Here is a 55389-nt window from a genome sequence, read left to right on the forward strand (position 1 = left end):
GCCTCCAGCTGGAGGCCCGCCCCTTTAGTAACGTGATCGCGCGGTCAGGCGAACTGGACGCCTGTGGTCCGACGGCGCATTCCGGCGCCGATCATCGCAAAGCCGACGATCAGCATGGCCCATGTCGCAGGCTCCGGAACGGGAGCCGGCAGTTCGAAATTGTAGGTCGTGCTGCCGCTGGTCGTGCTCAACGTGACATTGTCGGCAAAGGCATGATAGCCGGTGCCGACGCCGCTGCCGGCACCGACACTGATGCCCGCAACGAACGACCCCTGCGCCAGCTCCGATGCCCAGTCCGCAATGGACTTGCCGGCAAGCTCGCTTCCTCCGGAAATGTAGAATTTGTCGGTCGCCGACGTGATGTACCACTCGCCCTTCACGGTGTTGCCATAGGTATCGTTATAGGCGCCTTCCCAGATCAGCTCCTTGCGGGCGCCAGCGCCGTTGTTCGCGCCTGCGTCCCAGATGTGGAGGCGGAGCGCTGGCGTGTAGTCCGCGCTGTAGTTGCTCAGCGAGTCGACCGCGATGCTCCAGTCGAAGGTGAGGGCCGTGACGTCCGCGAGGGATGCAATGGACGTCGTTGCTGCGCCGGGATAGATTTCTCCCGTAGCAAATCGCAGCCGATCACCGATCAGTTCCAGCGAGCCCTTGCCCGAACGGGGCGCCGTATCGGTAATTGCAGCCGTCGCGCCCAACCTGGCTTCGCCCGGCAAATTCTGCCAATTCATATCGGCCGGGTAGACCTCCACAACAGCGGCAACAGCCGGTGTGGCATTGGCGAATAAGACTGCCGCCGACAGTGTAAGTGCTTTGAAATGCATTGATGTTCTCCCCACTTGAACCATGGGGATTAGTTACTGAATGGATGTTTTGGTCAACAAAAGATTAACCATCTATAATTATCTGCCAGCGCAATTGTCCCGAAATGGCACAGGCTGCTATTGTCCCACCGCCCGAGCGATTAGCGCCGCGCAATTGGCATCCGGTGCGGTTTCCGCGCGACCACCGATTGCTCGACCGACTGCCTTCAGGATGTTGCCGACCGAGCGCGTGTTTTCCGGCACGACCAGATCGGGATTGCGCAATGTGCCGCGCAGATGGGCATTGCCGGGAAGCTGCAGCGCATGTTCGTTCTTGGCGAGGCCCTTGAGGGTCAGTTCGAGACGTTCGGTGGGGAAGCTGACTGTGCCGGTGCCACGTGACTGGCTGACCGGCGTGTCAACGACCAAGGTGCGCACCACGCCGCGTCCGCCCCGCATGTCGAGCTGGACCACGCCGCAGCGCAGCGCTTCCCGCCTGTCCTCATCCGCAAACAGGCCCTTGCCTATGTCGAAGCCGAGCAGGCCGGCCAACCGCGCCGGCATCGATCCGCCGCGGGTGACCGCGCCTACGGTTCCGTTCGATTGCCCGACAGCCTCGCGGATCGTGTCGCCCACGCCGGTCAGGCGCGCGCGGGCGTCGACGCGGCCCTGCACGTCGCCCTCGCTATTGCCGTCTCCGCCCGCCAGCGCCGCGATGCTGCTGTTGCGCATGTCGAGCGCCAGCGTGACCGTCGGCTTGGGCTGGCCATCGCGCTGATTGACCACGGCCCGCCCGGTCATCACGCCTTGCGTCAGGCCGATGCGCAGCGGATCGACGGTGAGGATGCGGTTATCGAGATTCAGCACCGCGCTAGCATTGGTGAGGGAGGAGGGGCGCCGCCCGCCCAAAATCCGGTCGACGCGCACCGATATGCGCCCGTCCGTCTTGTCGATCTTGCGGATATTGATCCGCGTGTTGGGCACCAGCCGCTGCCCCTGTGCCCGCTCCAGCGCGACCGCTTGGGCATTGCCCTTGTCGTCGGCCAGATCCTCGAAATCGAGCTGGCTGAAGCGCGCCTCGCCATCCAGCTTGGTGCGGCCATCCACCTTGCGAACCGTGAGCGCGCCCGTGAACCGGCTACGGCCGACGGTGCCGCCCAGATCGGCCACGCTCCACACGCCATCGCGCCTTTGGACATTGGCGGCGATATCGACCGGCTGCGTGCCGAACAGCCCGGCCTCGATGATCCGGTCCACCAGTTTGAGCGTGCTGGCGCGAGCGGAGACCTTGAACGTCATGTCGTCCGTGCGCATCGGGCCCGCCATCGTGCCGCGCGCGTGCATGGTGAGGGCGTCACCCATGATGCGCGCATCGAAGGGCCAGCTCTGGCCGGCGCGCATCGGCGCGGCGGTGAGGCGCAGCGTGACCGGTTCCCCTTCGACAGTGCCGGTCCCCGTGCCGCGCAAGCCCTGCTGCGGATCGACCGACAGCTTGACCGTGAACCGCCGTTTCTGGAAGGCATCGCGATAATCGATCACGGCATCGTCGACGCGGACCAAAGGCGTTTCCGAGCTGCCCCTGTCATCCTTATTCGATTTGCTGCCGAGCGCGTCCCAGCTTTTACGGCGATTCTCGTCGCGCACCAGCGTCAGCCGCACGCCTCGCGCGGAGAGCAACTGCGGCCCGCCGCGCCCGAGCAGCAGTCCGAGTACCGGAAGACGCAACCGCAACGCCTCGATCCGCGCCAGATCGCCCTCGCCGGCCCAGGCCGGCTGCGGTACGCGGATATCCCGCACCTGAATGACGGGGCTGAACGAGAATGTGCCTTCACGCGTCATCGATCCGATGGTGGCTCTGGTGCCGATCTGGTCGGACAGGCGCCGCTCGGCGGCCTCCTTGAACCAGGAAGCGGGGAAGGTGGCAGCCAGCACCAGCAGGGCCAGCAGCAGAACCAGCACCGCGGCCGCGATCATCGCGATGATCCGAGTGCGGTGGGACATAGTGCGAATCATCGACGAGAAGTGGGCCATTGGAGACGGGACGAGTGAGGTCAGGGAAAGTTCCCGTTCGTCTCCCAGCGTCAGCGCGCGAACGTCTTGGTATTTTTCCGCGCGGCCACTAAAGACCGCTGCAATCCCCAATCCAGATCCCGGAAGCCAGACATTGTCCAACATCAAGCACGCGTTGCCCGTCACCCGAGCCAAGGATTTCGCTGCCTGGTATCAGGCCGTGATCAGCGAGGCCGATCTGGCCGAAGAAAGCGGCGTGCGTGGCTGCATGGTCATCCGTCCGTGGGGCTATGGCATCTGGGAGCGCATCCAGAAGCTGATGGATGCGCGCATCAAGGCAGCTGGGGTGGAGAACTGCTATTTCCCGCTGTTCATCCCGCTCTCCTTCTTCGCCGAGGAAGCGGACCATGTCGAAGGCTTCGCCAAGGAAATGGCGGTGGTCACCCATCATCGCCTCAAGAATATCGACGGGAAGCTGCAGACCGATCCGGATAGCAAGCTGGAGGAGCCCCTGGTCGTGCGCCCCACGTCCGAGACGGTGATCGGCAAGGCGATGGCGCGCTGGGTGCAGAGCTGGCGCGATCTGCCGCTGCTTACCAACCAGTGGGCCAATGTCGTGCGCTGGGAGATGCGCACCCGCATGTTCCTGCGCACCAGCGAGTTCCTCTGGCAAGAAGGGCATACCGCCCATGCCGACGAAGCCGATGCACGGATCGAGACGATGCGCGCGCTCGAAATGTACCGCGACTTTGCGGAAACCGAGCTGGCCATGCCGGTGGTCGCAGGCGAAAAACCCGAGAATGAGCGCTTCCCCGGCGCGGTCGCCACCTATTCCATCGAGGCGATGATGCAGGATGGCAAGGCGCTACAGGCAGGCACCTCGCACTATCTGGGCACGGGCTTCGCCAAGGCGGCCGGCATCCAGTACCAGAATCAGGATGGCCAGCAGGCCCTGTGCCACACCACGAGTTGGGGCGTTTCGACCCGCATGATCGGCGGCGTCATCATGGTCCATGGCGATGACGACGGGCTGCGCTGCCCGCCGATGATCGCCCCCCATCAGGTGGTGATCGTGCCGATGCTGCGCGATACGGACGAGGATGCGGCGGTCATCGATTATTGCGACGCGCTGGCCAAGGATCTGGGCGCGGTCGACGTGTTCCGCGAGCCGCTGCGGGTGCTGTTCGACAAGAAGCCGATCAAGGCCGCCCCCAAGCGCTGGGGCTGGGTGAAGAAGGGCGCGCCGATCATCATCGAGGTCGGCGGGCGCGATGTGGCGGGCGGCAATGTTTCGGTCGTGCGGCGGGACCGGCTCTATAATGAGGCGGGCAAGCTGGCGAGCGAGGTCATGGCGCGGGATGCTTTCGTGGCGGCGGTCGCGGACATGCTGCGCGGCGTTCAGGACAGCCTGCACAGCGAGGCGCGCGCGCGGCTGGAGGCGAACATCCGCCGCGACGTGAGCGAGCTGACGGCGCTGGCGGGTGCGTTCGGCGGCGACAAGCCCGGCTGGGTCGAGGTCGAATGGAGCAAGCCCACCGGGGAAGCGTTGGACAAGGTGGTCACTTGGCTCAAGGGCGAAAAGCTGACGCTGCGCAACGTGCCGATGGATGCGACGCCGGCGAGCGGGACGTGCATCTTTACGGGCGAGAAGGCTGTCGAGCGGGTTCTGGTCGGCCGCGCGTATTGAGGTTTTAGGGGCGGAAAAATCAGGCCGTCCCCCACTCCGCGTTCGTGTCGAGCCCTGAGCGCGCGCCCTGCGGGCAGTCGAAGGGCTCGACACGAACGGTTCTGTGGATTTCCTGAGCCTACTTCTCCAGTAACCTAGGCATCAATTCCACGAAGTTGCACGGCCGAAAGCGGCTGTCGAGCTGGTGGACCAAAATCTGGTCCCACCCGTCCTTCACCGCGCCGGTCGAGCCGGGCAGGGCGAAGATATAGGTTCCGCGCGCCACGCAGGCACAGGCGCGGGATTGGACGGTCGAGGTGCCGATCGACTGGAAGCTGAGCCAGCGGAATAGCTCGCCAAATCCCGGAATGGCCTTGTCCTGCACTTTTTCCAGCGCTTCGGGGGTGACGTCACGCCCGGTCACGCCGGTGCCGCCGGTGGTGAGGATGACATCGATCTGCGGGTCGTCGATCCACCGGTGCAGATGGCCAAGGATCGTCTCGACCGAATCCTTGCTGATCTCGCGGGCCTTCAGCACATGGCCGGCAGCGGTAACGCGCTCGGCGAGCGTATCGCCGGATCGGTCGTCTGCCAGCGTCCGCGTGTCGGAGATGGTGAGCAGGGCGATCTGAATCGGGGTGAAGACGCGGCTCTCGTCAATAGGCACCGGCAGCAGTCCCATGCGGGGTGACGCGGACGGCGACGTCCTTGCTGCCATCCGGGAAGCGGACCCACAGGCCCTGCGCCATGGCCGAGAGTGCCGGTGAGCGGCCGCCTTGCTCATCCATCTGGTAGATCCAGTAATTGCGCAGCACCGCGTTCAGATAGGCGCGGGTCTCGTAATAAGGCACGGATTCGATGAAGAGCAGCGGATCGCCCTCATCGCGGATCTGCACGTTCCAGCGTTCGATCGGGGTGGGGCCGGCATTATAGGCCGCGACGACCTTGGGCAGCAGTCCGCCCGTGGCCGGCATCTGGCTGAGCTTGCGCAGATAGGCCTGGCCGAGCGCGAGGCTGACGGCCGGATCGTAAAGCTGATCGGGCGTCACTGCCATGCCGCTGGAGCGGGCAAGCTGGGCACCGGTGCCTGGGAGCACCTGCATCAGACCGCGCGCATCGGCTGGGCTGCGGGCATCGGTCTGGAAGCGGGATTCCTGCAGGGCGTGGGCGAAGACCAGCGCGCGCTCGACCTGCCAGCCATTGCTCGGTGACCATTCCGGGCGGGGATAGCGCGCATAAGCGGCTGACTTGCGACCGCTCGGCGAGCGCTGCGCCAGCCAGAGCTGGGTGGTCGGCAGCGAGAGGTCGCTGGCGAGATGTACCAGCGCGCCATAGCGCGTGTCGTCGCTCAGCGCCGCTTCGTGGCGCAGCACGGCATCGGCCTGCGCGCTCCGGCCCAGCGTGGCGAGGATCACGGCGTTGCGGACATTGCCGCTGCCCGCGAGCAGCGACCAATCCTGCGACGACACATTCTCCCGCTTGAGCGCGGTGCTGAAGCCGAGGCCGAGCGTTTCGCGGGCCAGCAGGCCGTAAAAGCTCTCTTCATCGCGCGCCGCGCTGCGCAGCAGGGCATTGACCCGCTCCGGCTTCCGGTCGGCCATCATGGCGCGCGCGGCCCAGAAATAGCTGCGGCTGCGCAGGTCTGCATCGGACGTGCTCATCGCGGCATGATAGAAAGAATCGGCGGCGGCGGCCCATTGCTTCTCGCGCCACGCGGCGAGGCCCATCACCCAGTAGGAGGGAGCCACGAACTCGCCGGTGCCGCCATTGACGGCCAGCGCGCCCATGCGGCGGGCATTGGCGGTATCGCCGCAGATGAAATAGGACCAGGCGAGGCGCTGGCGCAATTCGGTGCGCCCATCCATCCCGAGCCCGGCCTCGGCGGAGGCGAGCAGGGCCTCGCCCTGATTGGGCTGATCGTCCTTAATATACTGGAGCAGCGTGCCGCGCAGCTGATCGGCCGCGGCATCGCCCTTGACGGAGCGGAGCATCTGCCGCTGGGGAGAGGTGCCGGTCCACATGAGCTGGCGCGTGGCCGGCCGGTCCGGCAGCGTCTGCGCGCCCCGCTTGCGGGCCAGCGAGGCGATGCGGTCGTTCTGCGGAAGGTTAGGCGTCTTGTGCAGCAGGTCGAGCAGGTCGAACAGCTCGACGCGGGGGCTATCCTTGGCGAGATACAACTCGGCTAGCAGATGCGGGCGCATGCTGTCCGCCTCGGAGAGGCCGAGAATGGCACTGCGCGCCTCGTCCCAACGCTTGCCCTCCAGCATGGCGAGAATGGCGCCATATCGGCCTTGCTCATCCTGGCTCGGCGTCGGGATGGCGGACGCTGCCGCCGCCGGCTGGGCCACTGCCAGCGGGCCAGCGAGCGCGCACAGCGACAGGGCAATGAGCAGCGACCGGCGCACACGGGATCGGGAAGGGGACCTGTTCATTGCGTCAACAATCCATGGAGCATACGCACGCTTTGCCAGCTTCTGGCCTTGGCAAGCGGCCGGTTCATCAGCAGATCAGGCCCCGCGAGGGCGACCGTATCCACGCTGCCATGCGGCAGGTCAATCTTTTCGAGCCCCACCAGGCCCGGCCGCCAGCGCTCGCCGAGCATGGCGCGGCCGATCCGGTCACCGAGCAGGATGATCGCGCCCGGCTGGACCAGATCGAGATAGCGGGTCATCCGCGCGGCAAGCTGGGGGAGCAAGGCGGCATCGAGATGACCGCCCGGTGGACGGCGCAGAGCCAGCGGCAGGCACGGCGCCTGTGCAGGCTCAAGGCCGAGCGTGCCGAGCATCGCGGCGATGAACCGCTGCTGTTGCGGCTCGAGAAGCTGGGCCAGATCGGTTGCACCGGCGGCCGGCATCTCGACGAGGAGAACGAGGCGCGGCGCGTACAGGGCGGGGAGCGCGATCCGCTCGCCATGCCAATCGGCTTCCGGCTGGCCGGCATCCTGCGCAATCCAGTCGAGGAAGCCCGGTAAATCTCCCGGCATCCTCTTGGGCGCCTGATCCGGCGTGCGGGCCTGTACGGGGGCGGGCTGCGGCGCCGGCCCGGGGGCTTCAGCAGGCGCATCAATGGCCGGCCGCGCGGCAACGTCTGCTGCGCCACTGGCTGTGTTGGAAGAGCGTCGCCAGAATGGAACGGGTTCGCCATCTCGCCAGCGCCGGGGCGCCCCGTCGGTGGCGCAGTCCAGCCCCGCTTCCCGCCACCAATGCGCATAGGCATAGGCCGCCTGCTCCGGCGTCATCATGTCCTGCTCACCCATGGGTTTACAGAGACAGAGGTTGACGGCGCGGTCAACTCTGCCGCATCGCTGGCGACTGTAAAGCGTGAAAATATTGCGGCGACCGGACGGAACTCCAGAGCGTCCGCCGCATAGGGAGGTAGACATGTCCGAACGGGAATCCATGCCCTATGACGTGGTGATCGTAGGCGGAGGCCCTGCAGGATTGAGCGCGGCGATCCGCCTCAAGCAGCGCGCCCAGGCGGCGGGCAGCGAGATCAGCGTCTGCGTGCTGGAAAAAGGCTCGGAGATCGGCGCGCATATTCTCTCGGGCGCAGTGATCGATCCCCGGGCGCTCGATGAGCTGCTGCCGGAGTGGCGGACCAGCGATTGCCCACTGGCGCAAGTGCCCGTTACCAAGAACCATCACTGGATGCTCAGCCGCTCGGGCAAATTCGCAGTGCCGCATCTGCTGACGCCGGGGTTCATGCACAATAAGGGCACGTATACCGGCTCGCTGGGCTCGCTGTGCCGGTGGCTCGCCGAACAGGCGGAAGGGCTGGGCGTGGAAATCTTCCCCGGCTTCCCCGCCGCCGAGATCCTGTACGATGAGAATGGCGCCGTGAAAGGCGTCGCGACCGGCGACATGGGCGTCGCCCGCGATGGCAGTCGTAAGCCGGATTATCAGCCCGGGCTGGAGCTTCATGCCCGCTATACGCTGTTCGCAGAAGGCGCACGCGGCCACCTCACCAAGCAGCTCAAGGCCCGCTTTGATCTGGAAGCGGACAGCGATCCGCAGACCTATGGCCTGGGCTGCAAGGAATTGTGGGATATCGATCCGGCCAAGCATGTGCCTGGCCGGGTGATCCACACGCAGGGCTGGCCGCTGACCGATGCCTATGGCGGCGGCTTCCTCTATCATCAGGCGAATGGTCAGGTGGCGCTCGGTTTCGTGGTCGGGCTGGGCTACAAGAACCCCTATCTGAGCCCGTTCGAGGAATTCCAGCGCTGGAAGCAGCATCCGGACATCCGCGCGGTGCTGGAAGGCGGAAAGCGCGTCTCCTACGGCGCCCGCGTCATCAATGAGGGCGGCTGGCAATCCATCCCGAAGCTGGTGATGCCCGGCGCGGCGCTCATCGGCTGCTCGGCCGGCTTTGTGAACGTCCCGCGCATCAAGGGCACGCATACGGCGATGAAGTCCGCGATGCTGGCAGCCGATGCCGTGGCGGATGCGGTCGCCGCGGATCGTTCGGGCGATGTGCTGGAGGCCTACCCAGCCGCGCTAGACGAAAGCTGGATCGCCAAGGAGCTGAAGCTGGTGCGCAATGCCGGCCCGGCGCTTGCCAAGTTCGGCAATGTCGTGGGGACGCTGTTCGCGGGCATCGATATGTGGATGCGTACGCTCGGCATCGGGCTGCCGTTCACGCTGCGCAACAAGGCCGATCATACCAAGCTCTGGCGCAAGGATGCCGTCCACAAGATCGACTATCCCAAGCCGGACGGGGTGTTCAGTTTCGATCGCCTCTCGTCGGTCTTCCTCTCAGGCACCAATCATGAGGAGGACCAGCCGGTCCATCTGCAGCTCAAGGACCCGGACGTGCCGATCCGCTACAATCTGCCGCTCTACGACGAGCCGGCCCGGCTCTACTGCCCGGCGGGTGTCTATGAGGTGGTGGAGGATGGCGCTGGAAATCCGCGCTTCCAGATCAACGCGCAGAACTGCGTCCACTGCAAGACTTGCGACATCAAGGACCCGACCCAGAATATCAACTGGGTGGCGCCGGAGGGCGGCGGCGGGCCGACCTATCCGAACATGTAGCTGCGCCGACACACTCGCGAGCGCAAAGAAAAACGGGGCCGATCAAGGCCCCGTTTGTTCATCGATCATCTGGCGCGATCAGAGAGATCGGCGACCGGTGATGAGCTGGAATACGAACACCACGCCCGCGATCAGCAGGAGAATGTGGATCAAGCCGCCGCCGACATGCAGGACGAACCCAAGCAGCCACAGAACGATCAGAATACCGATGATGGTCCAGAGCATGGAGGTCCCTTTCAACACAATGTTTTGACGATAGGGAGACGGTTTTCGGACGGAATGGTTCCCGTCGCCCTCGGAGCGCGCGGCGTGCCCTTATCACGCAGCCAGCATATGCAGGCGAGACAGCGGCGTTCAGAGCGGCTAAGAGCGCGGCCGTGCTCATAGAAACAGCCCACGCCAAGCTCAACCTCGCTCTTCATGTCCGCGCGCGTCGCGCCGACGGCTATCATGAACTGGAAAGCCTGTTCGCCTTTTGCGCGGATGGTGACGGGCTGAGCGGCACGCTCCGCGAGGACGGCGAGATCGCGCTACGCATCGAGGGGCCGTTCGCGGATGGCTTGCCGACCGATGAGCGCAATCTGGTGATGCGCGCGGCGCACGCCCTGCAAGCCGCGACTGGCGGCCATCTGGGCGCCGATCTGCTGCTCGAGAAGCGCCTGCCGGTTGCTTCCGGCATCGGAGGCGGTTCGGCCGACGCTGCCGCTGCGCTTCGGCTGCTGGTGCGTCTGTGGGACGTGCGGCCGATGGAGATCGATTTCCCGTCCATTGCGTCGGCACTGGGTGCCGATGTGCCTGCATGCCTGGGCTCGGCCACCGTTTATGGATCGGGCGTGGGTGACCGATTGGAGACGATCGATCTCGATCTGGCGGAGACGCCCGTGTTGCTGGTCAATCCGCTGATCGCCTGCCCGACCGGGCCTGTGTTCGGCGGATGGGACGGCATCGACCGGGGCGCGCTGGACCCGCTGGCATGGGCGCGGGGCCGCAACGATCTTACGGCGAGCGCGATGGCTCTGGTGACGGAAATCGAGGACGTGCTGGCGGTGCTACGCGCGCAGCTTCCCCAAGTTGCCCGCATGTCCGGCTCCGGTGCGACCTGCTTTGCCGTTTTCGCGAGCGAGGCCGAGCGGGATGCAGCCGCCGACCGCATCATCGCCGACCATCCCGACTGGTGGGTGATGACCAGCCTGCTGCGCTGAACACGTGGTCTTTTGGCTGGGCCCAAACTGCGCTAGGCCTTGGGCATGACTGATGCGTTTCAAATCCTGGGCGATCCGTCCGCACCGATTCTGATCATCGCCGATCATGCCTCCAACCATGTGCCGGAGGATATCGATCTCGGTCTGCCCGCTGCCGTGCTGGAGGAGCATGTCGCGATCGATATCGGCGTCGCGCAGGTCGCGCGGCTGTTGGTGGATCAGGGCGGGTGCTGCTCCATCCTGGGCGGCGTTTCGCGCCTCGTGATCGATTATAATCGCGAGGCGGATTCGGCCGGGCTGGTGCCGGTGCATAGCGATAGCCACCATATCGAGGGCAACAGCACCGCCGAGGTCGCCGACCGCCTCGCGCGCTTCTACGATCCCTATCATGCCGAGGTCGCCGTGCTGGCCGGGCAGGGGCATCGGCCGTTCCTGCTCTCGTTGCACAGTTTTACGCCGCAATTGCGCAGCCGGCCCGAGGAGGCGCGCCCATGGGACATCGGCGTGCTCTACAATCAGGACGATCGCGGCGCGCGGATCGCCATCCCACTGCTGGCCGCCGCCGGGCTGGTGGTGGGCGATCAGGAGCCCTATTCGGGCAAGCTGCTCAATGCGACGATGAACCGCCATGCCGAGGCCCTTGGGCGGCCCTATCTTGGCATCGAGATGCGGCAGGATCTGGTGAGCGACGGCGCCGGTCAGGCGCGGCTGGCGGGCATCATCGGCCCGGTGCTGCGCGCCTGCCGTGCGGCCTTTTCCTGAGAGCGGCTCGCAACAGGCGTGTTTTGCGCCCTCCATGCTTGCAAGCCGCCCCGCAACGGGCCTAGAGCGCTGCCCGCAGGAAGGTGAATGAAATGACCCACAGCTTCGACAAATCCAAACTCCCCAGCCGCTACGTCTCCGTTGGCGTCGAGAGCGCCCCCCACCGCAGCTATTATTATGCGATGGGCTGGAAGGAAGAGGATATTGCCAAGCCGTTCGTAGGTCTCGCCTCCGCCGGCAATGACAGCGCGCCATGCAACACCACGCTCGATACCCAGGCCAATTGGGCGCGCGAGGGCGTGATGGCGGCAGGCGGCACGCCGTTCCGGTTCAACACCATCACGGTGACCGATGGCATCGCCATGGGCCATCAGGGCATGAAGAGCAGCCTCGTCAGCCGCGAGGTCATCGCGGACTCGGTCGAACTCTCGGTGCGCGGCCACTGCTATGACGCGCTGGTGACCTTCGCCGGTTGCGACAAGTCGCTCCCCGGCATGATGATGGCGATGCTGCGGCTCAACGTGCCCAGCATCTTTGTCTATGGCGGCTCCATCCTTCCCGGCCAGTATAAGGATCGCGAGGACCTGACCGTCATCGACGTGTTCGAGGCTGTCGGGCGCTTCGCGGCCGGTAACTGCCCGCTCTCGGAAGTCACCGCCATCGAGAAGGCGGCCTGCCCGGGCCATGGCGCATGCGGCGGCCAATATACCGCCAACACCATGGCCTGCGTCGGCGAGGCCATCGGCCTGTCGCTGCCGAACAGCAACATGGTGCCGGCGCCCTATAAGAGCCGTCAGGAAATCGCTGTCGCGGCGGGCAAGCAGATCATGGAGCTGCTCAAGATCAACCTGCGCCCGCGTGACATCTGCACGCGCGATGCCTTTGAGAATGCCGCCCGCATCGTCGCGGCAACCGGCGGTTCCACCAACGGCGCGCTGCACCTGCCAGCCATGGCCAATGAATGCGGCATCGACTTCTCGCTGTTCGACGTGGCCGAGATTTTCAAGACCACGCCGTACATGGCCGACCTCAAGCCCGGCGGCAAATATGTCGCCAAGGACATGCATGCCGCCGGCGGCATCTACATGCTTATGAAGTCGCTCGCACAGACCGGCCTGCTGCACCTCGATTGCATGACGGTGACCGGCAAGACGCTGGGCGAGAATATCGACGAGGTGACGTGGAACCCTGACCAGAAGGTCATCTACGACGCCAAGACCCCGATCACGCCGACCGGCGGTGTCGTTGGCCTCAAGGGCAGCCTGGCGCCGGACGGGGCGATCGTGAAGGTGGCGGGCATGAAGCGCCTGCAGTTCACCGGTATCGCCAAGGTGTTCGAGCGCGAGGAAGAGGCCTTCGCCGCTGTCGAGGCGCAGCAGATCGTGGACGGCGATGTCGTCGTGATCCGCTACGAAGGCCCCAAGGGCGGCCCCGGCATGCGCGAGATGCTCTCGACCACCGCTGCGCTTTATGGGCAGGGTCTGGGCGAGAAGGTCGCGCTCATCACGGACGGGCGCTTCTCGGGCGGCACGCGCGGCTTCTGCATCGGCCATGTCGGCCCGGAAGCAGCGGACGGCGGTCCCATCGCGTTGGTCGAAAATGGCGATACCATTAGCATCGATGCCGAGGCCGGCATGATCGACCTGTTGGTCGACGAAGCCGTGCTGGCCGAGCGCCGGGCGAAGTGGCAGCCGCGCCAGAATGATTATCAGGCGGGTGCCCTGTGGCGCTATGCCCAAAATGTCGGCCCGGCTTGGCAGGGCGCGGTGACGCATCCCGGCGCCAAAGCGGAGAAGCATGTCTTCGCTGATATCTGATCCCATGGCCCTTCTCCTCGGGAGAGGGGCCTGGGCTGATGCATCCCTGCGTCAGTTGCGGCGCCACCGACGCTTATTTGCTCAACGCCGTGTTCCTGCGAAGGCAGGAGCCCAGGGCGCATGCGACGGTCCTGACCGCCCTAGGCTCCTGCCTTCGCAGGAGCACAGTGGTGGATCAGGAAACCTACGCTCTTCGCGATGCAGCCTCCAATGACCGCCGCACCCATCCTCGCCGTCGCCCAGATGCGCGCCGCCGAGCAGGCGCTGTTCGATGCCGGCACAGATCCCTACGCCCTGATGTGCACGGCCGGCGAGGGCGCGGCGGAGGTGATCTTCCGCGCGGGCGCGATGCGCGATGTGCTGGTGCTCTGCGGCCCCGGCAACAATGGCGGGGACGGCTTCGTCATCGCCCGTACCCTGCGCGATCTGGGCGTGCCCGTCCGCGTGGCGGCGTTGGGCGAGAGCGGAACGGACAGCAGCCGCAAGGCGCGCGCCGATTGGGGCGGCCCGTTCGAGGATATCATGCTTGCCGAACCGGCGACGCAGTTGGTGGATGCGCTGTTCGGCATCGGCCTCACGCGCGGCCTGTCGCCGGAGCTGGCGGCCCGGCTCGGCGCGCTGGTGGAGGCCGCGCAACTGAGCTACGCCATCGACGTGCCAAGCGGCGTGGAAAGCGACGCCGCGCTGGCGCTCTCGCCGGTGCCGGTCTTCACCCACTGCCTCTCGCTGGGCGCTTGGAAGCTCGCCCATGTGCTGATGCCGGCGCTCGGCTTCGCGCAGCAGCGCTGGCTTGTCGAGATCGGCGTCGACGCGCCGGCGGATGCCGCGCGGGTTCTTCAACCGCCATCGATCCGGCCTCCGGCCCGTGATGCCCACAAATATCTGCGCGGTCTGGTCTGCGTCGTGGCCGGCGCGATGCCGGGCGCGGCCGCGCTCGCGGCGGAGGCGGTGGCGCACAGTGGGGCCGGCTATGTGCGGCTGATTGGACAGGCCGCGCCGGCCAGCTCTCACAGTCACGCCATTGTGTGCAGCGAGCATTTCGAGGTGGATCGGGCCAAGGCGCTACTTGTCGGTCCTGGCCTCGGGCGCGATGATGCGGCATGGCGCACGCTCCTCACGGCCTTGACCGCAGGGATGCCGACCGTAGCCGATGCAGATGCCCTGTGGCTGATGGGCACGCGCGGTCCGGCGGAAGCGCCACCTCCTGCCATCGTCACCCCGCATGAGGGCGAGTTCCGCCAACTTTTCGGCGAACGAGTGGGCAACAAGATCGATCGTACCCGCGCGGCGGCGGCCGATATCGGTGCCGTCGTGGTCCATAAAGGGGCTGACAGCGTGATCGCCGCGCCCGATGGACGCTGCGTCGTCGCCCCGCCGGCTTCGTCATGGCTCTCCACCGCCGGCACGGGTGATGTGCTCGCCGGCTTGTGCGCGGGCCGTCTGGCGGTTACGGGCGATGCCTTCACCGCTGCCTGTGAGGCCGTCTGGCTGCATGGCGAGGCTGGCCGCCGTGCCGGCGCGGGTTTCATTGCCGACGATCTTGTCGGTTGCCTTCCTGCTGCCCTTGCGAGTGCCTCATGACCAGCCCCGATCCCGATCTTATCGTCCGCATTGCCGCGCGAGGCGATGGCGTGACGGCGGATGGCCGCCATGTCGCCCTCAGTGCGCCAGGTGACCGTCTGCGCACCGATGGCAGCATCGAGGCCGGCCCGAATCATGTGATCCCGCCATGCCGGCACTTCCCGCAATGCGGGGGCTGCCAGCTCCAGCACCTGTCAGATGAGGCCTTCACCGACTATGTGCGCGATCGTGTCGCCGGCGCGCTGGCCGGGCAGGGGCTGAGCGCGCAGGAGGTGGCGGCGCCGCACGTCTCGCCGCCGCACAGCCGTCGTCGGGCCAGCCTGCGGGCGCTGCGGCTCGGCAAGCGCATCCAGTTCGGCTTCTCGGAGCAGGGCAGCCACAAGCTTATCGATCTGCGCGAATGCCCGGTGCTGGACCCGCGCCTTTTCGCGCTCGTGGCCCCACTGCGCGCGCTCTTTGCGACGATGCTGCCGGATCGGCAGCCCGGCGAGGCGGATCTGACATTGGTCGATCAGGGCGTGGATGTCGTCCTCTCAGGCCTGCGGGTCGACGGCCTTGCCCAGACCGAGGCGCTGCTCGACTTTGCCCGTGAGAACCAGCTCGCCCGGCTCATCCTGATCGAAGACGATGCCCCGATGACCATCTGGGAGCCGGAGCCGGTGACGGTGCGCTTCGGCGATGTCCTCACTGGCTACCCGCCACGCGCCTTCCTGCAGGCGACGCAGGACGGGGAGACGGCTCTGGTCGCCGAGGTGAGGCAAGCGCTAGGCGGCGCAGCCATGGTGGCCGATCTGTTCGCAGGTCTCGGCACCTTCGCCCTGTCGGTCGCCAATGACGTGCCGGGGCGCAAGGTCTATGCGGCGGAGGCCGCCCGCGATCTGGTGATGGCCCTGCGCGGCGGGGGCAATCGCCTGCCCGGCCGCATCTTCCCGGAGCATCGCGACCTGTTCCGCCGTCCGCTCACGCCAGCGGAACTCAACCGCTTCGATGCCGTCGTGCTCGATCCGCCTCGTGCCGGCGCGCGCGAGCAGGTGGCGCAGATCGCGGCCTCACAGGTACCGCTGATCGTCTATGTCTCCTGCAATCCGGCCAGCTTCGCGCGGGATGCGGTGATGCTGGTCGAGGCAGGCTACCGCATCGAGCGCGTCAAGCCCGTCGGCCAGTTCCGCTGGTCGACCCATGTAGAGCTGGTCGCGACCTTCAGGCGCTGAGCCGTAGCGCGGCGAGCAGGCCGTTGACGGCCAGCACCGCCAGCAGGATCGACGAGAGGAAGAACAGGCTGGCGCGCACCGGAATGGTGTTCACCTTCGCTTGCCACACGCTGTGGACGATGCGGATGCCCACATAGGCCCAGGCGAGGGCGATGTTGGCCGTCGTGCCCTGGCCGAGCAGCGCCAGGCCGATCGCCGTCGCGTAGAAGATCGTCGGCTGTTCCATCAGATGCGCGTAATTGTGCGCGGGCCAGTTGATCTCGCGCGGGAGCATCCGGTCGAGATCCTGCCCGCGTCCGCCGCGTGCCTGCTCGGGCGAGATTTTGAGCTTGCTGAGCGCCGGGAGCCGCAGCGCGACCATCCAAACGAGCATCACGATGGACCAGAGCACCAGCGCAAACACCGGCAGCAGCAGATTGACCGACATGAAAAAGCCTCCCCGAAGCGTATCCGGGGAGGCTGTCTCATTCTGCTAGGCTTGGCAATCCGCTTTAGCGGCGCAGTTGCACCACGTTGGACTGTTGCGGGACGGGCTCTTCCTCACGGTAGAGGCTCGCCATCGGCTCGTCGGCGACCTGTGCGACGCTCTCCGCGCCGAAGCCGTTGAAGTCGGTGCGCATGGCATTGCCATAGGCGCCGAGCATCCCGATCTCGATATAGTCGCCCGCGCGCACGTCCGCAGGGAGCATGAACGGGCCGGCCATATGGTCCATGTCGTCGCAGGTCGGGCCATAGAAGCTGAAGGCTTCCTGATCCGCCTCATTGGCTTCCGCGCGCAGCAACTGCACGGGGAAGCGCCAGCCGAGATGTGCTGCATCGAACAGTGCGCCATAGGCGCCGTCGTTGATAAACAGCTCGTTGCCGCGGCGCTTTTCCACCCGCACCAGCAGCGAGCTATATTCCGCGCACAATGCCCGGCCGGGCTCGCACCACAGCTCGGCCGAATAGGAAATCGGCAGGCTCTCGAAGGCGCGGTGAATGGCCGAGAAATAATGGCCGAGCGGCGGTGGCTCCATGCCTGGATAAGTGGAAGGGAACCCGCCACCTACATCGACGATGTCCACCGTCACCGATGCATCGACAATCGCGGCGCGCACGCGCTCGATAGCCTGCACATAGGCGTGGGGCGACATCGCCTGGCTGCCGACGTGGAAGCAGATGCCCAGAGCGTCGGCCGCCTGACGGGTGGCCTGCAGCAGCTCGCGCGCATCGGCGAGATCGCAGCCGAATTTGGAGGCGAGGCTCAGCTTGCTGTGCTCGGAGGAGACGCGCAGGCGCACGCACAGCTCAAGGTCCGGCGCGCCACGGGTGGCCCGCACGATCTTCTCCAGCTCCTCGAGCGAATCCAGCGAGAAGGTCCGCACGCCATGCTTGAAATAGGCCTCGCGAATGGCTTCCTCGGCTTTCACCGGATGCATGAAGCAGAGTTTGGCCTGCGGCAGCGTCCGCGCGACCAGCCGAACCTCGGCAATGGACGCGACATCGAAGTGAGTGATTCCAGCTGCCCACAGCGTTTCCAGCAACGCGGGCGAGGGATTGGCCTTGACGGCATACAGCGAGCGCCCCGGGAACTTCGTCGAGAAGTATCGAGCGGCGCGGGCAGCTGCCTGCGGGCGAATAAGCGTTACCGGTGCTGCCGGTTTGAGGGAGAGAGCTACCCCCAGCGCGCTATGATGCTTGTACAACTCAAGGGACCTCCAGTGGATTACAGTCGAAAAGAGCTGCCTTGCGGTGGAAGTCCCATGGGGCAGCAGGGGTGCGCATATATGACCTGCGGACCCCCCTGTAAAGATCGGGGGTCAAAATTGAGTCACGCGCTGCGGCGCTGGAAAGTGCCGGAAAGTCTGGCTTTTTCGTAATGGCGCCGCTGCGATGGCACAATTTCGGTGCAGGATCGGACGTGTCGCAAACCCGCCGGATCGGGTGGCGCGGTTGCGGCGAGTCGAATCTTCTCCCGAATGCGCTTCAATCAGCGGCGCCGTCGCGCATCGCGATGTCGCTCAGGAACCGCTCTACCCGCCGCGAGAGGCTGCTCGATGCGTCGCTCAGATCATGAGCCGTTCGTGCCAGATCCTGCGCGCCTTCAGCGGCCGATCGCGCATTGCCGGAGATGCGCACGATATGCGCCTCGATGTCCTTGCTCGCCGAGGCCGCCTGTTCCGTACCCGCGGCGAGATGGAGGGAGAGGGCCCGCTGTGCGTTGACCGTCGCGGTGACGCCATCGGCGACCTGCTTGACGCTGGCGATGACGCGCTCGAGGTCCGCCTGTGCCCCTGTCACCGCCGCGACCGTGCCGCGAACCGTCAGCGCATGGGTGCGAATATCCTGCGCAGCGGCGCCCGTCTTCTGGGCAAGGGCGCGCACTTCATTGGCGACGACGGCAAAGCCGCGTCCGGCTTCTCCAGCCCGCGCCGCTTCGATCGAGGCGTTGAGCGAGAGGAGCTTGACCGACCGGGCCAGCGTTTCGATGGTGGCCGTGATCGTTTCGATGGATTGCGTGGCCTGATCGAGCGCCTGCGCTTGCGCCGCGCTGGCATCGACACGGGAAACAGCTTCGGCGGCGACAGCCCGCGCCTGCGCCGTTTCCTGGTCAAGCCGCCCGAGCGATTGCACCAATGCGGCGCTGGAGCGCGCCACCTCGTCCATCATCGCCCCGGTCTGGCCGGCGGCGGTGAGCACGTGCAGGGCGTGGTCGGTATTGTCCTGGCTGCGGGTCGCGGTGCCGGTGGCTGTGCCCTGGAGCAGCGACGCCATATCGCGAAGCGCCGTTGAGAGGCTCTGAATGTCCTGCTCGAAGGCGGCGCTCACCGCGCGCAGTCGCGCCAGTTCCGCGTCGCGCGCGCGACGCTGCCGCACCTCCTGCGCGTTGATCGCCCCGAGAATGGCGGCATTCGGGACGAAGCCGGCATAGCGGCCCCCGCGCGTCACGATAATCGCTTCCTTGCCACCGTCGCGCGCGTGGACGGCGAGCAGGCCGGCAAGGCCCCGGTCCATCTCGACCACCGGGCAGTGCTGCATCCGCTCGCCAAAGGCGATGGTGATGCCGGGATTGCTCAGCAGGGCATAGCCATAGGGGTTGAAGAGAATATTGCGAACGTCCTCCTCATAGATGGCGCCAATGGGGCGATCTGCCTCATCGACCAGCGGGAGAAGCCGCAAGCCCATATGCTGGCGAAACAGCGCGACAATTTCCATGGACGAGGCGCCCTGCCGCGCCTTGGTCTGCTCGCTGCCCGGCATCCGCAGCCGCGCGACAGCATCCTCGTCATCCTGACCGTCGCTCTGGAAAGAGGCCGCATGCATCATGCCGCGCCTCTAGGGGTCGGACGGTAAATTTTTGGTTATCCAGCTCAGACGAGGCGAGGAAATTCAAAGGCTTATTGTGACAGTTTCATGTCGCTTCCATGTCAGCTGAGCCGGCCCTTGAAGTCCTCATAGCCGAACTGGCGGATTTCCTGCAGTTCCTCCGTCTCGCTGTCCCACAGCCAGATGGAGGGCAGCGGCACGCCGTTGAAGGTGTTGGTCTTTACCATCGAATAATGCGCTTGGTCGAGGAAGGCGATGCGACGGCCCGGCTCGGCGGGAACTGGCAGGCCATAGTCGCCGATGATGTCGCCTGCGAGGCAGGAGGGGCCACCCAGTCGCACCAGATCGCCACCGGGTTGCTCGCCGAGCATGGCGGGGCGATAGGGCGCCTCGATCACGTCCGGCATGTGGCAGGTGGCGGAAATATCCACGATGGCCACCGGCATGCCGTTGTCGATCACGTCGAGAATCTCGCCCACGAGGATGCCCGCATCCAGCGCTACGGCCTCGCCCGGCTCCAGATACACGTCGAGCTCGGTTTCGCGGCGGACCTGTTGGAGGAAGGCGACCAGCTCATCGCGCTGATAGTCGGCGCGGGTGATATGATGGCCGCCGCCGAAGTTCAGCCATTTGAGCTGGGGAAAGAATCGCTTGAGGCTCGGCTCGACCGAGGCCCATGTCCGGCCCAGCGGCACGAAATCCTGTTCGCACAGCGTGTGGAAATGAATGCCGTCCACACCATCCAGATGCTCGGGGAGAAGCTGGTCGATGGGGAAGCCGAGCCGGCTGTTTGGCTGGCAAGGATCGTACTTCGCCACCTCGCCCTCGGCATGGAGGGGGTTGATCCGCAAGCCGACGTCAAAGCTCATCCCCTGCGCGCGCTGCGCATCGAGAATGGGCCGAAAGCGCGCATGCTGGCCGGGCGAATTGAAGATGATATGATCGGAGAGCACGCAGATCTCGGGCAGGTCGGCCGCCTTGTAGCCGGCGCAATAGGTCGCGACCTCGCCCTTCTCATCCAGCCCGGTATATTCCTCGCGGCCCAGTCGGGCCTCGTAGAGGCCGGAGGCGCAGACTCCGTCGAGATAGGCCGAGACAGTGGGCCCGAGCGACCACATGGAGAACGCCTTGAGCGCCGCCAGCATCTTGATGCCGCCCCGATCCCGTACGTCCTTGAGGATCGTCAGATTGCGGCGGATGGCGGCGGCATCGACCACAAAAGCAGGCGAGGGCACGCGATTGAGATCGAAGCGCGCAAAGGCGCCGGGGTCGCCGGCTCGGGTTTCCATGGGGTCAGCTCCGCTCAAATCATCTCATGGCGCGGCTGCGAGTGCCGCGCCTTCGTCGATGCACCGATCAGTCGATGCACATAGACCGAACGACCTTGCCGCCGTCGAGTTCGGCAAAGCATCCGAATAATTTGTTGTCGGCCTGGCAGCGGCCGGGTGCCTTCTGCTCATCGAGCGGCAGCGCGCCGTTCTTGCCCGGCTGGGCCAGGCAGCGGCCCTGACAGTCCTTCTTCGAGGCGCAGCTCTTGCCCGCATCCGCATAGGGCACCACGCACATGACTGTCTGCGCGCGTCCCCTTGCCTGCAACGAGCCGCCCTGCCGAGCGCAACTGTTCAGCTCGGAGGAGGGCACGCCATCGACCAGGCCGATCTGCGGCGCGCAGCCGCCCAGAGCGAGCGCCAGGGCGGCGCTCGCCAGCCCGATGCGGATGCGCAGGGCGCCCATCAGAAAGGCAGCGGTCCGTCGAGTTCCTTCACCTGCCACGGCAGGCCATGCTTGTTCAGCATGTCCATGAACGGGTCGGGATCGAGCTGCTCGATGTTGAACACACCAGCGCCGGACCACAGGCCCTGCAGCATCAGCGCCGCGCCGATCATCGCCGGCACGCCCGTGGTGTAGCTCACCGCCTGGTTGCCGGTCTCGGCATAGGCGTCCTCATGGTCGCAGATATTGTAGACGTAGAGGGTCTTGTCCTTGCCGTCCTTGCCAAGGCCGGTGGCAATATCGCCAATGTTGGTCTTGCCCTTGGTCGTGGGGCCAAGGCTGGCGGGCTCGGGCAGCACGGCCTTGAGGAACTGCAGCGGGATGATCTCCACGCCATTGTAGATCACCGGGTCAATCCGCGTCATGCCGACATTCTGCAGCACTTCTAGATGTTTGAGATAGGCATCGCCAAAGGTCATCCAGAAGCGGATGCGCTTGATCTCGGGCAGGTGCTTGGCGAGGCTCTCCAGCTCCTCATGATACATGAGGTACATGTTCTTGGGGCCGACCTGCTCGAAGTCGAAGCTCTGCTTGTAGGAGAGGGCGGGGGTCGTGACCCACGCACCATTCTCCCAGTGCCGCGCGGGCGCAGTTACTTCGCGGATGTTGATCTCGGGATTGAAGTTGGTGGCGAAGTGCTGGCCATGATCGCCGCCATTGCAGTCCAGAATGTCGAGCGTGTCGATCCGCTCGAAATGATGCTTCTTGAGCCAGCTTGCGAACACGCTGGTGACGCCCGGATCGAAGCCGGAGCCGAGCAGCGCCATCAGGCCGGCATCCTTGAACCGATCCTGATAGGCCCACTGCCAGCTATATTCGAAATGCGCCTCGTCGCGCGGCTCGTAATTCGCCGTGTCCATGTAATTCACGCCGGCCGCTAGGCAGGCATCCATGATGGCGAGGTCCTGATAGGGCAGGGCAAGGTTCACGACCAGCTTGGGGCCGATCTGCTTGATCAGCGCGGTCGTTGCGGCCACGTCGTCGGCGTCCAGCGCATAGGTGCTGATGGCAACACCCGTGCGCTCTTTCACGGAGGCGGCAATGGCATCGCATTTGGAGACCGTGCGGCTCGCGAGGTGAATGTCGCTGAAGATGTCCACATTCATCGCCATCTTGTGGACCGCGACCGATCCGACGCCACCTGCGCCGATGACCAGCACCTTGCTCATCTGTTAGTCTCCATGAAGTCGAATCGACAAGCGCCTGCATATAGGGGGGCTCTGTGACAGAACAAGAATTGCTCGATCCGCTTCGTGCGCCGAGCCGCGAAGGCGTGTTGCGCGCGGCGGACAAGATTGCCGCGCTGCTGCCGCCCACGCCGCTTTTGCCTCTGGAGGTCGAGGGGCGGACGATCTGGTGCAAGGCGGACATGCTCCAGCCGATCGGTGCCTTCAAGATCCGGGGCGCCTGGCATCGGCTGAGCGATCTGACGGCGGAGCAGCGGGCGCGCGGAGTGGTCGGCGTTTCCAGCGGCAATCACGCGCAGGGCGTGGCTTGGGCCGCCCGGCGGCTCGGCATCGCCGCGACCATCGTGATGCCGAGCAATGCGCCCCGAGCCAAGCTGGCGGCGACCCGGGCGCTGGGCGCCAAGGTCCATCTGTATGATCGCGCGACGGAAGATCGGGACAGCATCGCTGCCGATCTGGTCGCGAAGACTGGCGCGACCCTCGTTCATGCCTATGGCGATCCGTGGATCATCGAGGGGCAGGGCACGCTCGGGATTGAGGGGGCCGCGCAAATGCAGTCGCAACTCGGGCGCGGACCCGATCGCATCGTCGCCTGCTGCGGGGGCGGGGGCCTCTCCGCCGGTCTCGCTCTGGCCTGCCCGGATGCGGAGCTCTATCTGGCCGAGCCGGAAGGCTATGACGACCTGCTTCACTCGCTGGCGGCTGGCAGTATCCAGTCGGTGGACGACCTTGCCTTACCTACCGATTGCGACGCGCTCCAGACGCCGCGCACCTTCGCGATCAATTTCGCGGTGTTGCAGGGCCGGGCCAGCGGCGGTGCCGCCGTGACCCCCATGGAGGTCGCGCAAGCCATGCGGCTGGTCTTCGAGAAGCTCCATCTGGTCGTTGAGCCCGGCGGCGCTGCGGCGCTGGCTGCCGTGCTCGCGGGCAAGGTGCCGGTGACCGATGCGACGCTCGTTACCCTCTCGGGCGGCAATGTCGACCGGGAGACGTTCACGCGCCTGCTGGAACTCGCCGACCGGGCTGGCTGAGGCTCACAGCAGCGAATCCACCAGCCGGGCGACGTTCTCGGCGAGCCGCCGGCTGCGCGAGCGCGCGCGCCATGCTGCCGGCGTCAGCGTGGTGGAGGCAGCCAGATAGCCGTCATGAATTGCCAACACCTGTGCAATCGAGGTGGCGTCATAGATCAGCAGGCTCGCCTCCTGATTGAGCTGGAACGAGCGCAGGTCGACATTGCTCGATCCCACCACGGCCAGCCGGTCATCGATGCTGAGCGTCTTGGCGTGGAGCAGTTCGTTGGGGAACAGGTGGATCGAGACGCCGGCGTCCAGCAGCTCCTGATAGAAGGAGCTTTGTGACAGGCGAACGAGCGGCTGATCCGCCACGCGCGAGAGAATGAGGTCGACCTTGACCCCGCGCGCCACCGCTGCGCCCATGGCGCCGAGCACATCCTCGCCCGGTACGAAATAAGGGCTGACCATCACGACATGCTGGCGTGCCTGATGCAATTGCCAGACCAGCAAGGTCTCGAACCCGGCCAGCGGATAGTCCGCCCCGCTCGGCAGCAATTGCAGGCAGGCGGTCCCGGCAGTGTCCTTCGGGGCAGGGGAGGCGCCGGGCGGATCGCCGGACTCCAGCGACCAGTCGGCACGCACCAGCGCCGCCATGCTGGCGACCACCGGCCCCGTCACCCGCGCGACCAGTTCGCGATTGACCACGCCGGGCCGGAAATCGCGCGCGACGATGTTCTGGGAGCCGGCATAGCCGATCCTGTCGTCGATCACGAAGAGCTTGCGATGATTGCGCATATCGCGCCGGGTTCGGGCCCGGATCAAGCGCAACGGCAGCGTTTCGCACACCCGCACCCCCTTGGCGCGCAAAAGCGCCTGCGTCCCGCGCCGCCATGGGCGCGAGCCGACCGGATCGAACAGCACCCGCACGTCCAGACCGCGCTGGACGGCCCGGCCGAGCGCGGCGGCCACGCGCTGGCCCACGGCATCGTCGGCGAAGATGTAGACGAGCAGGTGGACGGACTGTTCGGCGGCATCGATATCCGCGACGAGCCGGTCCACCACCGCATCATAGGCGTCGATCAGCGTGATGGCATTGCCGTCGGTGGCGGGCATATGCCCCAAAGTGCGTGCGAGCGCCGCGATGGGCTCCGCATCGCCAAGCGCGGGCTGATGCCGCTGCTGCGCTTGCGCGGTCGCGGCGAAGAAGGGCTGCAAGGCGCCGAACCGCTCGCGCCGCCACGCCGGGAAGCGCGGACTGCCGATGGCGAGAAACAAGAGCAGGCCGGGCACCGGCAGGAAGAAGATCAGCAGCAGCCACGCCCGCGCCGCCGCAGGTGTCCGCCGCAAGGGCACGACGGCGAGCGCGCCGATGCGGATGATCCATTCCAGCGCGTACCAGATCTGATCGAGATGGGGTGATGACCCTGCCATGCCCGATCCTAGCGTGAGCGCTCCGCCAGAGCCAAGACCATTGCACGCAGCCTCGTCACCAATCTGCCATCGCGAATCTGCCATCGCGCGGTCATGGGCCTGACATGCACGCGCCCTAGCGGGGCGTCAGGTGGACCATCAGGGAGCCGTCCATGCCGCATGTCATCGATCGCGCCGTCATCAACCATGATGCGACCACGCGCGAGGGCCTTCTGGAACGCGCCTTCGCCTTCGCTTTTCGAGTCCTGGTTTACGCGCAGATCTGGGAAGACCCAGTGGTGGACATGGAGGCGCTGGCGATCACGCCGGAGAGCCATGTCGTGACCATCGCCAGCGGCGGCTGCAATGTGCTCTCCTACCTGACCGCCGATCCTGCGCGCATCACGGCGGTTGATCTCAACACTGCGCACATCGCGCTCAATCGGCTGAAGCAGGTCGCGGCGCAGCAATTGCCCGATTATGCGAGCTTTCGCCGCTTCTTTGCCGAGGCCGACAGCGCGGAGAATCTTCGGGCCTATAAGGCCTATATCCGCCCGCATCTGGACGAGACGGCGCGCCGCTATTGGGAGGGGCGCGATCTGGTGGGACGCCGCCGCATCAGCATGTTCCGCTCCGGCGCATATAAGCGCGGACTGCTCGGCGGCTTCATTGGGGCGGCGCATCTGGTGGCGCGGCTGTACCGGATCGATCCGCGCGAATTGCTGGCCGCGCGCGACATGGAGGAGCAGCGCCGCATCTTCGAGGCGCGACTGGCGCCGATCTTCGAGCGCAAGTTCATTCGCTGGCTGACCGATCAGCCCGCCTCGCTCTTCGGCCTCGGCATTCCGCCCGCGCAATATGATGCGCTTGCCGGCGACGAAAAAATGGCCGCGGTGCTGCGCAAGCGGCTTGAGCGGCTGGCCTGCGACTATGATCTCAAGGCCAATTATTTCGCCTGGCAGGCCTTCGGGCGCGGTTATGGGCGCCATGCGGATGCGCCGCTGCCGCCCTATCTCCAGCAGGATCATTATGAGGCGGTGACGGCACGCGCCGACCGGGTCGACGTCCGCCACGCCAATATGACTGACTGGCTCGCCCAGCAGCCGGATGCCAGCGTGGATCGTTATGTGCTGCTGGATGCGCAGGACTGGATGAGCGACGCGCAACTGATGGCGCTTTGGTACGAGATCACCCGCACAGCCCGCCCCGGTGCGCGGGTGCTCTTCCGCACGGCGGCCGAGGCGAGCCTGCTGCCGGGGCGCGTGCCCGATCCTCTTCTGGAGCGCTGGCATTATCATGGCGAGGACTCGCTCCACTTCACCCGCGCCGACCGCTCGTCCATTTATGGCGGCGTGCATCTCTACAGTTTGAAGGGCTAGGCCGTGTCGCACATGGACCGCATCGGCGCGGCAAGCGAGCGCCATGCCGGCGCAATGGACGCGCAATATGCGCTGCAGCGGCATGTCTACGACATCACCCGCAAATATTATTTGCTGGGGCGGGATCGGTTGATCCGCGATCTGGCTGTGCCGGCTGGCGGATCGGTGCTGGAGATCGGGGTCGGCACCGGGCGCAATCTCGCGCTGGTCGCCCTGCATTATCCGCAGGCTCGCCTCTTCGGGCTCGACATTTCGGCGGAGATGCTCAAATCGGCGCAGCGCAATATCGCCCATGCCGGCGCGCACTCGCGCACCCTGCTGGAGCGCGCGGATGCCGCCCGGTTCGATCCGCAGGCCTTGTTCGGCGAGCCGGGCTTTGACCGGGTCTATATCAGCTACAGCCTCTCGATGATCCCGCAATGGGAGGCCGCGCTGGCGCAGGCGCTCTCGGTCGTCGAGCCGGGCGGGTCGCTCCACATCGTCGATTTCGGCCAGCAGGAGCGCTTGCCTGGCTGGTTCCGCGCCGCCTTGCAGGGCTGGCTCGGGCGCTTTCACGTCACGCCGCGCGAGCCGCTCTTTGCCGTGGCCCACGGCCTTGCCGCGACCTATGGCGCGGACCTGTCCTGCCGTGCCCTGTATCGCGGCTACGCCTGGAGCGTGACGATCCGGCGGTGAGCGCCGTCGATTTCGGCTGCGTCCGGGCCGTGCCTGCCTTATGCTGGCGGCCATGGATTTTCATGACCTGATGCTGCGCTATTTCGGCAAGACCGAACTGGAAGAGGTGCCCCCCGAGGCGATGGGCGCCGGAATCGAGCGGATGCGCGTCGATTTCGGGCTGGAGAAGGATCCGGGCCGGCGCTTCGGCCTATGGGCGCTGATGCACATGCTCGGTGGCGCGCCGGACCTGGACGTCGCGTTCAAGGACCCCGCCGAGCGCGCGGCCGCCCGCAATTTCATGGATATGGCCGCGCGGCTCACTGACGCCGACGAAACGGGCTGATGAATTAGCCGAAGCGGCGAAGGGCGGCGAGGAAGGCCTCGCCATAGGCCTCCAGCTTGCGCTCGCCGACACCGCTGACCAGCGCCATGTCCCGCAGCGACTTGGGGCGGATCGCGGCCATGTCGCGCAAGGTGCTGTCATGGAAGATGACATAAGGCGGCACCCCGGCCTCCTGCGCCAGCGTGCGGCGGCACTCGCGTAGCGCATCGAAAACCGGGTCGTTGACGGGGTTCTCCCCCTTGTCGCGGCCACGCCGGCGTTCCTTCTTCGGCTGGATCACCAGCTCGACGCGCTCCTCGCCCTTGAGATAGCCGCGCGCCGCCGGGCCGAGCGCCAGCCCGCCATGGTCGGTCGTCGTCAGCGCATCATGCACCTGCAGGGCGCGGGCGACCGGCTTGATGAGCGCGGCCTCGTCGCCCTCGATAATGCCGAAGACCGACAGGCGATCATGCCCGCGCTGGGAAATCCGCTCGTTGCCTCGCCCGGTCAGCACGGCTTCCAGGTGGCCGAGGCCAAAGCTCTGGCCGGTGCGGTGGACGGCCGAGAGCAGTTTCTGCGCAGTCAGCGTCGCATCGATGCTGGCGGGGGGCGAGAGGCAATTGTCGCAATTGCCGCAGGTGGGCGGCGGGTTCTCGCCGAAATGGCGCAGCAGTACCGCACGGCGGCAGCGCGCGGTCTCGACCAGCGCGCCCAGGGCGGCGATCCGCGCGCGCTCGCCGGCCTGACGCTCTGGCTCCACCTCGCTAATCCGCTGGCGCGCCCGCATGAAATCCTCTGCGCCCCACAGCAGCGTCGCCGTTGCGGGATCGCCATCGCGCCCTGCGCGCCCGCTCTCCTGATAATAGCTCTCGATCGACTTGGGCAGGCCGGCATGGACGACGAAGCGCACGTCCGGCTTGTCGATGCCCATGCCGAAAGCGACAGTGGCCACCATCACCATCTCCTCGCTGGCGAGGAACGCGGCCTGATTGGCGGCGCGCAGCTCAGCGGGCAGCCCCGCATGATAGGCGAGCACCGGCCGCCCCTTGGCACCGAGCGCCTCGGCAAGCTGCTCGGTCGCGGCGCGGGTTGGCGCATAGATGATGCCCGGGCCGGGATTGGCCAGAATATCGGTGAGCTGACGACGCAGGCCATCGCGCGGCTGCACGAGGTAACGAATATTGGGCCGGTCGAAGCCGGAGATGATTAGCCCCTCGGCCGGAATGCCGAGCTGGGTGAGAATATCCTCGCGGGTGTGGGCATCCGCCGTGGCGGTGAGCGCGAGCCGGGGGACATCGGGAAAGGCGTCCAGTAGTGGGCGCAGCAGGCGGTAATCGGGGCGAAAATCATGGCCCCATTCCGAGACGCAATGCGCTTCGTCGATCGCGAAGAGGCTGAGGCGCGACCGCTCCAGCAGCGCACGGAACCCGTCTCCCGAGGCGCGCTCTGGCGCTACGTAGAGCAGGTCAAGCTCGCCGGCGACTAGCCTGTCCTGCGTCTCGCGCCAGTCGGCGTCCACCGACGTCAGGCTCGCCGCGCGGATGCCGAGCGCTCGCGCGGCCCGCAACTGGTCGTGCATCAGCGCGATCAGCGGCGAGACGACAACGCAACAGCCCGGCCGGGCGAGCGCAGGCAATTGATAGCAAAGCGATTTTCCGGCGCCAGTCGGCATGATCGCCAGCGTCGGGCGGCCAGCCAGTACCCGGTCCACCACCTGCGCCTGCACGCCGCGAAAGGCCTCGAAGCCAAAGACGCTTCGGAGCAGGGCGGCGGGATCGGCAAGCATCGGGCGGCTATAGGGTGGGGAGGGGCGAGGGGGAAGGGCAGAATGGCCCCGCCGACCGTTCATCATCCGTCAGTGCGGCAGCACAGGTGGTTCCTGCCAACGAAAAGCCGCAAAACGGCCGCATCTCATTCGCTTATGTTTCCTCTGCGCCCTCGCGGCTCAGCGCATATTCCATATGGCTCTCGGACTCGTGAACGCCAATCGCCCAGCCGTTGGATTGCGCCAAGGCCGGCACATCGATTTTCGCCACCGGATCGTCGGCCAGCAGCAATACGGAATCATGGTCGCGCATCGCGCGCGCGGCGCGCAGGACGGGCCACGGGCATTTCAGCCCGCGGGCGTCGATGCGCGCCGGATCACTTCTTTTTGTCAAATGGGTTCCGTGCGCTACGCAGGTTTAGCCGGATTGGCACGCCCGAAAAGTCGAGCGCTTTGCGGATACCATTCACGAGATAGCGGCTGTAACTCTCCGGCACCTCATCAAGACGCGATCCGAACACCACGAACGTCGGCGGCCGGCTGCGCGCCTGGGTGATGTAGCGCATTTTGATCCGCTTGCCGCCCGGTGCCGGCGGCGGATTGGCTTCCAGCGCCTCATCGAACCAGCGGTTGAGCAGGCTCGTTGGCACGCGCTGCGACCAGCGGCGGCGCGTATCGAACGCCGCTTGCAGCAGATCGTCAATGCCCTTGCCCGTGGCGCCGGAGACGGTGAGCAGCGGCACACCGCGCACCTGCGCAAGGCCGTCTTCCAGCGCCTTGCGGACGCCCTGATAGAGCGACGAGCCATTCTCGGCCACGTCCCACTTGTTGAGCGCGATCACGAGCGCACGGCCCTCGCTCAGCACCTTGTCGGCAATGCGGAGATCCTGCGCCTCAAGCCCAAGCGTGGCATCGAGCATCAGCACCACGACTTCCGCGAAATCCACGGCATGAAGCGCATCCGCGACAGAGAGTTTCTCCAGCTTCTCCTGCACCTTGGCGCGCTTGCGCATGCCGGCGGTGTCGATCAGCCGCACCGCGCGCGCTACGCCGTCGGGCGCGTGCCAGGTCCAGTCCACCGCAATGCTGTCGCGCGTGATGCCGGCTTCCGGCCCCGTAATCAGCCGCTCTTCGCCCAATATGCGGTTGATGAGCGTCGACTTGCCGGCATTGGGCCGCCCCACGATGGCGAGCTTGAGCGGCGCGCTGTCGTCAAGCTCGTCCTCGTCCCCCCCATCATCCTCGTCGCCCTCGACGGGTAGGTCTGGCTCGTCCGCCTCGACATGCGGGCGGATCGCCTGGAACAGGTCGGCAAGACCTTGCCCATGCTCGGCGGAAAAGGCCACCGGCTCATCAAAGCCGAGCGAAAAGGCTTCCATGATGCCGGGGTCGGCAGCGCGGCCCTCGGCCTTGTTGGCGAGCAGCACCACCGGCGTATTCCCCGCGCGCAGCCAGCGGGCGATGTGCTCGTCGAGCGGTGTGATCCCCGCGCGCGCGTCGATCATGAACAAGGCGATCGAGGCGCCCTGAACCGCCATTTCGGTCTGCGCGCGCATCCGGCCCGGCAGGGTCTGCGCGTCGTCCTCCTCGAAGCCAGCGGTATCCACGATGCGGAACTTGAGGCCAAGCAGTTCGGCATCGCCCTCGCGCCTGTCGCGGGTGACGCCGGGCTGGTCATCGACAAGCGCGAGCTTCTTGCCCACCAGCCGGTTGAACAGCGTGGACTTGCCTACATTCGGGCGGCCGACGATGGCGACGACCGGAAGGCTTCCGGCCGGCGTGTCGCGGTCTGGGCGTTGTCTTTTTGCCATCAGCGAAACGCGAGGATGCGTCCCTCGTCCGTCAGCACGTAAAGCATGTTGTCCGCGACGATGGGCGGCAGGGTGAGACCCTGCTTGAGGTCGCGCTCCTGCAGCACCTCGCCGCTCGTCGGATCGACGAACGCCATCGCGCCTTCGGTGGAGACGAGGATGAGCTTGCCGCCCGCGAGGATCGGGCCGCGCCAACGGATCGGGCCGGTCTTCTTCTTCGGCTTGCGCCAAGCCGGCAAATCGCTGATCCACCGGATCTTGCCGGTGGCGCGGGTGATGGCGAGCAGCTGGGACTTGTCGGTCACCACGAACACCCAGTCGCTCACCACCAGCGGGGTGGCGATGCCGCCGATGTTCAGCTCCCACAGGCGCTGCCCGCTCACCAGCTCATAGGCCGCCATGCGGCCGCCTTCGCCGATCGCGAACACCTGGCCCCGGTCGACCACCGGATCGGCGTCGATGTCCGTCAGCATGGCGACTGAGGTGGAGATGCTGGTGCGGCTGAGTGCATCGCCCCACAAAGCGCGGCCGTTCTCGTAGCGATAGGCCGTCAGTTCGCCCGAGCTATAGCCGGCGATGACCGAACCCTGTGCCGCCGCCGGAGCGCCGACGCCGAACACGCCCGTCGCTTCCAGCGTGCCGCTGTCCGTCCACACGACCGCACCGTCTGCCTGCGAGAGCGCGAAGAGCTGGTTGTCCTGGCTCATCACATAGGCATTGCCGTTGGAGAGCGTGGGCGCACCGCGCAGCGGGCCGCCTGGCTGCACCTTCCAGATCTCGGCCCCGTCCGCAACGTTCAGCGCCGCGACAGACCCGGCGCCGGACGTGGCGAACAAACGGTCGCCCTCGACACTGACGCCACCGCCGAACTGCACCTGCGAAGGCTGGTTGGGCGAGCGAATGCTATTCGACCAGAGCCGTGCGCCGGTCTTGGCGTCGAAGGCGGAGACGGTCGCATCGGTGTCGATCACGAACAGCTTGCCGCCTGCGACGACCGGCGCTGCGGCCAGCCGGCTGCGCGAGCCGCCACCGGTCACCGATGCCGACCAGGCCTGCTGGATATTGTCGCCGAGCGCGACATGGCCGATGGCTTTGGCGGCATTGCCACCCGATTGCGCCCAAGCGGGGTTAACGACCGGGGGCGGCAGTGTGACCGGGAGCGACGCAACGGCATCGTCCACGGCCAGCACATTGTTGCTGCCGAGGATGGAGGTGCGGTCGCCATGCACGGGGGTCTTGGGGCCGCTCTTTCCGCCGCATCCGGTCAGGAGCAGCAGGGCCGCAGGAATGCCGATCCAGGCGGCGCGATATGATGTGGGATTACGCATCCTCGTGGGTTTCTCTTTCAATGGAATCAGGAGGCAGGCGTGTCAGCGGTCGGCCCGGCTTGCCGGGGCGTCGTCGCCGATCCAAGCATGCTGGCCATCTGTCCGGCGCGCAGCTTGATGGATTCAGGCACCAGCGGATCGTTGGCCATCTCGTTGAAGATCTTGCCGGCCTGATCGCGCTGGCCGGCCTTGAGGTGGGCGATGGCGGTGAGTTCACCAGCGCTGCCGAACCAGCTATTGCCCGGCACCGCCAGCGGCTTGAGCGCGGCGATCACGTCCTGCGGCTTCATGCTGTCGAAGGCGAGGGCAGTGCGGCGCATCAGCGCGGCGTCCTTGGTCGCGGCGGGCGCCTGCGCGTCGGCCAGAATGGCATCATAGGCGGCAAGCGCGGTCTTGGCGTCATTGCGCCCGCCTGCCAGTGCGGCCCTGAGCATTTCCGCCTGCGCCCGATAGCCCGGGCCACCTTCGGCCATGATCTGCTTGTACACCCCATCGTCCAGCGTGGCCCGCTGGGCAGCACTCATCAGCCGGGCGAACTGCTCGCCATTGGCCTCGGCCTTCTGAGTCTGGTGGTGCTGCCAGTAGAGCCAGCCGCCAAAGGCAGCGAGGCCGAGCACGACGACAGCGATGACCAGACGGCCGTAATTCTTCCAGAAGGACAGCAGATCGTCCTGCCGCACGGCATCGTCGATCTCGCGGAGCAGGGCCTCGTTCTGATGTGGCGTCAGGGCCAAGTCTCTATCTCCAGTCGGCTGAAAAAGCGCAGGGGCGCATGAAGGGATTTTGTGGCCGCGGACCTTAGCGGCGGATGAACTCCGCGCAAATCACTTTTTGGCGCCATAAAGCTGGGCCTCGCCGGGAAAGCTGCGCGCGCGCACCTCCTGCGCATATTGCGCCGCCGCATCGCTGATCGTCCCGGCAAGATCGGCATAGCGCTTCACGAAGCGCGGCGTGCGCTCGAACATGCCGAGGAGGTCTTCGGTCACCAGCACCTGCCCGTCGCAGGCTGCCGAGGCGCCGATGCCGATAGTGGGGCAGGGCACGTCTCCCGTGATCTCGATAGCCAGTTCCTCGATGACGCCCTCGATCACCATCGCAAAGCAGCCGGCAGCGGCGACGGCGCCGGCATCGTTACGGATTTTCGCGGCTTCGGCGGCATCGCGGCCGCGCGGTCCATAGCCGCCGAGCGCGTTCACCGCCTGCGGCGTGAGCCCGACATGGGCGCAGACCGGGATGCCCCGCTCGCTCAGAAAGGCGATGGTCGGCGCCATAGCCTCGCCGCCTTCCAGCTTCACGCCGGCAGCGCCGGTTTCCTTCATCAGGTGGGCCGCGCTCGCGAAGGCCTGCTCAGGGGAGGCCTCATAGCTCCCGAACGGCATGTCGATGATGACGGCGCTGTGATAGCTGCCGCGCACGACCGCAGCGCCATGGGCGGCCATCATCTCGAGCGTGACGGGCACGGAGGACGGCAGGCCGTAGATCACCTGCCCGAGCGAGTCGCCCACCAGCAGCAGGTCGCAATGGGGATCGAGCAACTGCGCCTGCCGCGCCGTGTAGGCGGTCAGCATCACGATTGGCGAGTCGGTCACCCCATCGACTTTGCGCGCGCGGATGGCGGGAATGGTCAGCCGACGCATCGGCGCCGGCGTGGGGTTCGCCCGGCTGGTCGCCGTATCGAGGGTGTAAGTGGCGGACATGGCCGCGCTTTAGCGCAACCGCGGGGGTTCGCCTAGGCTGCGCGGGTCAAACCCACAAATATGCTCGCCTCAGAGGAGGGGCTGGGGGTGGTGGCGATGCGCCAGCATCGCAAACTTAGCAAGTGGCCGCGCGGGCGCAACCCCACCCCAACCCCTCCTCTTCAGGGGATCGTTGCAAAACGGTGTGACATTTGATTCACTTGGTTTGCGTTGAGGAGGCAGGTGATGACAGGTCAGCTCGGTTTTGCGGAAGGTTGGGTGTCGCCCAAACTTGGTCGGAACGAGAGCCTGGATCGGCTATCGCAGGACGTGCGGTGGTATCGGTTCGAGAAGCTGCTGGTGCGGCTCGATCAAGGGGGCGGACGGCCGCCGTTTCCACCGTTACTGATGCTCAAGGCCTTGCTTTTACAGCAGTTCTATGGGCTGTCGGATGCCGATCTGGAAGAGGCGATCAACGATCGGGTGTCGTTCCGGCGGTTCATCGGCCTGCCGCTCGAAGCGTCGTCGCCCGATCACACGACGCTGTGCCGGTTCCGCAATCGCCTGGCCGAGGCCGGGCTGAGTGAAAAGCTGTTTGGCGCGTTCTCGCGCCAGTTGGAGGCGCGCGGTCTCGTGCTCAAGCGCGGCACGATGATCGATGCCTCGCTGGTGGCAACGCCCTTCCGCCCCGGCTCGAGCAGCGGCACGCGCGAGGCAGTGGACGATGATGCGACGCTGACCATGCGCAAGCATCGCGCGCATTATGGCTACAAGGTGCATATCGGCACGGATCAGGACAGCCGCCTGATCCGCCGGCTGGTACTGACCGGAGCAAATGTGGCCGACACCGACATGGCAGAGCGCCTCGTGTGCGGCGACGAGCAGGCGGTCTATGCCGACAAGGCCTATGCCAAGCGGGCGCGGCGACAGTGGCTCAAGGCAGCCGGGATCAAGCCGCGGATCATGCACAAGACTTGGGGCGGCGGCCCGCCGCTTACACCCTTGCAGCGCCGCCACAACGACCTGATCTCCCCCATCCGTGCCCAGGTCGAGGGCGTGTTCGCCACGCTCAAGCGATGGATGGGGTTTACGGCGGTGCGCTATAACGGCCTGAAAGCAAACCGAAGTCACTGCTTTCTGCTCGCCCTTGCCTACAACATGAAGCGATCGCTTAAACTGGCCTGAGCCAGACACCAGAACGCCAAGAGGGCGGCCTCCCGATGCCGAAACGCCGCCCTCTTCAGGGCCCCAGTACGTACCCAGATCCGCCGTCGCTTACCAAAAAGACCCAATCACACCTTTCGCAACGATCCCCTAAAGAGGAGGGGCTAAATCTGCTCGATTTTGAATTGAGGCGGCGCGCTGTCCGCAAACGCTCACTTCTTATCGACAGCACCTTGGGCCGCATCGCCCACATCCTGCGCTGCATCGCCGACTTGCTGCGCCGCCGTGGACACGGCGTCGTTCTTGTTATCCTGGCTCTGCAGCAGGAAGTAACCGCCCACCGCGAGGATCAGCAGTGCCACGATCGCAATGATCGCGGTTGCGCTGCCGCCGCTCGAGCGCTCGACGATTACCGTTTTGGGTTCTTCGGCCATGTCATCCTCCACCTGATTGATGGCGGAGAAACGATCATCGCGCAGCGCGGTTCCGGTCAGAGGAAGGCGCTGAGGCGTCCCCGCAGCTTGTCAAGCGCAGATTTCTTGATTTGGCACACCCGGGCCGCACCAATGTCGAGCGTCAGTCCGATTTCCTCAAGGTTCATTTCCTCGACGAAGTAGAGCTGCAGAACCATCGCCTCGCGCTCGGGCAGTTCCTTGATGCAGGCGGAAACCGCGCGCTTGAGGGATTCCCGCTCCAGCACTTCCTCGGCGCCCTCGGTTGCATCGGCGAACCACATCGACTGGTCCGAATAGACCTCGTCCATGCTCTGGTGTTGGGCCATATCCGTCCCGTCGGCAAGCTCGCGCCAGCCGGCAGCATCAAGACCCAGATGCGCGGCCACTTCGCTATCCGCGGGCGGGCGACCGAAGCGTTGCTCCAGCGCGCGACGGGCATCCTGAATGGTCTTGCGGCGCGCCATCGCCGAGCGACACAGGGTCGCATGGCGGCGCAGATGGTCGATCATCGCGCCGCGCACGCGCATCTGCGCATAGGTCGCAAAGCCGAAGCCGCGATCCTCGAAGCTGTTGGCCGCCTCGACCAGCGCGACCATGCCGATCTGCAGCAGATCCTCGATCTCGATGGCGCTGGAGACGCGCCCATGGACATGCCAGGCGATCTTGCGCACCAGCGGCATATATTGCTGCGCCAGCTGATCCGGTGAGACACCGGGCCGGCGACCATAAGTCAGGGCTGCAACCTCAAGCTGTGCGCTGTGCATGGGTCTCATCTACGCTGAAAGGTTTAACCGGGAATTTCCGAGCAGGGCGGAGGCGTGTGCGGATTATGCTGCGCAATATCGTCATGCCGCCTGCAACCGCTCCACCTGGTGGATGCGCGTCTCGTTGCCGACCACCGCCACGACTTCCACGGCCTTGCCATCCGGGATTTCCAGGAAGGAGAGCACCGGAACGTCGGGCAGATGCGGACGGAACAGGCGGGAGAGGGCGCGGCGCGCCACCGGCGAGGTCACGATCGCAAAGCTGCGGGCCTGCGCCATGAGCGGGCGGGCCGCCTCGCTCACCTGTTCGATCAGGCGCTGGGCCAGCGCCGGCTCGATGGGGTGGTGGGCATCGGCGCCGACGCGCATAGCCTGAGCGAGCAGGCCCTCAAGTTCGCCATCCAGCGTGAGCACCGGCAGCGGCGCCTTCACTGGCACGATGCTCTGGATGATCAGCGAGCCAATGCGCTGGCGGACCGCCTCGATGAGCGCGTCGGTGGACATGTCCCCGCGCGCAACGATCACCATGGCTTCGGCGATACGGCGGAAGTCCTTGAGCGGAATGCCCTCGATGAGCAGCCCCCGGCACAGCGCGGCGATCTGCGCGAGGCTCAGCGGATTGGGCGTCAGCCCATCGACAAGTTGCGGCGTCACTTCACGCAGCGTGTCCAGCAGCTTCTTGGCCTCGTCCATGCCGAACAGCTCAGCGGCGTTCTGCAGGATGAGATGATTGATATGCGTCGCGATCACCGTCGACGGGTCGACGACGGTATAGCCGGAAACGACCGCTTCGCTGCGCCGCTCCATCGGAATCCACACCGCGTCCAGCCCGAAGGTCGGGTCCTGCGCGGCGCGACCCTCGATCCGCTGGGTGATGTCGCCGCTGTCGAGCGCCAACAGGCTATCGGGGAAAATCTCGTCCTCGCCAACCACCACACCGGCGATGGTGATGCGATACTGGTTCGGGCCGAGCGCGAGATTGTCCTTCACCCGGATCATCGGCACCACAAAGCCCAGTTCGCGCGAGAGCTGGCGGCGAATGCCGGTGATCCGGCCGATCAGCGGCGCCTCCTTGCGCTCGTCGACCAGCGAGATCAGGCCATAGCCGATCTCCAGGCCAAGCGCGGCGCCGTCGGAAACGTCGCTCCACTCGATGTGGGCAGGATTTTCGACCACCGCCGGTTCCGCCGGTGCCTCGCTGCGGGCCTTGGCGGCCTTGCGCAGCTTCCACGCGATGAACCAGGCGAGGCCGGCCGCAGGCAGGATGATGAGGTGCGGCATGCCCGGCACGATGCCGAGCACGGTGAGAATGCCGGCAACCGGAACCCAGGCGCGGCTGTGGCCGAACTGGCTGGAGATCTGGCCGGAGAGGTCATGCTCGGACGTGACACGGGTGACGATCGCGGCTGCGGCAATGGAGAGCAGCAGCGCCGGCACCTGCGCCACGAGCGCATCGCCGATGGCCAGCAGGATGTAGGTCTGCGCGGCTTGCCCGATGGAGAGATCATGGCTGACCAGACCCAGGGTAATGCCGCCGAGGATATTGATGACGAGGATCAGCACGCCGGCGACGGCGTCGCCCTTCACGAACTTGGAAGCACCGTCCATGGAGCCATAGAAGTCGGCTTCCGTCGCGACTTCCTGCCGGCGGACCTTGGCCTGCTCGGCGGTGAGCAGACCGGCGTTGAGATCGGCATCGATGGCCATCTGCTTGCCGGGCAGGGCGTCGAGAGTGAAGCGGGCGGAGACTTCCGACACGCGGCCCGCGCCCTTGGTGATGACCACCAGGTTGATGATCATCAGGATCGCGAACACGAAGATACCGACGACATAATCGCCGCCGATCATGAAATTGCCGAACGCCTCGATCACATGGCCGGCCGCATCCGATCCATTGTGGCCATTGACCAGCACGATGCGCGTTGAGGCGACGTTGAGCGCGAGGCGCAGCAGCGTGGCGAGCAGCAGCACGGTCGGAAAGCTGGAAAAATCGAGCGGTTTGGCGGCGTTCAGCGCGATCATCAGCACTGCAAGGCTGATCATGATGTTGCCGACGAAGCCGATATCCAGCAGCAGCACCGGCACCGGCACCACCATGAACATGACGAGCAGCAGGATGGCGAAGGGCAGAGCTGCCCCGCGTGCCGAGTTCTTCCAGATGCTGCCGTTGATGTCGTTGCGCGTCATGGCTGGCAATTACCTTCCGAGGGTGGCGAGCATGAGGTAGGCAAGCCGCGCGGTTTCAGCGCGCGGCGCGAATTCGGGATAGGGCTGCTTTTCGCTGAGCGTCTGGTTCATCGTCAGCCGCTCCTGCGCGATGCGGACATAGTCGGCGGGCATCACGGTCTGCGTGCCGTCCATCGCCATATCGCTTGCCGCACTGCCGGCGGCCTGACCGCCCGCCGCCAGCTTCTGCGCGAAGCTCGCGCGGATGTCCGTCAGGCTGCGGGCATTGCCCTGCCGGTCGAAGAAAACCGAGGCATTGGCCCGAGCAGCGGCGGGAAACAGAGCCGCTCCGGACGCATCGGGTGCCTGCGCCATGGTCGTGAGGAATTTCGCTGCGCCGCCTGCACCGAGGAAATGGGCGAGGTAGAGATCGACCGCCTCGGCCGGTCGGCCGATCCGCTCTTCAAGATAGGCGCGATTGTCGGTGGCCAGCTCGGCCGCCATGATCGAGGCCGTCTCGGGATGATTGCGCAGGTCGAGGATTTGCTGTCGCAGCGTCGGGTCCGAAACCACGTACCGCCCGGTCGCCGTGCGCTCGATGGCGTTGGACGCCCAGTCCATGCCATATTTCGCGCCATGGTCGTTGACGATGGAAAGCCAGCTCTGGTCGATAAACTGGTAGAGGCCGGTCGCACTGGAGGTGCGCGCGCGCGCCGTCGGGTTCAGCGCGCTTTCCACATGCGCCTGGCTCATCAGATAATTGAAATCCACACCGGTGCGACTGCTGGCCTTGGCAATGGCCTGCGTCACCCTGGCGGCATTGCTGCTCTGGGCCGAGTTGGTGGTCAGTCCATTCACGGACATGGCGACTAATGATCTCCCGTTGGTACCGAGGATCAAAAAGCAAGATGCGTGCCAGAATTGGTTAACGGCGGATCGGGATTTTTGGGGCGATCAGACGCGCGGCGACACGCCCACAGGGCGCAGCGGGCTTAGCGTGAAAGTCGGGATATCCGGGTCGAGCCGAAGCTCAGCCGGCGCGCTGGTACAGCGGCTGCGGCACGTCCAGATCGCGATCGGCGATCGCGCCGTGCATCTGCGTGGTCATATCGCCGAGCAGGCAGGCGAGCATCCGCGAGGAATCCAGCTCCTCGATCAGGTCGCTAAACCGCGCCTTGATCGCAGGATCACGCTCCCAGGTCTCGATGGATTTGATCGCATCGAGCGAGATGCGGAACAGGTCCATTGCCGTTTCGATGGCCTGCGGGTCGGCACTTTGCATGGCGACCCGGAGCGAACCGGTCGCGGCCGCGAAATTCTCGATGATGGACAGGTTCATTTGGGGCACGTTCAGGCGCGCAGATGAGGAAGATCGAGGTCGATCATGCGATCGGCGATCTTGTCGGCATCGACCGGATATTGGCCCGAAGCAATGGCCTGCTTGACGCGGTTGATCCGGTCCATGTCCACCGGGGCGCCCTGCGCGGCCATGCGCGCGGCGGGGGTGGCTGCCGTTTCCGCCGCTTTCGCAGGCGCAGGCTCGGCGCTGACTGGCGCAGCGGAGCGGGCTTGTGCAGCGTCGCGCAGCTTGGCTGCCTCTACTGCGGCGCTCGTCGCCTGGCCAACAGACTTGATCATTCCAACGTCCTTTCTGTCCAATCCGTACTATAAACGGATCAGTTCAGGAAAGTTTAAATGCCGGGAATACGAACAACGCCCGTCCGCTCGACACGGGCCATGACAGGCGTGGCGCGCGGTTCTTCGCGCACGCGGATCAGCGCACCGGGCGCGCCGTCTTCATCCGCGACCATCATGCGGGAAATGCTGAAGCTCTCATTGCCCGCGACCAGCTGAACCGGATCGCCCTTCTTGACGACCGGCGCGCTGTTTGTGGCCTCGGAAAAGCGCCCGTTTTGCTGAGGATTGCCGGCCTGCCGGTTGACCAGCAGCGGCACGCGGATGCGCCAGCCCAGACTAGGGCAGGCGACCGTCGCGGCGTTCATCTGCGGGGTTTCGACCGTCGGCGTCTGCGGGCAGGGTGCCAGCTTCAGGCGGCGATCGATGGGCGCCAGTGGGCCGCCAGGCTGGCCGAGATTGGCGCCCAGGCTGGCCGCAACCAAGCTGTCCAGCCGGTCCAGATTCTCGAAACTCTGCGCCTTTGCCGGCGCGTGGATGCTGGTAAGCGCGATCGCGCCGAGCAGCAGGGCTACGATGAGGGCAGCGCGCTTGGGGAAGGTCAGGCGTTCAATCGTCACGTCACTTGCTCCGATGCATGGTCGGAACAAACACAGCAAGGTCCGTGCCAGACGCATGTTACCGGTCGGTTTCGGCCAGTTCGGTGATCCTGATAGTCTGCTTGCCGGGTGCGCTGTCATCAGCGCGTTCGGCGAGGCCTGCGATCCGCAGGCGCTTTTCCGGCACTCCGGCGGCGACCAGGGTTCGGGCGACGGCGCCGAGGCGCGCTGCCGCCAGATCCCAGGCGTCGAAGCGATGATCGCCGGAGTCGAGGTCAATTGACTGAATCCGCACGATCTTGTTCTCACGCATGATGGGTTCTGCGGCTTTCAGCAAGGCGGCGCGACCGGCGGGGTTGAGCAGAGCCTCGCCAGGCTCGAACAGCTCTTGCGCGACGAGATCGGCCTGGCGCGGCGCCTCGAACGCGCCGAAATAGCTGCCAATCCCCGCCAGCGCCGTCTCACGCGTGGTCTGGTTGGACTGCAGCAGGGCGAAAAAGGCGAGCAGCAGCAGGCACAAATCGGCGAAGCTCAGCGCCCAGCGCGCGCGGTTTTGGCGCGGCTGCACCGACATCAGGCGACCTCGCGAATGCTGGCACGCTGGAACGGATTGGCTTCCCGACGGGCGATGGCGATCATCCGGTCGGCCATGGCCTGCTGCCAGCCAATCTCTCGCTCGGACTGCGCCGAGAGGCGGTTGGCGATGGGCCCGGCGATGGCGTTGGCGAGGATCAGGCCGTGCAATGTGGTCATCAGCGCCAGCGCCATGAAGGGGCCGATGGCCGCCGGGTCGCTCATCTGCGCAAACATACCGATCAGGCCGACGATCGTGCCTGCCATGCCGACGGCCGGCGCGGCATCGGCCAGCGCATTCCAGAAGGCGATGACCCGCCCGTGACGGGCACGGCGATCATGGATCGCCTGATGGACCCAGAGCGCGAAATGCTCGGCATCTGCGGCATTGGCAAGCGTGGTGAGGGTCTGGCTGACGAAGGGATGGGTGCTTTCCAGCCGGTCGGCGCGGGCCAGGCCCTTGAGCTGCGCGACAGCCTCGACCTTGAACAGCAGGGCGCGGGCATTGTCGCGTTCATCATCCGGGCGCGCGGTCAGCAGCGGGCGCAGGGAAGCCAGGGCGCGAAAACCCGTGCCGAACCCGACCTGCGCCAGTGCGATCATGATCGCGCCGCCCAGCACCATCAGCAGGGGCAGCGGCGCGAAGACGTGGCCGAGAATATCCAACCCCACAACATCCGACATGGTCCCGCTCATCCCCCGATGCTGCCGGGCGCACGTGCGCACCGGCAAAACTCTGCCGCCAACCGGCAAAACATTGCCACCCTTGCCGCCCGCCTGCGCAAAAGGCGCGGAAATCCTCATGTCCGCGCGGCCTCAGCCGGCGGAAATTTGGTTTGGCACGGCATTTGCAATCCATACCCGTGGGCATGGGTCGTGCCGGAACCGGACCAGTTTCAACCGGTCAGAACGGATGCGGCTCACGGACTTTTAGGGAAGGCACGAAAAAATGTCGTTCGACGACGCATTGTTCGGCATCCATGGCAAGGCACTGGCGCTGCGCTCGCAGCGGCTGGAGTTGCTTGCCTCCAATATCGCGAACGCCTCGACCCCCGGGTACAAGGCGCGCGACATCGATTTCGAGAAGGCGCTCGCTAGCGCCACCAGCCAGCAGGGCTCGGTGACCGGCGCGCTGGAAACGGCGATGGGCTATCGCGTGCCGCTGCAGGCGAGCAGCGATGGCAACACCGTCGAGATGTCGACCGAGCAGACGCTCTTCGCGGAGAATGCGGTGAAGTACCGCACCACGCTCTCCTTCCTCGAGGGCCGTCTCAACACCATCACGCGCGCGCTGCGGGGAGAATGAGCATGGACAAGCCCATGAACGTTTTCGACATCGCCGGGCGCGCCATGTCCGCGCAGCTCGTGCGCCTCAACGCCACCGCGTCCAACCTCGCCAATGCCGGCTCGGTCACGGGCAGCGAGGACAAGGCCTATCGCGCGATCCGCCCGGTCTTTTCCACCGTAGTCGAGAAGCCCGGCGTCGCCACGGTCAAGGTCGATAACGTCGTGACCTCCGACACGCCCGCCACCAAGCGGCACGAGCCCGGCCATCCGCTAGCCGATGCCAATGGCGATGTGTGGGAAGCCGGCGTCGATACCAGCGCCGAACTCGTCGAAATGGTTGAGAGCGCGCGCATGTATCAGAACAATGTGCAGGTCCTCCAGACCGCCAAATCCCTCATCCTCGAAACAATCAGGCTCGGCAAATGACAGCAGTGACGACCAACACCAGCCCCTGGGCGGTGGACACCAACACGGCGTTCACCAACCGGAACCTTGCCGAGACGAGCGCGAAGTCCAACGCCTCCATCGACATGAACGGCTTCCTGCGCCTGCTCACCACGCAGATGCAGCATCAGGACCCGTTCCAGCCGATGGACAACAATCAGATGGTCACGCAGATGGCGCAAATGTCGTCGCTGGCCTCGCAGTCGCAATCGACATCCCTGCTCAGCCAGATCGCGGACTCCGTGTCCGGCGCGCGCCTCTCCGACGCGGCGGGCTGGATCGGCAAGTCGATGCTGGTCGAGAGCAACATCGCCACGCCCGACCGCACCGGCGCTTATGCCGGCGAGATCGCGCTGGGCGCCGACGCCTCGAACGTTTCGATCGATCTGGTCGATGCCAGCGGCAAGGTCGTCCAGAGCTTCGATCTTGGCGCACAATCCAAGGGCAATGTGCCCTTCTTCTGGGACGGCCGGGATGACGCCGGCAATGTGATTGGCGGGCAGGCTCTGCAGGTCAAGGTGCGCGGCGCGACGCCGGCCGGCATCGCGACCTGGGCCAGCATCGCCGCCGTCCAGTCCCCCGCGAGCGGCGGCAACGCCCAGCTCATGACCGCCCTCGGCAATTTCTCGCCCGAAGACGCGCTGCGTCTCGGCTGATCCCTGAACTTCACAAGGAGCATCGACCATGTCCTTCTACATTTCGCTTTCCGGCCTCAAGGGCGCCCAGACCGACCTCGGTGTCGTCGCCAACAACGTCGCCAACGTGTCCTCGCTCGCCTTCAAGAAGAGCAAGGCGACCTTCGGCGATATCTATGCGAGCGGCGGCGTCGGCGCGGGCGGCAATGGCGTCCGTCTCGTCGATGTGAAGCAGCAGTTCACGCAGGGCACGCTGGAGACGACCGACAAGACGCTGGATCTGGCCGTCACTGGCGAAGGCTTCTTCACCGTGAAGAGCGCCTCGCCTGACCAGACGATCAGCTACACCCGCGCCGGTGCCTTCACGATGGACAAGAACCGCTTCATCGTCGATTCCACCGGTGCCCGCCTGCAGGTGCTCCCGACCAACGCGACCGGCGATGGCACACCGACCAGCACGGCGGCCGGCGATCTCTCTGATCTGGAAATCCCCAGCGCCCATCCGGACGATGCCAGCATTCCGCTCACCGCCATCGCGATCTCGGCCACGGGCGTCGTCAGCGCGACCTTCGGCGATGGCTCGGTGCGCAACCTCGGCGTGGTCGCCATGGCCTCATTCCCCGCGCAGGAAGAGCTGCGGCAGATGGGGGATTCGCACTGGATTTCCTCGGGCGACAGCGGCGAGGCGAGCTACAGCGCCGGCAATAGCGGCATGGTCGGCGCTGTCCGCTCGGGCACGCTGGAGCGCTCGAACGTGGACATCACCGAGGAGCTGGTGGCGCTGATCTCCGCGCAGCGCAACTTCCAGGCGAACTCCAAGGCGATCGAGACCGCCACCGCCATGACCCAGACCATCATCAACATGCGGACCTGATCGCGAAGATCGACCGGACCCGGAGCTGAACCATGGATCGTCTCACCACCATTGCCCGCACCGCGATGCGCGGCACGATGGCTCGCCAGGCGGCGGTCGCGAACAATCTCGCGAACGTCAACACCAGCGGCTTTCGCGCCGAGATCGCCAACGCCTCGACCCGCTGGGTCGGCGGCGGCGCGTTCCAGAGCCGCGCGGAGCAGGTGGGGCAGGTCATCGCGGCGGACATGAAGGCCGGCACGGCGGTGCAGACCGGCAATACGCTCGACATCGCGGTGGATGGCGAGGCCCTCATCGCGGTGCAGGCCAATGACGGGTCGGAAGCCTATACAAGGCGCGGCGACCTGCGCCTGAACGAGAGCGGCCTGCTGACCACGGGCGATGGCTATCCGGTGCTTGGGGAGGGCGGCCCGATCACCCTGCCGCCCGCCGATAGCGTCAACATTGCCAAGGATGGCAGCATCTGGATCGTCCCGCAGGGCGGCCAGATCGATCAGCCGCAGCAGGTCGATGTCATCAAGCTGGTGAACGCCAAGGGATCGACGATCGCCAAGTCCACCGACACGCTGTTCCGCGAAGTGAATGGCGGCGCCTTGCCGCAAGACCCGATGGCGACCGTGACCAGCGGCGCTCTCGAAGGCTCGAACGTGAATGCCACCACGGCGCTTGTCCAGATGATCGAGGCGAGCCGCGCGTGGGAAAACCAGATCAAGATGATCGACACCGCCAAGGAGATCGACTCCGGCGGCGCGAGCCTCATGCGGCTCGACTGACGGATAGATAGGGGACCAGACCAATGACCAGCAGCGCACTTCATGTCGCCCGCACCGGCCTTGACGCACAGGACGTCAAGATGCGCGTCATCGCCAACAACCTGGCGAACGTGAACACGGTCGGCTTCAAGCGCGACCGCGCCAATTTCGAGACGCTGGCCTATCAGCAGGTGATTGCGGCGGGCACGCAGGCGGACAGCCAGAACCGGCTCGCCATCGGCCTCAACCTCGGCACTGGCGTGCAACTCACCGGCACCGAGCGTATCGATACCCAAGGCACGATGAACACCACCGGCAACCCCTATGATCTCGCGATCGAGGGAGCCGGTTTCTTCCAGCTGCAGCAGCCCGACGGCACGATTGCCTATACCCGGGCCGGCAATTTCAAGACCAACGCGGAAGGCCTGCTGGTCTCGCCGGATGGCCTGCCGCTGGTGCCGCAGATTCAGCTTCCCGAGGGCGTGAGTGCCGTCACCATCGGCAATGACGGGACCGTCTCGGCGACCGTCGCCGGGCAGCAAGAACCGGTCGAGCTGGGCGCGATCGAAACCGCGCGGTTCGTCAATCCCGCTGGCCTTCAGGCTGTCGGTGGCAACCTGCTGCTGGAGACGGCGGCCTCCGGCGCGCCTCAGGTCGGCGCTGCGGGCCTCGAAGGTCGCGGCACCATCCGCCAAGGCGCGCTCGAACAATCGAACGTCAACACCGTCGAGGAGTTGGTCACGATGATCGAGACCCAGCGCGCCTATGAGATCGCCTCCAAGATGATCAAGGCGACCGACGAGATGCTTCAGTACGTCAACCAGCAGCTTTGAGCATGATCATGCAGTATCGCCGTTCCGCCTTCCTGATCCTCGCCATCACGGCGACTGCCCTCGCCGCGCCGGCGTCTGCCGGTCTGTTCGGCAAGAAGCAGGAGCCGCTCGAAAATCCGGCCTATCAGGTCACCTATCCGGGCGATGCTGGCAGCGCCGCGCCGGTGCGGCCCAATGGCGGCATCTTCCAGGCCTCGGCCGGCTATTCCGCGCTGACCAATGGCGCGCGGGCAGCAAGCGTGGGCGATGTCATCACCATCCTCCTCGTCGAGCGGACGCAGGCGAGCAAGAGCACCAGCGCGAACACCAATCGCGCCGGCAGCATCGGCCTCACACCGCCCAGCACCGGGCCGTTCAGTAAGCTGTTCAGCGGTAGCGACATCGCCTCGGGCGGCACGCAAGGCTTCACCGGCAAGGGTGACGCTGCGCAGTCCAACGCGCTCTCGGGCGAAATCACTGTCACCATCGCGCGGGTCTATCCCAATGGCACGATGCTGGTGCGCGGGCAGAAGGCCCTCACGCTCAATCGCGGCGACGAATATGTCCAGATCTCCGGCCTTGTCCGGCAGGCGGACATCGGGCCCGACAACCGCATTCTCTCGACGCGCGTCGCCGATGCGCGGATCACCTACACCGGCAAGGGAGAAATCGCCCGCGCCAGCCGTCAGGGCTGGCTGCAGCGCTTCTTCTCCATGATCAGCCCGTTCTGATGGAGCTTTCAGCCATGATCAGGCCTTATCCCTCCTTGCTCCGTCGGCTGGTCGTCTCCCTCGCCCTGCTGGCGTTCGGGCTCTGCCTCATGATCGCCACCTCGGCCCATGCCCAGCGCATCAAGGACATCGGCACCTTCGAGGGGCTGCGGTCCAACCAGCTTGTCGGCTATGGCGTTGTGGTCGGCCTCGCCGGCACGGGCGATGACAGCCTCGATTATGCGACACAGGGCGTGAAGGGCGTGATCTCGCGCTTCGGCCTCACTTTGCCGCCGGGCGTCAACCCCTCGCTCAAGAATGCCGCAGCCGTGCTGGTGACGGCGGAATTGCCGGCCTTCGCCAAGCCCGGCCAGCGGCTGGACGTGACCGTCTCCGCGCTCGGCAAGGCCAAGTCGCTGCGCGGCGGCACGCTGGTGCTGACCCCAATGCGCGGCGCCGATGGCGAGATCTATGCGATGGCGCAGGGCAATATGGCCGTCGGCGGTTTCGGCGTATCCGGCGCCGATGGCTCGCAGCTTTCTGTGAACGTGCCCTCGGCCGGCCGCATCCCCTCGGGGGCCTCTGTCGAGCGCGCCGTGGCCACCGGGTTCGAGACCAGCCCGACGATCAATTTCAACCTCGCGGAGGCGGACGTGACGACCGCGCTGCGGGTGGCCGACGCGATCAACCTCGCGTTCGGCGATCAGCGCGCCCGCGCGGTGGATGGCGTTTCCATCGCCATCGATGCCCCGCCGGGTGCCGAGAGCCGCGTCATGATGATGGGCCTCATCGAAAACATCCAGGTCAAGCCCGCCGATCCGCCCGCAAAAGTGATCGTCAACGCGCGCAGCGGCACCGTCGTCATCAACGGCAATGTGCAGATCACCCCGGCCGCGGTGAGCCATGGCAAGTTGACCGTGACCGTGACCGAAGCGCCGCGCATCGTGCAGCCTGCGCCGCTCTCGCGGGGGGTAACGGCGGTGGAGGAATCCAGCCAGCTTTCCGCCCATGAGGAAAAGAATCCGATGTTCCTGTTTAAAGGTGGCGCGTCTCTGGCCGATATAGTCAAGGCGGTGAATGCCGTGGGTGCCTCCCCCTCGGACCTTCTCGAGATCCTGAGCGCGCTCAAGCAAGCCGGCGCCATGCGGGCGGAGCTGGAGGTGATATGACACAGGTCTCAGGGATCGGCTCCGGTCAGGCGGCCTTTGCCGCCGCCATGCAGGGCGCGCAGGCGCAAGCCCCGACGTCGCCAAAGGCCAGCGACGATCACGCCGCATTGCAGAAGGCCGCCAAGGCATTCGAGGCCGTGTTCACCCGCCAGCTCCTGTCTTCCATGCGCCAGGCGAGCCTGGGCGAAGAGATTGGCGGCGGCAGCGGGCTAGACCAGTTCCGCGAGATGCAGGACGCGCATATGGCCGAAGGGCTCGCCACCAAGGGTGGCCTTGGCATTGCCGAACTGATCCTCCAGCAGCTTGACCATAAGCCGTGAGCAGCGATCTTCTCCAGATCGGCGCTTCGGGCACGCGCGCCTATCAGGCGGCGATGGGAGCGATTGCCGATAATATCGCGAACGCGGAGACGCCCGGCTACAGCCGCCGGACGATTGCGCTCAGCGAATCCGCGGCGGGCAATTCGCCGATGCTGCTCTATAAATCGAGCGCCTCCTTCTACGGCGTGCAGATCGGCGGCGTGGTGCGCGCATCCGACCAATATCTGGAAGCGGCAGCGCGTCAGACGACCAATGCGCTGGGCAGCGTCAATCAGCGTGCCCGCTGGATGTCGGACATCCAGACCGCCCTCAACGATGGCGAACTGGGCGTCGGCCAGCGCTTCACCGGCATGTTCGCAGCGGTGGAGCGGCTCGCCTCCAACCCCACAGACACGACGCTGCAGGCGGACGTGCTATTCTCGTTCGAGCAGATCAATGCGGCCTTCCAGCAGAGCCACAATGATCTGGTCTCGATCCGCAGCTCGATCGGCAACACGGCCACCAATGAGGTGGATTCGCTCAACGATGCGTTGCGCCAGCTCGGCAATGCCAATGAGGGCCTGCGCCGCGTGCCGGAGGGAACGGCGAGCCATGCGAGCCTGCTGGATTCACGCGATCAGGCCCTGAGCGAGATTGCCGAGCGGCTGAACGTGACGGTGACCTTCGGCGCCAATGGCGTCGCGAACATCAGTTACGGCAGCGACATGCTGGTCGAGAACAATCAGGTGAAGACCCTGACGGTCAGTCAGGCCGCCGACGGCATTTTGAGCTTCGGGCTGGCGGACGGCACGGCGATTGCTACCCCGACAGGCGGCGCGCTAGGCGGCATCGCCACCAGTGCCGGCATTGTGCGGGACAGGATCGACGCGCTGGACGACCTCGCGAGCCGCTATGTGAGTGAAATGAATGATTGGCACACCAGCGGTTATTCATCGCCCGGTGTCGCGGGTCAGACACTGCTGAGCATGGGGGCGGATGCCAGCTCGCTCTCGGTGCTGGTCAGCTCGCCGGCTCTGGTCGCGCGGTTCTCCGCCGATGGCACCGCAAACGGCAATCTGTTGGCCATGACCGCCCTGCGCGGCAGCGGGTCCATCGAGGATGAATGGACCGGCATCATTGCGACCCATGGCAGCATCGCCAACAGCACGACCAAAGAGCAGACTGCGGCCGAGAGCCGGAATACTATGGCGCAGCAGGCGCGCGCCGATGTGGCCGGCATCAATCTCGACCGAGAAGCCGCGGAATTGATCCGGCTCCAGCAGGCCTACCAGGCATCGTCCCGCGTGATCCAGGTCGCACGGGAAATGTTCCAGACACTGATTTCCGCATTCTGACGCAATAAGGGCAATCCATCATGGTTTTCATCACCACGCAGTCCATCACGGCTGAGATTACCCGCCAGCAGCGGCTCGCTGCGGATATTGCGGGGGAACAGACCAAGATTTCGACGACCAAGAAGATCAACCAGCCCTCGGACAATCCGCACGACTGGGTGCAGATCTCGCAGGTGGGGCGGCGCCAGTCGATCAACGCGGCGTGGAAGGGCAATCTGACCTTTGCCGAATCCCGCGCGACGCAGGCCAGCACCAATCTCAATGAGGTCAAGAATCTCATGACGCGGGTGACCGAACTGATCGTCACGTCGACCGCGACTGCGGATGGCTCGGTTGGGCGTGAGGCGGCCGCGAAGGAACTGGAGGGCATTCGCGCGACGATCAACGATATCATCAATCAGACCGATTATCAGGGGACGCCGGTGTTCGATCATCCCAGCGCCGTGCTGATTCCGCTGGGCGCAGGGCTGAACGTGGAGGCCGTGCCGACCCGGGCGAGTATCACGGAAAACGCGGTGGGCAGTCGGTCGATCGATCAGGTGCTGTCCGACATCATTAATGTGGTGCGCACCGGCACGGAGGCGGACCGGTCCGCCGCGTTGCAGGATGCGCGCACGGCGCTGGATCACGTCATCGTCTCCCAGTCCGTGCAGGGTGTTCGCTCGCAGCGGCTGGAAGACATTGGCGGGCGGCTGACAAATTCCGGCCTGGCCCTGAGCGAGCGCCGGTCCGCGCTGGAAGATACGGACATCACCGAGACCAGCGTGAAGCTGCAAAGCAAATTGCTGACGCTGGAAGCCGCGCAACTGGCCTTCGCGCGGATCAATCAGAAGTCGCTGTTCGATCTTTTCTGATCCGGTTCGAAGCGAGGCAAATCTGGCGGTCCGCAGGCTTTTGGCTGCGGGCCGTTTTTCTTGTTCGCGCCGTCAGAAATTTCGAAAAATCGTAATCGTCATCTTTCGCTAACCCTGTCGCTAAACCCTGTTTCAGCAGAGCCGTTCTAGGAAGGGATGAAGGGACCAAAAGCAGCTGTGCGCGGTCTCGTTTTATGAACATGCGGGGATCAGAATGTTCGCTGGTATCGGTCTTGTCGTTCTGCTGGTCATGGTCTTCGGGGGCTTCATGCTCACCGGCGGCGCCATTGGTCCGGTGCTTCATGCGCTTCCGCACGAAATGCTCATCATCGGCGGCGCGGCGGCCGGCGCGCTGATCATCGGCAACAGCGGCGCGGACTTGAAAGCGCTGGCCGGCGGCGTGATGACCGTCTTCAAAGGTCCCAAGTTCAAGAAGCAGGATTATCTCGACTGCATCTTCCTCGTCAGCAAGCTGATGAAGACACTGCGGGTCGAAGGCCCGGTCGCGCTCGAACCGCATATCGAAGACCCCAAATCCTCCGCGATCTTCGCCGAATATCCCCGGCTGATGGCGGACAGCGCGCTCATCCACCTCATCTGCGATACGTTGCGGCTGGTGGTCGTCTCGTCCGGCACGCTCGATCCGCACGCGGTCGAGGACGTGATGGATAATGCGCTCAAGACCCATCACCATGAGGCGGTTCGTCCTGCCGACAATCTGCAGGGTCTGGCGGACGCGCTACCGGCGCTCGGCATTGTCGCCGCCGTGCTCGGCGTGGTCAAGACCATGGGCTCGATCGACAAGCCGCCGGAGATTCTGGGCGGCATGATCGGCTCGGCGCTCGTCGGTACCTTCCTTGGCGTGCTGCTGGCCTATGGCATGGTCGGGCCGTTCGCCAGCCGCGCCAAGCAGGTGATCGAGGCGGATGGCGCCATGTATCATGTCGTCAAGCAGATCATCATCGCCTCGCTCCACGGCCACCCGCAGCCGCTGGTCATCGAGGCCGCGCGCTCCAACCTCATCCACGCGAACCAGCCGGCCTTTGCCGAAGTGTTCGACGGCATGCGCGGGCGTTGAGGGCTAAGCCATGGCATCGGCCGCAAAGAAACCGGTGAACGAGCCTGAACCAAGGCCAATCATCGTCAAGAAAATCATCGATGGCGGCCATGGCGGCCATCATGGCGGCGCCTGGAAGGTTGCCTATGCCGACTTCGTGACGGCGATGATGGCCTTCTTCCTGCTCATGTGGCTGCTGGGCGCGACAACGGAGAAGCAGCGCAAGGGGCTGGCCGACTATTTCACGCCCACACTGGTGCAGATGAAGATGGACAGCGCCGGCTCCAGCGGGATGTTCGGCGGCGACAGCCTCGTCAGCAAAGAAAATTATCCGACGACGGGCGGGCAGGGCAATCTAGCCATCACCATCCCGCGCGATGCCACGGGCACCAAGGATGTCGGCGGCGAGGATCTCAAGAACCAGGATCGCCAGAAGTTCGAGAAGCTCAAGCAGGAGCTGGAGCAGAAGCTCGAGCGCACCGAAGCGCTGCGAAAGCTGCGCAAGCATGTGCGCTTTACCGAGACGCTCGAGGGCCTGCGCATCGATCTGGTGGATGAAGCCGATTTCGCGATGTTCGCCATCGGCACGGACAAGCTGGTGCCGGAAGCCCGCGCGTTGCTCTCGCAGGTCGCCGAGGCGGTCTCCGAAGTGCCGAACGATGTGATCGTGCGCGGTCACACCGACGCGCTGCCTTATGCCGCCGGGCGCAACATGAACAACTGGCTGCTCTCGTCATCCCGTGCCGAAGCCACTCGCGCCGTGCTGGCGCAGGGCGGCATCGGAGGGGATCGCTTCGCGCGCATCGAAGGCGTGGCGGATCGCGAGCCCTTCGTCGCTGACAACCGGTACGATCCGCGCAACCGGCGCATGTCGGTGATCCTGGCGTGGAGCAAGGACTCTCCCGCCGGGGGGGCGGTCGCCAATGCCGCAGACGCGCAGCCCGCGGCGCCGGCTCCCAAAAGCCCCGAGCAGGCCAAGATCGACCGCCGCATCCTCGTGCGCGATCAGCGCGTCGCTATGGCGGAATCCGAAGTGCGCAAGCTGGACCTCGGCCGAACCGCGCTGCCCCAGGGCGCGACGGTGATCAATGCAGACTCGATTCCCAAACGCAGTTCCAACACCCCGCCGGGCAAGACCGATCTCACGGCCCGCACGACGGGGCTGATGGACCAGCATTGATGAGGTGAGGGTGCGCTTCACGCCACACGGTTCCGCCCGGTTTGCGATCATGGGTAGAGTGGGACGCGACCGATCGGCAGATCGGTCAAACAAAAAGGGCGCCGGGGACGGCGCCCTTTCAAACAGCTATCCGAAGCGCGGGGAAACCGCTGTGCAGCTTCCCCGGCGGGATCAGGCGAACTGCACTTTGGCACTCTTACGGCGCATCGCTGCCCCCGCCAAACCAAGCCCCGCGATCATCATCGCCCAGGTCGTGGGTTCAGGCACCGGTGCCTGGCTGACGCCTTCCACGCGGAACTGACGCGTGCTCGTCACGCCGGGATTGAACGTGAAAGCAAGGCTGGTGATGCCCGTGCCGCTCAGCGTGAACTGGTTGTTGCCATTGCCAATCGTGCAGATGTTGCACGCGGGGCTCGAGAACAGCGCCGAGCCATTGACCAGCAGGTTGAACGTCCCGGTGTCGCCGGCGAAATTGAACGTCACATTGTCCCAGCCCTTGGCGAAGAGGACGCTCAGATCTTCAAGCAGCGGATCGCCATTGATGGTGGCTTCTCCGTTGCCGGTGATGCTCATCGAGCCCGTGCTCGTGCTGAACGTGACACCCGATCCGTCCTGATTGACATAACCGTTCAAGGTCGAGCCAGACTGCGAACCGGACGAATGAACGCCGGTCTGCGCGCCAAACGTACCAGTGTTGAGCGTGAACCCGCTGACCACGACGGCTGCATTGGCAGGCAGAGCCGCAAATGAGGTTCCGCATGCCAGCAGCGCCACTGTCAAAAACTTACCCATGGAAGTGCCCTCTGCATCTCGCAAATCGACAAATACCCCAAGCCGATCTGCCTCCCACGACTCAAATGTCGCTGATGCAAACATACCGCTCCTCAGAGGCCATTTCCATTTTGTTAACTTTGGCTTCCCTGTTGCATCCTGTTCTGGGACATGTTCCCAGCAGGTAGGAATCGGCGCCGATAGCAGGGGCGGCCGGCCATCGCTGACCACCATTTGTCGGTCACCAGTGTGTCTGAGGTCAACGCATAACCAAACGACAGCGGGTCTTCACGCCAGTGGGAAGCTCAGCTCCGCGACCAGCCCACCCTCAGGCCGATTGCGCAGTTCCAGTCGGCCAGATTCCGCCGAGGCCACGGCTCGGACGATAGCGAGGCCGAGGCCAGTGCCGCCGGTGTCGCGGCTGCGGGAGGCTTCCATGCGGGTGAAGGGCTGCAGCATGTCCTCGATGCGGTCTTCCGGGATGCCGGGGCCTTCGTCGGCCACGCAGAGCGTGGCGCGTTGGCCTTCGATCCGAAGCGAAACATGCGCGCGTGCGCCATATTTGACAGCATTCTCGATCAGGTTGGTGAGCGCGCGGCGGACAGCGCGAGGATGGACGTTGACGATGGCGCGCGGCATGTCGCTTCGCTCTACCGGCACGCCCATATCCTCGAAATCGTCGATGGTCGCATCGGCCAGCGCGGCCAGGTCCATGCGCTGCGGTGGTTCGCGGTCCCGGCCGACGCGCGCCAGCGAGAGGATGTCGTCGAGCATCTTCTGCATGTCTTCGATGGTCGCGACCATGCGCTCGCGGTCCGCCCCCTCGGCGACCGATTCCACCCGCACCCGCAGCGCCGTGAGGGGTGTGCGCAAATCATGGCCGATTGCGCCAAGCATATGGTCCTTCTCCTCCAGCATGGAGCGGATACGGTCCTGCATGGCGTTGAAGGACGCTGCGAGGCGCCGCAAATCCTCAGGGCCGGACTCCATGACCGGGGCGGCGCCCTCCGGTGTGCCGACCCGGGCGGTGGCCTGGGTGAGCGCGTGGAGCGGCCGGGCGAGGCGGCGGGTGAACCAGACGAGGGGCATCAGCACGATGCCGTAGAGGAACAGCGACTGCATCACGATCTGACGCAGCATCGGCTGGGCCACCGGTGCGGCGCGCGTGTAGACGGTGATCCAGCGGTCGGGTCGGAGTTGCACGCTCAATTGCACCTGCAGACGCGGTGCGCGGCGGTTGGGCGGCTGGAGAAGATCGCGCGCCCGCTCGCGCCCGTCCGCGCCGGGCCGGGCTTCCGCAATGGCGACCCGAACCGCGAGCGGCACCAGCCCGGCCGAGCGGAACAGCTCGTTGGCACGTACGGCTACGCGCGGCGAGTCGGCGCCTTCGCGGCGCGGCGGCGCGTCGGTGACGACGATGCCGCGGGCCGCCCGCGCGCGATGCCAGGGGGATGGCGCGTCCCGTTGATCCAGCGCTTCGAGGATGCGGATGACGCCCGGGGCGGCGGCAATCGTCACCCACTGATTGCGCTGCATCATATAGTAGAAGCTGAATCCGATCAGCTGCACGGCAAACAAGGAGGCCGCCACGACCAGGATCGTCTGCCCCGCCAGCGTTCTCGGCCGCAGCCAGCCGGTGAAGGTGCGCAGGCTGAGGGTCATTCGCGCGCCACATCGGCAGCGAACATGTAGCCGCCGCCCCACACGGTCTTGATGAGTGTCGGCGACCGGGCGTCATCTTCCAACTTGCGGCGCAGGCGGCTGATCTGGTTGTCGATGGAGCGGTCGAAGGCGTGAGCCTCCCGGCCTTGTGTCAGGTCGAGCAGCTGGTCGCGGCTGAGCACCTGGCGCGGATGCGTGACGAAGGCATGGAGCAGCCGGTAATCGGCCGTGCTGAGCGGGATGGCGACTTCGTCCGGGCCGGTCAGCGTCCAGTCGTCAGCGCTGAGCGTCCAGCCCTCGAAGCGGTAGAGGGAGGCGCTTGCCTGCGGTTCGCGGGCGGTGCCGTTGCCGGCGCGGCGCAGGATCGTCTTGATCCGCGCCACAAGCTCACGCGGCGAGAAGGGCTTGAGCACATAATCGTCCGCGCCCATTTCCAGCCCGACGATGCGGTCGGTTTCTTCGG

Annotated in this window: 56 protein-coding genes (1 of these 56 cut by a window edge); 25 read left to right on the plus strand and 31 right to left on the minus strand. The window is 65.6% G+C overall.

What is annotated here, in order from left to right:
* Window positions 1-44: 44 nt before the first annotated feature.
* Both M2342_RS07795 and M2342_RS07800 read right to left on the minus strand, forming a co-directional pair.
* Window positions 45-821: a PEPxxWA-CTERM sorting domain-containing protein gene (locus M2342_RS07795; protein WP_264578668.1), complete on the minus strand. Its 777-nt coding sequence runs from the start codon at window positions 819-821 to the stop codon at window positions 45-47.
* 117 nt (window positions 822-938) lie between these two features.
* Window positions 939-2801: an AsmA family protein gene (locus M2342_RS07800; RefSeq protein ID WP_264578669.1), complete on the minus strand. Its 1863-nt coding sequence runs from the start codon at window positions 2799-2801 to the stop codon at window positions 939-941.
* 172 nt (window positions 2802-2973) lie between these two features.
* On the opposite strand from M2342_RS07800, the gene M2342_RS07805 reads away from it, so the two are divergent.
* A complete protein-coding gene (locus M2342_RS07805; protein WP_264580011.1) occupies window positions 2974-4497 on the plus strand; it encodes a proline--tRNA ligase in 1524 nt (507 codons plus the stop codon).
* A 118-nt stretch (window positions 4498-4615) separates the two neighbouring features.
* Here the strand turns inward: M2342_RS07805 and moaB are convergent, their stop codons facing one another.
* From moaB to M2342_RS07820, 3 genes are read right to left on the minus strand one after another with little or no spacing between them, the layout of a single operon-like run.
* On the minus strand, window positions 4616-5143 hold the full coding sequence (moaB, locus tag M2342_RS07810; RefSeq protein WP_264578670.1) for a molybdenum cofactor biosynthesis protein B: 528 nt from the start codon (window positions 5141-5143) through the stop codon (window positions 4616-4618).
* Window positions 5133-6908 (minus strand): lytic transglycosylase domain-containing protein, encoded by a 1776-nt coding sequence (locus M2342_RS07815; protein ID WP_264578671.1) that lies wholly within the window; start codon window positions 6906-6908, stop codon window positions 5133-5135. The genes moaB and M2342_RS07815 overlap by 11 nt, the downstream gene beginning before the upstream one ends.
* Window positions 6905-7717, minus strand: coding sequence for a hypothetical protein (locus tag M2342_RS07820; RefSeq protein ID WP_264578672.1), 813 nt, complete (start codon window positions 7715-7717; stop codon window positions 6905-6907). The genes M2342_RS07815 and M2342_RS07820 overlap by 4 nt, the downstream gene beginning before the upstream one ends.
* 139 nt (window positions 7718-7856) lie before the next feature.
* Here M2342_RS07820 and M2342_RS07825 point away from each other — a divergent pair, with 139 nt between their 5' ends.
* Window positions 7857-9509, plus strand: coding sequence for an electron transfer flavoprotein-ubiquinone oxidoreductase (locus M2342_RS07825; RefSeq protein ID WP_264578673.1), 1653 nt, complete (start codon window positions 7857-7859; stop codon window positions 9507-9509).
* A gap of 78 nt (window positions 9510-9587) precedes the next feature.
* Here M2342_RS07825 and M2342_RS07830 read toward each other — a convergent pair whose 3' ends face one another.
* Window positions 9588-9734: a lmo0937 family membrane protein gene (locus tag M2342_RS07830; protein ID WP_181559368.1), complete on the minus strand. Its 147-nt coding sequence runs from the start codon at window positions 9732-9734 to the stop codon at window positions 9588-9590.
* Window positions 9735-9886: 152 nt separating this feature from the next.
* On the opposite strand from M2342_RS07830, the gene M2342_RS07835 reads away from it, so the two are divergent.
* The 5 genes from M2342_RS07835 to M2342_RS07855 all read left to right on the plus strand — a co-directional run bounded on the left by M2342_RS07835 (window position 9887) and on the right by M2342_RS07855 (window position 16082).
* The gene (locus tag M2342_RS07835) at window positions 9887-10711 is read left to right on the plus strand and encodes a 4-(cytidine 5'-diphospho)-2-C-methyl-D-erythritol kinase (RefSeq protein WP_264578674.1); all 825 of its coding nucleotides are present in this window, start codon (window positions 9887-9889) and stop codon (window positions 10709-10711) included.
* Between the two features lie 45 nt (window positions 10712-10756).
* Window positions 10757-11473, plus strand: coding sequence for an N-formylglutamate amidohydrolase (locus tag M2342_RS07840; protein ID WP_264578675.1), 717 nt, complete (start codon window positions 10757-10759; stop codon window positions 11471-11473).
* 92 nt (window positions 11474-11565) lie between these two features.
* Window positions 11566-13290, plus strand: coding sequence for a dihydroxy-acid dehydratase (gene ilvD / locus M2342_RS07845; protein WP_264578676.1), 1725 nt, complete (start codon window positions 11566-11568; stop codon window positions 13288-13290).
* Window positions 13291-13500: 210 nt separating this feature from the next.
* Window positions 13501-14871 (plus strand): NAD(P)H-hydrate dehydratase, encoded by a 1371-nt coding sequence (locus M2342_RS07850; RefSeq protein WP_264578677.1) that lies wholly within the window; start codon window positions 13501-13503, stop codon window positions 14869-14871.
* Window positions 14868-16082: a class I SAM-dependent RNA methyltransferase gene (locus M2342_RS07855; protein ID WP_264578678.1), complete on the plus strand. Its 1215-nt coding sequence runs from the start codon at window positions 14868-14870 to the stop codon at window positions 16080-16082. Before M2342_RS07850 ends, M2342_RS07855 begins: the two co-directional genes overlap by 4 nt.
* Here the strand turns inward: M2342_RS07855 and M2342_RS07860 are convergent.
* The 6 genes from M2342_RS07860 to M2342_RS07885 all read right to left on the minus strand — a co-directional run bounded on the left by M2342_RS07860 (window position 16072) and on the right by M2342_RS07885 (window position 22330).
* Complete coding sequence (locus M2342_RS07860) at window positions 16072-16509, minus strand: MAPEG family protein (RefSeq protein WP_264578679.1); 438 nt, start codon at window positions 16507-16509, stop codon at window positions 16072-16074. The two genes, M2342_RS07855 and M2342_RS07860, sit on opposite strands and share 11 nt — an antisense overlap.
* Window positions 16510-16573: 64 nt before the next feature.
* Window positions 16574-17767 (minus strand): type III PLP-dependent enzyme, encoded by a 1194-nt coding sequence (locus tag M2342_RS07865; RefSeq protein WP_264578680.1) that lies wholly within the window; start codon window positions 17765-17767, stop codon window positions 16574-16576.
* A gap of 280 nt (window positions 17768-18047) precedes the next feature.
* Window positions 18048-19388: a methyl-accepting chemotaxis protein gene (locus M2342_RS07870; RefSeq protein WP_264578681.1), complete on the minus strand. Its 1341-nt coding sequence runs from the start codon at window positions 19386-19388 to the stop codon at window positions 18048-18050.
* Between the two features lie 101 nt (window positions 19389-19489).
* On the minus strand, window positions 19490-20677 hold the full coding sequence (locus M2342_RS07875) for a carboxynorspermidine decarboxylase (RefSeq protein WP_264578682.1): 1188 nt from the start codon (window positions 20675-20677) through the stop codon (window positions 19490-19492).
* A 67-nt stretch (window positions 20678-20744) separates the two neighbouring features.
* A complete protein-coding gene (locus tag M2342_RS07880) occupies window positions 20745-21122 on the minus strand; it encodes a hypothetical protein (protein WP_264578683.1) in 378 nt (125 codons plus the stop codon).
* Window positions 21122-22330 carry a saccharopine dehydrogenase family protein gene (locus M2342_RS07885; protein WP_264578684.1) on the minus strand — a complete coding sequence of 403 codons (1209 nt, stop codon included), beginning with the start codon at window positions 22328-22330 and terminating at the stop codon, window positions 21122-21124. Before M2342_RS07885 ends, M2342_RS07880 begins: the two co-directional genes overlap by 1 nt.
* Window positions 22331-22383: 53 nt before the next feature.
* On the opposite strand from M2342_RS07885, the gene M2342_RS07890 reads away from it, so the two are divergent.
* Window positions 22384-23379 carry a threonine/serine dehydratase gene (locus M2342_RS07890; protein WP_264578685.1) on the plus strand — a complete coding sequence of 332 codons (996 nt, stop codon included), beginning with the start codon at window positions 22384-22386 and terminating at the stop codon, window positions 23377-23379.
* A 3-nt stretch (window positions 23380-23382) separates the two neighbouring features.
* Here M2342_RS07890 and cls read toward each other — a convergent pair whose 3' ends face one another.
* Window positions 23383-24792, minus strand: a complete 1410-nt coding sequence (cls, locus tag M2342_RS07895) for a cardiolipin synthase (RefSeq protein ID WP_264578686.1) — start codon at window positions 24790-24792, stop codon at window positions 23383-23385.
* Window positions 24793-24944: 152 nt separating this feature from the next.
* Here cls and M2342_RS07900 point away from each other — a divergent pair, with 152 nt between their 5' ends.
* The 3 genes from M2342_RS07900 to M2342_RS07910 are packed head-to-tail and all read left to right on the plus strand — an operon-like array spanning window position 24945 to window position 27150.
* On the plus strand, window positions 24945-26150 hold the full coding sequence (locus M2342_RS07900) for a DUF3419 family protein (protein WP_264578687.1): 1206 nt from the start codon (window positions 24945-24947) through the stop codon (window positions 26148-26150).
* 12 nt (window positions 26151-26162) lie between these two features.
* A complete protein-coding gene (locus M2342_RS07905) occupies window positions 26163-26825 on the plus strand; it encodes a class I SAM-dependent methyltransferase (protein ID WP_413715161.1) in 663 nt (220 codons plus the stop codon).
* Window positions 26826-26877: 52 nt separating this feature from the next.
* Complete coding sequence (locus M2342_RS07910) at window positions 26878-27150, plus strand: hypothetical protein (RefSeq protein ID WP_264580013.1); 273 nt, start codon at window positions 26878-26880, stop codon at window positions 27148-27150.
* 4 nt (window positions 27151-27154) lie between these two features.
* On the opposite strand, the gene recQ is transcribed toward M2342_RS07910, so the two are convergent.
* The 6 genes from recQ to panB form a co-directional block, all read right to left on the minus strand.
* The gene (gene recQ / locus M2342_RS07915) at window positions 27155-28915 is read right to left on the minus strand and encodes a DNA helicase RecQ (protein WP_264578688.1); all 1761 of its coding nucleotides are present in this window, start codon (window positions 28913-28915) and stop codon (window positions 27155-27157) included.
* Window positions 28916-29048: 133 nt separating this feature from the next.
* A complete protein-coding gene (locus tag M2342_RS07920; protein WP_181559384.1) occupies window positions 29049-29288 on the minus strand; it encodes a sulfurtransferase TusA family protein in 240 nt (79 codons plus the stop codon).
* On the minus strand, window positions 29272-30705 hold the full coding sequence (der, locus tag M2342_RS07925; protein ID WP_264578689.1) for a ribosome biogenesis GTPase Der: 1434 nt from the start codon (window positions 30703-30705) through the stop codon (window positions 29272-29274). Before der ends, M2342_RS07920 begins: the two co-directional genes overlap by 17 nt.
* Window positions 30705-32033: a PQQ-binding-like beta-propeller repeat protein gene (locus M2342_RS07930; protein WP_264578690.1), complete on the minus strand. Its 1329-nt coding sequence runs from the start codon at window positions 32031-32033 to the stop codon at window positions 30705-30707. The genes der and M2342_RS07930 overlap by 1 nt, the downstream gene beginning before the upstream one ends.
* Window positions 32034-32059: 26 nt before the next feature.
* The gene (locus M2342_RS07935; RefSeq protein WP_264578691.1) at window positions 32060-32767 is read right to left on the minus strand and encodes a tetratricopeptide repeat protein; all 708 of its coding nucleotides are present in this window, start codon (window positions 32765-32767) and stop codon (window positions 32060-32062) included.
* Window positions 32768-32857: 90 nt separating this feature from the next.
* Window positions 32858-33730 carry a 3-methyl-2-oxobutanoate hydroxymethyltransferase gene (gene panB, locus M2342_RS07940; protein ID WP_264578692.1) on the minus strand — a complete coding sequence of 291 codons (873 nt, stop codon included), beginning with the start codon at window positions 33728-33730 and terminating at the stop codon, window positions 32858-32860.
* A 225-nt stretch (window positions 33731-33955) separates the two neighbouring features.
* Here panB and M2342_RS07945 point away from each other — a divergent pair, with 225 nt between their 5' ends.
* On the plus strand, window positions 33956-34894 hold the full coding sequence (locus M2342_RS07945; protein WP_264577804.1) for an IS5 family transposase: 939 nt from the start codon (window positions 33956-33958) through the stop codon (window positions 34892-34894).
* A gap of 191 nt (window positions 34895-35085) precedes the next feature.
* On the opposite strand, the gene M2342_RS07950 is transcribed toward M2342_RS07945, so the two are convergent.
* The 9 genes from M2342_RS07950 to M2342_RS07990 form a co-directional block, all read right to left on the minus strand.
* Complete coding sequence (locus tag M2342_RS07950; RefSeq protein WP_264572605.1) at window positions 35086-35307, minus strand: hypothetical protein; 222 nt, start codon at window positions 35305-35307, stop codon at window positions 35086-35088.
* A gap of 56 nt (window positions 35308-35363) precedes the next feature.
* Window positions 35364-36092, minus strand: coding sequence for a FliA/WhiG family RNA polymerase sigma factor (locus M2342_RS07955; protein WP_264572606.1), 729 nt, complete (start codon window positions 36090-36092; stop codon window positions 35364-35366).
* 81 nt (window positions 36093-36173) lie between these two features.
* Entirely contained in the window at window positions 36174-38279 is a 2106-nt protein-coding gene (gene flhA, locus M2342_RS07960; protein ID WP_264575995.1) for a flagellar biosynthesis protein FlhA, read from the minus strand.
* Between the two features lie 9 nt (window positions 38280-38288).
* Complete coding sequence (locus tag M2342_RS07965; protein WP_264578693.1) at window positions 38289-39122, minus strand: transglycosylase SLT domain-containing protein; 834 nt, start codon at window positions 39120-39122, stop codon at window positions 38289-38291.
* Window positions 39123-39288: 166 nt separating this feature from the next.
* A complete protein-coding gene (locus M2342_RS07970; protein ID WP_181559394.1) occupies window positions 39289-39597 on the minus strand; it encodes a hypothetical protein in 309 nt (102 codons plus the stop codon).
* A gap of 11 nt (window positions 39598-39608) precedes the next feature.
* A complete protein-coding gene (gene flgM, locus M2342_RS07975; protein ID WP_264578694.1) occupies window positions 39609-39896 on the minus strand; it encodes a flagellar biosynthesis anti-sigma factor FlgM in 288 nt (95 codons plus the stop codon).
* A gap of 53 nt (window positions 39897-39949) precedes the next feature.
* Window positions 39950-40513, minus strand: coding sequence for a flagella basal body P-ring formation protein FlgA (locus M2342_RS07980; RefSeq protein ID WP_413715126.1), 564 nt, complete (start codon window positions 40511-40513; stop codon window positions 39950-39952).
* A gap of 58 nt (window positions 40514-40571) precedes the next feature.
* Window positions 40572-41066 (minus strand): flagellar motor protein MotB, encoded by a 495-nt coding sequence (locus M2342_RS07985; RefSeq protein ID WP_264578695.1) that lies wholly within the window; start codon window positions 41064-41066, stop codon window positions 40572-40574.
* A complete protein-coding gene (locus M2342_RS07990) occupies window positions 41066-41749 on the minus strand; it encodes a motility protein A (protein ID WP_264578696.1) in 684 nt (227 codons plus the stop codon). Before M2342_RS07990 ends, M2342_RS07985 begins: the two co-directional genes overlap by 1 nt.
* 265 nt (window positions 41750-42014) lie before the next feature.
* On the opposite strand from M2342_RS07990, the gene flgB reads away from it, so the two are divergent.
* The 13 genes from flgB (at window position 42015) to M2342_RS08055 (ending at window position 52493) form a co-directional block, all read left to right on the plus strand.
* A complete protein-coding gene (flgB, locus tag M2342_RS07995; RefSeq protein WP_264572610.1) occupies window positions 42015-42371 on the plus strand; it encodes a flagellar basal body rod protein FlgB in 357 nt (118 codons plus the stop codon).
* 14 nt (window positions 42372-42385) lie between these two features.
* Window positions 42386-42778 carry a flagellar basal body rod protein FlgC gene (gene flgC / locus M2342_RS08000; protein WP_264570078.1) on the plus strand — a complete coding sequence of 131 codons (393 nt, stop codon included), beginning with the start codon at window positions 42386-42388 and terminating at the stop codon, window positions 42776-42778.
* Entirely contained in the window at window positions 42775-43452 is a 678-nt protein-coding gene (locus tag M2342_RS08005) for a flagellar hook assembly protein FlgD (RefSeq protein ID WP_264570079.1), read from the plus strand. The genes flgC and M2342_RS08005 overlap by 4 nt, the downstream gene beginning before the upstream one ends.
* Before the next feature lie 28 nt (window positions 43453-43480).
* Window positions 43481-44305, plus strand: a complete 825-nt coding sequence (locus tag M2342_RS08010) for a flagellar hook-basal body complex protein (RefSeq protein ID WP_181559404.1) — start codon at window positions 43481-43483, stop codon at window positions 44303-44305.
* A 32-nt stretch (window positions 44306-44337) separates the two neighbouring features.
* Window positions 44338-45078 (plus strand): flagellar basal-body rod protein FlgF, encoded by a 741-nt coding sequence (flgF, locus tag M2342_RS08015; protein WP_181559406.1) that lies wholly within the window; start codon window positions 44338-44340, stop codon window positions 45076-45078.
* Between the two features lie 23 nt (window positions 45079-45101).
* On the plus strand, window positions 45102-45890 hold the full coding sequence (flgG, locus tag M2342_RS08020) for a flagellar basal-body rod protein FlgG (RefSeq protein WP_264578697.1): 789 nt from the start codon (window positions 45102-45104) through the stop codon (window positions 45888-45890).
* 8 nt (window positions 45891-45898) lie between these two features.
* Window positions 45899-46600, plus strand: a complete 702-nt coding sequence (locus tag M2342_RS08025; RefSeq protein WP_264580015.1) for a flagellar basal body L-ring protein FlgH — start codon at window positions 45899-45901, stop codon at window positions 46598-46600.
* Between the two features lie 89 nt (window positions 46601-46689).
* The gene (locus tag M2342_RS08030) at window positions 46690-47748 is read left to right on the plus strand and encodes a flagellar basal body P-ring protein FlgI (protein ID WP_264574865.1); all 1059 of its coding nucleotides are present in this window, start codon (window positions 46690-46692) and stop codon (window positions 47746-47748) included.
* Window positions 47745-48068 (plus strand): rod-binding protein, encoded by a 324-nt coding sequence (locus M2342_RS08035; RefSeq protein WP_264572613.1) that lies wholly within the window; start codon window positions 47745-47747, stop codon window positions 48066-48068. Before M2342_RS08030 ends, M2342_RS08035 begins: the two co-directional genes overlap by 4 nt.
* Window positions 48065-49402, plus strand: a complete 1338-nt coding sequence (gene flgK, locus M2342_RS08040) for a flagellar hook-associated protein FlgK (RefSeq protein WP_264578698.1) — start codon at window positions 48065-48067, stop codon at window positions 49400-49402. The genes M2342_RS08035 and flgK overlap by 4 nt, the downstream gene beginning before the upstream one ends.
* A gap of 20 nt (window positions 49403-49422) precedes the next feature.
* On the plus strand, window positions 49423-50256 hold the full coding sequence (locus tag M2342_RS08045) for a flagellin (protein WP_264578699.1): 834 nt from the start codon (window positions 49423-49425) through the stop codon (window positions 50254-50256).
* A 214-nt stretch (window positions 50257-50470) separates the two neighbouring features.
* On the plus strand, window positions 50471-51334 hold the full coding sequence (gene motA, locus M2342_RS08050) for a flagellar motor stator protein MotA (protein WP_181559413.1): 864 nt from the start codon (window positions 50471-50473) through the stop codon (window positions 51332-51334).
* Between the two features lie 10 nt (window positions 51335-51344).
* The gene (locus M2342_RS08055; RefSeq protein ID WP_264578700.1) at window positions 51345-52493 is read left to right on the plus strand and encodes a flagellar motor protein MotB; all 1149 of its coding nucleotides are present in this window, start codon (window positions 51345-51347) and stop codon (window positions 52491-52493) included.
* 171 nt (window positions 52494-52664) lie between these two features.
* Here M2342_RS08055 and M2342_RS08060 read toward each other — a convergent pair whose 3' ends face one another.
* From M2342_RS08060 to M2342_RS08070, 3 genes are all read right to left on the minus strand, one after another.
* Entirely contained in the window at window positions 52665-53285 is a 621-nt protein-coding gene (locus M2342_RS08060) for a PEPxxWA-CTERM sorting domain-containing protein (protein WP_264578701.1), read from the minus strand.
* Between the two features lie 267 nt (window positions 53286-53552).
* Window positions 53553-54926, minus strand: a complete 1374-nt coding sequence (locus tag M2342_RS08065; RefSeq protein ID WP_264578702.1) for an ATP-binding protein — start codon at window positions 54924-54926, stop codon at window positions 53553-53555.
* Window positions 54923-55389: the 3' portion of a response regulator gene (locus M2342_RS08070; protein WP_264575982.1), read on the minus strand. Its footprint extends 253 nt past the window's final position; the window shows 467 of its 720 coding nt (coding positions 254-720); its start codon lies off the right edge, out of view; its stop codon occupies window positions 54923-54925. Before M2342_RS08070 ends, M2342_RS08065 begins: the two co-directional genes overlap by 4 nt.

The sequence above is a fragment of the Sphingobium sp. B8D3A genome, assembly GCF_025961995.1.
GTDB lineage: Bacteria > Pseudomonadota > Alphaproteobacteria > Sphingomonadales > Sphingomonadaceae > Sphingobium.

What these genes read in the sequence shown, in the direction of transcription:
- M2342_RS07795 (WP_264578668.1), bottom strand. Translation starts at nt 821, where the DNA reads ATGCATTTCAAAGCACTTACACTGTCGGCGGCAGTCTTATTCGCCAAT.
- M2342_RS07800 (WP_264578669.1), bottom strand. Translation starts at nt 2,801, where the DNA reads ATGTCCCACCGCACTCGGATCATCGCGATGATCGCGGCCGCGGTGCTG.
- M2342_RS07815 (WP_264578671.1), bottom strand. Translation starts at nt 6,908, where the DNA reads ATGAACAGGTCCCCTTCCCGATCCCGTGTGCGCCGGTCGCTGCTCATT.
- M2342_RS07820 (WP_264578672.1), bottom strand. Translation starts at nt 7,717, where the DNA reads ATGATGACGCCGGAGCAGGCGGCCTATGCCTATGCGCATTGGTGGCGG.
- M2342_RS07825 (WP_264578673.1), top strand. Translation starts at nt 7,857, where the DNA reads ATGTCCGAACGGGAATCCATGCCCTATGACGTGGTGATCGTAGGCGGA.
- M2342_RS07830 (WP_181559368.1), bottom strand. Translation starts at nt 9,734, where the DNA reads ATGCTCTGGACCATCATCGGTATTCTGATCGTTCTGTGGCTGCTTGGG.
- M2342_RS07840 (WP_264578675.1), top strand. Translation starts at nt 10,757, where the DNA reads ATGACTGATGCGTTTCAAATCCTGGGCGATCCGTCCGCACCGATTCTG.
- ilvD (WP_264578676.1), top strand. Translation starts at nt 11,566, where the DNA reads ATGACCCACAGCTTCGACAAATCCAAACTCCCCAGCCGCTACGTCTCC.
- M2342_RS07850 (WP_264578677.1), top strand. Translation starts at nt 13,501, where the DNA reads ATGACCGCCGCACCCATCCTCGCCGTCGCCCAGATGCGCGCCGCCGAG.
- M2342_RS07855 (WP_264578678.1), top strand. Translation starts at nt 14,868, where the DNA reads ATGACCAGCCCCGATCCCGATCTTATCGTCCGCATTGCCGCGCGAGGC.
- M2342_RS07860 (WP_264578679.1), bottom strand. Translation starts at nt 16,509, where the DNA reads ATGTCGGTCAATCTGCTGCTGCCGGTGTTTGCGCTGGTGCTCTGGTCC.
- M2342_RS07870 (WP_264578681.1), bottom strand. Translation starts at nt 19,388, where the DNA reads ATGATGCATGCGGCCTCTTTCCAGAGCGACGGTCAGGATGACGAGGAT.
- M2342_RS07875 (WP_264578682.1), bottom strand. Translation starts at nt 20,677, where the DNA reads ATGGAAACCCGAGCCGGCGACCCCGGCGCCTTTGCGCGCTTCGATCTC.
- M2342_RS07880 (WP_264578683.1), bottom strand. Translation starts at nt 21,122, where the DNA reads ATGGGCGCCCTGCGCATCCGCATCGGGCTGGCGAGCGCCGCCCTGGCG.
- M2342_RS07885 (WP_264578684.1), bottom strand. Translation starts at nt 22,330, where the DNA reads ATGAGCAAGGTGCTGGTCATCGGCGCAGGTGGCGTCGGATCGGTCGCG.
- cls (WP_264578686.1), bottom strand. Translation starts at nt 24,792, where the DNA reads ATGGCAGGGTCATCACCCCATCTCGATCAGATCTGGTACGCGCTGGAA.
- M2342_RS07900 (WP_264578687.1), top strand. Translation starts at nt 24,945, where the DNA reads ATGCCGCATGTCATCGATCGCGCCGTCATCAACCATGATGCGACCACG.
- M2342_RS07905 (WP_413715161.1), top strand. Translation starts at nt 26,163, where the DNA reads ATGGACCGCATCGGCGCGGCAAGCGAGCGCCATGCCGGCGCAATGGAC.
- M2342_RS07910 (WP_264580013.1), top strand. Translation starts at nt 26,878, where the DNA reads ATGGATTTTCATGACCTGATGCTGCGCTATTTCGGCAAGACCGAACTG.
- recQ (WP_264578688.1), bottom strand. Translation starts at nt 28,915, where the DNA reads ATGCTTGCCGATCCCGCCGCCCTGCTCCGAAGCGTCTTTGGCTTCGAG.
- der (WP_264578689.1), bottom strand. Translation starts at nt 30,705, where the DNA reads ATGGCAAAAAGACAACGCCCAGACCGCGACACGCCGGCCGGAAGCCTT.
- M2342_RS07930 (WP_264578690.1), bottom strand. Translation starts at nt 32,033, where the DNA reads ATGCGTAATCCCACATCATATCGCGCCGCCTGGATCGGCATTCCTGCG.
- panB (WP_264578692.1), bottom strand. Translation starts at nt 33,730, where the DNA reads ATGTCCGCCACTTACACCCTCGATACGGCGACCAGCCGGGCGAACCCC.
- M2342_RS07945 (WP_264577804.1), top strand. Translation starts at nt 33,956, where the DNA reads ATGACAGGTCAGCTCGGTTTTGCGGAAGGTTGGGTGTCGCCCAAACTT.
- M2342_RS07950 (WP_264572605.1), bottom strand. Translation starts at nt 35,307, where the DNA reads ATGGCCGAAGAACCCAAAACGGTAATCGTCGAGCGCTCGAGCGGCGGC.
- M2342_RS07955 (WP_264572606.1), bottom strand. Translation starts at nt 36,092, where the DNA reads ATGCACAGCGCACAGCTTGAGGTTGCAGCCCTGACTTATGGTCGCCGG.
- flhA (WP_264575995.1), bottom strand. Translation starts at nt 38,279, where the DNA reads ATGACGCGCAACGACATCAACGGCAGCATCTGGAAGAACTCGGCACGC.
- M2342_RS07965 (WP_264578693.1), bottom strand. Translation starts at nt 39,122, where the DNA reads ATGTCCGTGAATGGACTGACCACCAACTCGGCCCAGAGCAGCAATGCC.
- M2342_RS07970 (WP_181559394.1), bottom strand. Translation starts at nt 39,597, where the DNA reads ATGAACCTGTCCATCATCGAGAATTTCGCGGCCGCGACCGGTTCGCTC.
- flgM (WP_264578694.1), bottom strand. Translation starts at nt 39,896, where the DNA reads ATGATCAAGTCTGTTGGCCAGGCGACGAGCGCCGCAGTAGAGGCAGCC.
- M2342_RS07985 (WP_264578695.1), bottom strand. Translation starts at nt 41,066, where the DNA reads ATGTCGGTGCAGCCGCGCCAAAACCGCGCGCGCTGGGCGCTGAGCTTC.
- M2342_RS07990 (WP_264578696.1), bottom strand. Translation starts at nt 41,749, where the DNA reads ATGTCGGATGTTGTGGGGTTGGATATTCTCGGCCACGTCTTCGCGCCG.
- flgB (WP_264572610.1), top strand. Translation starts at nt 42,015, where the DNA reads ATGTCGTTCGACGACGCATTGTTCGGCATCCATGGCAAGGCACTGGCG.
- flgC (WP_264570078.1), top strand. Translation starts at nt 42,386, where the DNA reads ATGAACGTTTTCGACATCGCCGGGCGCGCCATGTCCGCGCAGCTCGTG.
- M2342_RS08005 (WP_264570079.1), top strand. Translation starts at nt 42,775, where the DNA reads ATGACAGCAGTGACGACCAACACCAGCCCCTGGGCGGTGGACACCAAC.
- M2342_RS08010 (WP_181559404.1), top strand. Translation starts at nt 43,481, where the DNA reads ATGTCCTTCTACATTTCGCTTTCCGGCCTCAAGGGCGCCCAGACCGAC.
- flgF (WP_181559406.1), top strand. Translation starts at nt 44,338, where the DNA reads ATGGATCGTCTCACCACCATTGCCCGCACCGCGATGCGCGGCACGATG.
- flgG (WP_264578697.1), top strand. Translation starts at nt 45,102, where the DNA reads ATGACCAGCAGCGCACTTCATGTCGCCCGCACCGGCCTTGACGCACAG.
- M2342_RS08025 (WP_264580015.1), top strand. Translation starts at nt 45,899, where the DNA reads ATGCAGTATCGCCGTTCCGCCTTCCTGATCCTCGCCATCACGGCGACT.
- M2342_RS08030 (WP_264574865.1), top strand. Translation starts at nt 46,690, where the DNA reads ATGATCGCCACCTCGGCCCATGCCCAGCGCATCAAGGACATCGGCACC.
- M2342_RS08035 (WP_264572613.1), top strand. Translation starts at nt 47,745, where the DNA reads ATGACACAGGTCTCAGGGATCGGCTCCGGTCAGGCGGCCTTTGCCGCC.
- M2342_RS08045 (WP_264578699.1), top strand. Translation starts at nt 49,423, where the DNA reads ATGGTTTTCATCACCACGCAGTCCATCACGGCTGAGATTACCCGCCAG.
- motA (WP_181559413.1), top strand. Translation starts at nt 50,471, where the DNA reads ATGTTCGCTGGTATCGGTCTTGTCGTTCTGCTGGTCATGGTCTTCGGG.
- M2342_RS08055 (WP_264578700.1), top strand. Translation starts at nt 51,345, where the DNA reads ATGGCATCGGCCGCAAAGAAACCGGTGAACGAGCCTGAACCAAGGCCA.
- M2342_RS08060 (WP_264578701.1), bottom strand. Translation starts at nt 53,285, where the DNA reads ATGGGTAAGTTTTTGACAGTGGCGCTGCTGGCATGCGGAACCTCATTT.
- M2342_RS08065 (WP_264578702.1), bottom strand. Translation starts at nt 54,926, where the DNA reads ATGACCCTCAGCCTGCGCACCTTCACCGGCTGGCTGCGGCCGAGAACG.